This is a genomic window from Aliivibrio sp. S10_S31 (assembly GCF_014694495.1).
GTDB classification, from domain to species: Bacteria; Pseudomonadota; Gammaproteobacteria; order Enterobacterales; family Vibrionaceae; genus Aliivibrio; species Aliivibrio fischeri.
In genome coordinates, this window is record NZ_JAAUWR010000004.1 from 230,685 (window position 1) to 272,742 (window position 42,058).

A 42,058-nucleotide genomic window follows, 5' to 3' on the forward strand; every position below is an offset into this window, starting at 1 on the left:
TCCAGCGTTAGTCCAACAACACGCACTAATTTTCCAGAAGCAATAGCACGTGTGGTTAAGCCTGTGGTTTTGTATTGAGATAAACGTTCAGATAATGGCAACATTACTGATTTCCTTGATGGCGATTCACACCACAGAATTTGTTCAGTACGCTCTTAATTCGTTCTTCTAGCAAATAACTCACTTTTGAATCAGAGGCTTGAATATTTATATCACCTAAATTCATCGACGGCTCAGCAGTTAATGTCCACTGCTTTTGCGTTAAAGCTTCTTCGCCATACGCTTCAATAACTCGTTGGTGATCTTCTGGATTTAACGCAATTTTAATTTCGCGTTCAGTAACAGGCAATGTTTCTACTGATTCTCGAACCGTATCTAAAATCACTTGAGGATTTGTTTTTACTTCTACGTGAACCACTTCTTTAGTCAGTGCTAACACCATATCTATCAGTTGTTTTTCGACTTGAGAATCAAGCAATGCTAACGGTTCTGCAAACTTGTCTGCCATGGTAATTAATTGCTGAATACGTTCTTGAATCTCAGCTTGGCCTGCTGCAATTCCTTCGTCATAACCAACTTGATAACCTTCAGGCTTCCCTGCTTCAAAACCTTCCGCTTGACCTTTTTCTAAACCTTCTTTATAGCCAAATTCTTGGCCTTCCATTAAGCCTTCGTTGTAAGCGCCTTGCTTAATTTGTTCAATGATTTCTTCTGTTAAAACAAATTCTTCTGGCTCTTCTTCTTTTGGAAGCGATGGAGTCCAACTTGGATCGTAATTAAAAGCAGTTTCACGAGCAGGCTTATTTGGATCAGAGTAATCTGGAGACTCCCAAATATTGGTTTTTTGTAGTTCACTCTCATCGGTAATGCGGATAAAGCCACGTTTTTTGCTAATACTCATGATGATAACCCGTAAAAAAAGAAGAAGATTTAGAAAGAATAACGGCTATTTCAATTTAATTATGAAATAGCCGTTTAATTATAACTCAATGAAATGAAAACGTATTATACGAATTCATCCGCACCACCAGAAAGCATTAGATCACCAGAATCTGCCATTCGACGTGCCACTGCCAGAATTTCTTTCTGAGCGGCTTCAACGTCTGCAACACGGACTGGACCCATTGCTTCAAGATCATCACGCATAAGTTCAGCTGCACGTTTGGACATACACTTAAACATTTTCTCTTTAAGTGCATCATCTGCACCTTTAAGTGCTTTTTGCAGAACTTCTTGTGGAACATCACGCAATAGCATTTGAATACCTTGGTCTTGTACATCGATAAGGTTTTCAAATACAAACATAAGATCTTGAATCTGAGTTGCGGTCTCTTCATCTTGGTCACGGATTTGATCCATCAACATACCTTCAATGCTGTTATCTAGGTAGTTCATGATTTCTGCCGCTGCTTTCAGGCCGCCAATTTTCGCAGCTTGAGCACCAGATTGACCTGCGAATTGTTTCTCCATGATTTCGTTCAATTCAGCAAGTGCTGATGGTTGAACTTCTTCTAGGTGCGCAATACGCATCATTAGATCAAGACGAACACGTTCAGGGAATTGAGATAAAATCTCCGCCGATTGGTCTGGATCTAAGTAAGATAATACGATGGTTTGGATCTGCGGGTGCTCATTCATAATGATGCTTGCCACTTGACGAGGATCCATCCATTTCAATGAATCCAGGCCTTTAGAACCGCTACCTAGTAGAATTTGATCGACTAGGTTATTCGCTTTATCTTCACCAAGAGCAGCAACTAATGCGTTACGCATAAAGTCTTCGCTGCCCATACCAATGCTGGTGTATTTCTGAATATCTTCTAAGAACGCACGGTGAATCGCTGACACTTTGATCTGATTTAAGTCAGATACGGTTGCCATTGCTGCACCTACTTTTTGAACTTGCTTTGGTTCTAAGTGACGAATAATACTTGCCGCATCTTCTTCACTTAAACTTAGCAATAAAATCGCTGCACGCTCTGAGCCTGATAATGAAGAAAGATCAAATTCTGGTGTTTCTTCTTCTTTATTTCCTGCTTCTACAATTTCATTAGCCATTTTCAGATACCCAGTTTCGAACTACTTGTGCTGCTAATTCCGGTTCATTTGCTACTAGCGCACGAACCGCTTTCAATAAGTCTTCATCTTTATGCAGATTAGGAAGATCGATGCCCGAGCCAAACTCGAATCCATCTCCATCTAAATCACTGCCAATTAAGCCCATCTCACCTTCAGCATTACGTTCTGCATTTGCCAATGCTTCATCTTCTGCTTGGTTAGGGAACAGTAATTTATTCATTGCTGGACGAACAAGAACAAGAATAACGGCGATAATAACCAAGGCACCAGCAAGCCATTTAACCCAATCGTTAAAGTTAGGGTTTTCCCAAATTGGCACATCAATCGCAATTGGTTGCTCTTCAATAGCAAACTTCACGCTCAGTACATTCAGTAAATCACCACGTTGTTCATTTAGACCAACACTACCAATAATGATTTGACGGATCTTATCTAATTCTGCTGCTGAAATTGGTGTATAGGTAACTTCACCGGTTTCAGGATTAACGCTTTGACGCTCTTTAATAGCAACAGATACCGTTTGTCGAGCTACAGTTCCTGTTTGTTTACGTTCATGGCTAATGGTTGTATCAAGTTCAAAGTTTCGCGTTGCTTCTTTATGAACTGAACCTTGACCTAGTACCGAACCATCTTTTAATTCTGCGATATCTTGAGGGATAGCGGAATCTACCGGCGGTTGGTTACTTAGCGCACCAGGGACACCAGCAATCACATTACCGTTGTTATAATCTTCTAACGTGTATTCACTTCGAGTAGATGGCGTTTGAGGATCAAATTGCTTACGAGTTTGCTCAACAGCACTGAAATCCATAGACACATCCACTTGAGCGGTATAGTTACCTAAACCCAAAATAGGAATAAGGATTGCGTCAATTTTATCTCGTAAAGATTGCTCTTGTTTACGCTCTAATTCTTGCTCTTTTCGATGAGCCATTGCCATCGGGTCTTGCGTACCAGAGCTAAGAAGACGACCATGCTGATCCGTTACGGTAACACGTGTTGGTTTCATTCCTGGAACCGCACTTGCAACCATATCAACAATCGAATCTACTTCTTCTTGTTTTAGCATTGCACCCATTCTCATGGTCAAGAATACCGTTGCCGACGCTTCTTGATTATGACGAACAAATACGCTTTGTTTTGGCATTGCGAGTAATACTTGAGCTTTACGAATTGGTCTCATTTGCTCAAATGTACTTGCTAATTGGCGTTCACGGCTTAGTTTTAGACGCTCTTGCTCTAAACGCTGTGAAACCCCAAAGCCCATATCTTGCAATAAAATATCATCTCCCTCACCAACGGCTTTATTTAAGCCTGCGCGAGACAGATCAAGATTCATTTTACTGAATTCAGAGGCGGGAACTAAAATGGTATTACCATCTAGTTTGTATTCTGCTTTTTGAGCATCAAGATGATCAAGCACTTGGATAAGTTCATCTGTTTCATAAACTCCAAGCGGACGCATCTCTGGTTCTTGAACCCAAAAGAAAAGCATGACAATTAACGCCACACAAATAGAAACAGATAATACGAGGATAACCTGACGTAATAAGTCAAGATTACCCAAAGCTGAATCTAATTTTGAAGAACTTTGCTCATCAACATCTGGATTTTGTACGTCAACAGAGCTATCCAGTGCCATAGCACCGCCTGTTGGCATATCATCCGATACGGCTAAGTTCGTGTTTTTGTTCTCTTCCGACACGCTTTAATTCCTAGAAATTAGACTGGCATATTCATCAGTGCTTTATAAGCATCAACTAGCTTATTGCGCACTTGAATTGTGGCATCAAATGCAACGCTTGATTTATTTCGTGCAATCATAACGTCTGATAATGAAACCCCTTCATCACCTCTGTCAAAACGCACTGCTAAATCACTTGATGCCTTTTGTAATCCATTTACGTTATTGACGGCTTTCGCAAACATAGCACTGAAGTCCGCACCGACTTCTTTTCCTGTTACTTGACGCGTTGTATTTGACGCGTCAAGCATCATTGCTTGCATCTCGTCCTGTAAACCACCGATTTTCATTTCTATTCTCCGACCCAGTCAACTTCTTGACTTAATTTTACGACCCGAAGTATATAAAGCAATTTACATACCAATATATCAATAACGATAACTCATTGTTTTAACTTGGGATATCTATTCCAGCATCACGCATCTTCGCTAACTTATAGCGTAACGTTCTTGGGCTAATACCTAGTTTTTCAGCGACATCTTTTCGTTTACCATCACAGGCTTTTATGGTTTCAAGGATAATGATAAATTCTTGTTCTCGAAGTTCACCACCTAACCCACTAGATGCAACCAAAACCTCACTTTCTTCAGACGTTGCAGGTGCAGCTGTCTCGTTTATTGACGGTACTTGTTGCTCAGGTCTAATTGTTGGCGCTTCACCACTGACTACTTGTTGTAAGCCGTCCGCATCCGCCCAATCAACCCCTTCTAATAAAACATCTTCCGCCGTGATCGTATGCTCTTCAGCAAGAATAAGCGCACGCTGAACTACGTTATCTAATTCACGAACGTTACCCGGCCATGGGTATGCTTCTAGTTTTTGAGTGGCTTCTGCACTAAAACTAGGAACTGGTAAACCTTGTTTTTGACAGTGACGCTCTACTAAGTGTTGAGCTATCGGTGCAATATCACCTTTACGATCTTTTAATGGCGGCCATGCAATTGGGAATACGTTTAAGCGGTAATATAAATCTTCACGGAAGTTACCTTCTTCAACGTACTTTTTCAGATCACGGTTACTGGTTGCTAAGATACGTACATCCAACTTAATGCTCTTACGACCACCTAAACGTTCAACTTCACGTTCTTGCAATACACGCAGTAACTTAGCTTGTAGGTTAAGATCCATTTCACTGATCTCATCCAGTAAAATAGTACCACCTTGAGCTTGTTCAAATTTACCCGGACAGGCTTGAACAGCCCCTGTAAAAGCACCTTTTTCATAACCAAATAATGTGGCTTCTAACATGTTGTCAGGAATCGCGGCACAGTTAATAGCAACAAATGGGCCTTCACTTCGTTGTGAATTATTGTGGATGTAGCGTGACATGACTTCTTTACCTGAACCACTAGGACCAAGCACCATCACGTTAGCGTCTGTTCGTGCTACTTTGTCAGCTAATTTAAGTAACTTAAGACTCTTTTCATCAGCAACAATAGCATCACCCGTTTGCTCCGTTTTCACTGGCGCATAACGACTGACCATATTCAGTAATACTTCAGGTGCAAATGGCTTAGCCATGTAATCAATAGCACCGTCTTTCATTGCAGAAACCGCATCTTCAATATTGGCGTAAGCGGTCATTAAAAGAACCGGAAGATTCGGCCAATTCAATTTAATACTGCGCAATAAGGCTAATCCACCCATGCCAGCCATTTGAACATCAGAAACAACAATATCAACAGGTTCTTTCTTCAAAATAAGTAATGCTGTTTCTGCGCTATCGGCTTCTACCCACTCGTAACCAGCTAACTCTAGCGTGTCGATCAAGGCTTCACGTAAACCTTCATCATCCTCGACAATTAATACTTTGCTTTGTGCCATGATTTATTCTCCAGATTCTGTTTGAGCTAGGCTGTCTGTTGGGGTTGCTGATAGTGGAATTGACATGGTAAAACATGCGCCATCATCCGGTTCTGAATACAATTCAAGTTGTCCTTTGTGAGCTCGACAAACCATTTGTACAACCGCAAGACCAAGGCCTGTGCCTTGAGAGCGAGTAGTAAAAAATGGTTCCATTATTTTGTCTTGTAACTCTAGTGGTATACCGGGGCCATTATCTTGCACCGATATTTTTAATAGCCCATTCACAGGTCTGAAAAAGACGTCTATTTGACATCCCTTCCCTATCACTTGAATGGCATTCATGATCAAATTACTAATAGCGCTAGCAATGGCATTGGCGTTGCCCATTAGCACTGTATCTTCATGTTCGACTTCTAAGTAGTAATCGACTTGATTTGATTGCAGAGCGGTTTCAACCATTGGGCGATATTCAGCAACCAAGTCACCTATTGTGAATGGCTTAACGACTTTATTATCACCGCCTTTAGCAAAGAGAAGCATGTCATTCACTTGCTTTTCTAGATCATGAAGGCGATCAACCAATTTGGTTTGAAAACGTTTATGTGTTGCGGCTGGTAAATTTGGTGACCCTAAGTTTGAGGCGTACAACATCGCACTCGACAACGGTGTTCTCACTTGGTGAGCTAATGATGCGACCATCTTACCTAATGAAGATAATCGTTGAAGATCACTCACACGAGATTGCAATAAACGCGTTTCAGTCAGATCAGTGATCAATATTAGTTGACCTGTTTCTGATGCCGAAATTGCCAATCGAACTTTGCGTCCGTTACGCAATGAGATCTCATGACCATCATCTTCTCTTGGATCAAACGATCGTTGAATGACTTCAAACCAACGTTCTCCCAATAGAGGTAGACCTAAAAGCTTAATTGCTTCTGGATTGACTTCACACACCATACCTTGTGTATCAAGTAAAATAACACCAGCAGGCATAACATCTAGTACTTGCTTATATCGTGTATTTTGCTCTTCTACTGTGCCAAGAGGTGAGTTTAATTCACCCTCAGAATTACCCTGCATAATTTTATTCCCGCCAAAACAACAAAAGGGCTGATGCATTTTACATGCCAGCCCTTTTGGTATTTATTATCAACGACTTACATTAAACATGTAAGCTTGACGGTCAAATTTTTGTCATTTAAATTAGTGAAACGTTATCTCTTTTTGACTAAAGAGTATTAACGCATATCATCTTTATTTAAATTATATTTACGCATTTTCTCAACAAGAGTAGTACGACGCATACCTAGCATGTCTGCTGCTCGTGCAACAACACCATTTTGTGCTTCAAGTGCTTGGCATATCATATTAACTTCAACTTCAGCTAACATCTCTTTCAGATTTAAACCATCTTCTGGTAAATCATTCGATGTTGGTCCTGCGTTTTGCATTCCTTGTTGAGGAATACCACCATCACTAAAGTTAGCAAACATGTCAGCTAATGCCGCTTGTTCTTGCTCTTCAATTGATTGCTGATTGTAATTCTCAGGTTGGAACTCTGGAATATCACTATAACGATACTTCGTTGGTAAGTGATTTACGTCCACCGATTCCCCAGGGAATAAGATCATCAAACGCTCAATTAAGTTTGCTAATTCACGTACGTTACCAGGCCAATGGTGTTCCATTAACGAGTTAACAGCACGAGGAGTTAGTCGTACACGTGTGCTGCCTTCAGCTTCCATTCTTGCTAATAACTCTTGCAGCAACAAAGGAATATCTTGCTTACGTTCACGTAATGCTGGCATTTCAATTGGGAAAACATTTAAACGATAATACAGATCTTCACGGAATGTGCCTTTCTCTATCATCTCATCTAAATTACGGTGCGTCGCAGCAACAATACGAACATCAGCACGAATACTCTGATTACCACCAACACGCTCAAAACAACGCTCTTGAAGAACACGAAGTAATTTCACCTGCATCGGCATTGGCATATCACCAATTTCATCTAAAAATAACGTACCGCCTTGCGCAAGTTCAAAGCGACCTTTACGTGCAGTAATTGCACCAGTAAACGCCCCTTTCTCATGGCCAAACAGTTCACTTTCTAGAAGATCTGGTGGGATTGCACCACAGTTAACCGGAACAAATGGTCCTTTACGGCGTGGCGAATGATAGTGCAAGTTACGTGCAACTACTTCTTTACCCGTACCCGATTCACCCAAAACCAATACACTTGCTTCTGTACCTGAAACTTGTTCAATTAAATGGCGAACAGTACTAATAGCTGTACTTTGTCCAACCATACTACGGAATAACGTATTTTTACGGCCTAGGTGGGGTACTTCTAACCCACGACGACCCATAAATTCTTGGCAATGACGTAACGCATCGGTTAATTGAGGATAATTAACTGGTTGATTCAGTTCACCTACATAGTTTGTCAATTCCTCAACATCATGCATAGCCCCCGCAAGCATAATGACTGGAATATGATTATGTACAACTAATGAACTTTTGATTATATCTTTCAGCGCTTGGTCAGAAACTTGACCTAAAAAACAAGCACTCCATGGCTCACTCCACTCAAAAGTAGACAATTCTGAAGCTGAAATGGCATGACAATGTTCACCGATAAACTCAAGGATCACCTTAAGATTATGACGGCTCTGAGCATCATCTTCAATAATAAGAGTCTTTGCTAAACCTTGCATAGATGTGGATATGCCTTAATTCTTTGATTTATGTGGTCTATTCATTGAACAGCAACGAAATATTGCCCACATATTATAGCATAAGAAAAATAAGGCAACTATGACTGTCTACTTATCGACAGTCATGTTGTAAATGAGAGGTTAGTATAAAAATCGAAAAATAAATTTGATTTATAAAATCGGTTTAATTAGATACCAACTTGATCTGCGGTAAGGTTATGAAATTCTGCAGGAATTTGATCCCAAGCTGATTTGATTTCACGTAACATTTCTACGACATCATCAATAGCCTGACCATCATTGTTTTGGTTAGCATGTGAAATTTGGCGGATCATAAAATCGTATAAAGAATCTAGGTTACTTGCAATTTCACCACCATCGTCCATTGATAGACATGAACGTAGACTGATCACGATGTCTAATGCTTTGCCAAGACGCTCACCTTTAACAGGTGTATTACCTTGTTCCATGGCAGCTTTACCTTGGATTAAACGCTCAATAGCTCCAGCCATCAGCATTTGAATTACCTTATGAGGTGATGCAGCACTTAATTGGCTATCGATTGATACCTTTTTATATGCCTGTAGTGAACCTCTCATCGTATTTCCTCAGTTTTATTGAAATTTTCTATACAACTGAACCGATTTCTTCGCATGATTCAGTTTTTGATAATCAAGTGCAAATTGCTGCCCTAACTCTGTCATCTCTTCAACAATGAGTTGGGTTCGTGCAATTGCGAGTTGCCATTCAGTGGATGCCACTATTTCTGACGCTTGCATACATGCATGCAAGAGTTGTTCCCGATTTGCTAAAAAAGTAGCCAATTGTTCAAAATTAATATCTTCACTACGATATTGTTTTTGCAACTCTTGATCTAATACTTCTAATTGCTTTAGTAATTCCATCGGTAACCTCTATATCAATAACAAGGTTGTATTAACCCAGCGCATTCATCATACCTGATAACTGCGCTTTCATTTTTCCGGTTACATCTTGCATATTGGCAAATTTATTACGCGTACGCTCTTGAAGACTTTCCATTCGGCGATCTAAATCCACCTGCTGATCATTAAGGCGATAGTTTTGATCTCGCATCGTATTCATTCGTGTACGAATTGGACCACTCACCCCTGTCATGCTTTGAATTACATCTTCAACTTTCTTAGCAAAGCCTTTTGATCCACCAAAGAAAGTATGCAACTGACTGAAATTTTCATTCAATTGACGATCTAACATGGATTGATTGATTTCAAGAGTACCTTGTCGAGTCGTTGAAATACCAAGCTCTATCAGTGTTTTTATTCCTGTAGGAGCCGATTCAACTGGCGCTACAAATACAGATTTTAAGCGAGACTCAGCCGAACGTACAACACTGTCTCCAGCAAGTGGACCACTTTGTCCAGTCGCTGGATCAAAGCCACTTAATGCTTTGGTGGTCTCATAGAACTGATTGTAAGTATTAACAAATTGTTCGATAGCAGCTTTTACAGTATCTCTATCAAACTGCACATCTAAATCGATGCGTTTACTTGCTTCTGCTGTTGTACCTTTTAAAGTGATATCAACACCTTGAACTGCATCTTGAATAACATTGGTGTCACTGCTTATTCTTGCTACACCATCCAAGACCACTTTTGCACTACTTGCCGATTGAACTTCTTGAAGACCAGAATATAAAGGTTTGCGTGGACCTTCAGGTTTAATTGTCTCCACAACCTTTTCAATCGGTTCTAATTTTTCTTTTGCTATTTCTTTAATTGTTGGCGGCAGTTTTTCTACTTTTTCTTTTGCTATATCAACAAGTTCTTTTTTCGGTGCTTCTTTCTGAGGCGCTTCATAAGTAATACCAGCAGCTTGGAAAACCGTATCTGGCGTTTGTCCAATTTCTGCAAGCGCTTCTGCAGCGTCTTGATCGCCTTGCTTTGCCGCTTTAGCTAATTCAATCTTTTCATCTTCATTTGGAAGTGCCGCTTGCAGTGTTCCGGCAGTACGCTCACTCCACCCTGACATGCCAGATGTTGGATCGGTTGGATCTTCTAACGTCGCTAATGCTGCTGTTGCTTCTTGCTGCATCATGATTTCTTTAGCTGCTTTTTCTTCACGAGCTAATTCACGATTGGCATAATCAATCAAAGGTTTAAAGTAAGCGTATTTTTCTTCGTCACTCAGCTCTGGTACTTCTTGCTCTGTAATTGGCTCACGAACTTGTTGAGCGGCAACTTCAGGCACTTGCTGATATTGAAGCAATGTTGGAATATCAAACTTCGTTGATACCGTTGGATCAAAGTCAGGGTTAAACGCAAATCGATGCAGTTGGTTATTATATTTTGCATCAACTTCAATTTTAACTTTGTTACTTTCACCTGGCTTATCAGATGCGAGAATTAAACGAGAGCCACCATCGTCTTTTACGATAGAAGCTTGCACACCTGGATTTGAAGGTGCACTGTTAATCTGTTTTAAAATGTCAGTAATTTTATTATTTTGGCCGACAACATCAATGGTAAATGATTTCTTACCTAGCGATATTTCTAATTTACCTGGGCCAAATTTAGCATCATCACGAATAGGAGACGATGCTAGCTTTTGAGCTTGAGCAAGTTGTAAAACGTCAATAGTATAACGACCTGCAAGTGCATCAGGGCTCGCCGTAGCACTAACTACATCTTCATCACTACTTGAGATAGTTCTCGATGCAAATGTGTCGTCTTGACGGAAAGTCGTCATAAGATTCTTCATGGTATCTAATGATTCTTGCAGACGGCCGTAACCACTAATATTAGTATCTATGTCTGAACGTTCACGGTCGATGCGCTGCTGCTTAGGTAAGCGCTCGCTTTCAACTATTTTGCTCACCATAGAATTAATATCTAGGCCACCACCCATCCCCATCGGGCTAACACTCATGAATCGCTTTCCTCAATTAACGGTTTAAATCCTCTCAGCTATCAATCCAGATGCACTGGCAGCTAAATCTCTAGCAACTTCCAACATCTTTTCATCGGGAATTTGTCGAATGATATCACCGCTGCTGACTTCAAAAACGGTAATAACCTGCCGCCCTGACTCTTCATCTAGGCGAAACGATAATCCTCGATCCATGCTTTTAACGTATTCATTAAGCTCTTCTACTGCTTTATGAAGTGCTTCTTTCTTTTTCGTTTCAAGCTTTTGTTCTGCTTCTGCAACAATGGCTTCGCTAGCGGTTAAAGGTTCTGTACCTTCAATAAGCGATGCTTTGTTATCTACATAAACAGATGATGTTGGTTGCACATTAGAACTAGCAATTTGCGTGCCGTTATTTGAAGGGGGTGTGGAGTGGATTGTTGAAGATACAAATGATGAATCCATAGTATTTTCCTCCTAATACGAAAAAAGACAGCAAGAGGAGCGGTCCTGCTGTCATATTTCAGTAAGTGGGTAGACGATGAAGCCGCCCACCTACCTATTTTAGTATTATCAATTAATCAACGATTAACGTAATAGACCTAGAGCAGCGTTTGGCGCTTGCTTAGCTTGAGCAAGAATAGAAGAACTTGCTTGCTGTAGGATTTGAGACTTAGTCATTTCAGTTGTTTCTTTCGCGAAATCAACGTCTTTGATTTGGCTCTTAGAAGCAGAAACGTTTTCGTTAATGTTGTCTAAGTTGCTGATTGTGTGACCCATACGGTTTTGAGCAGCACCTAGCTCAGAACGGTGGCTATCAACAAATTTCATTGCTGCGTCAACAACTGCTACTGCGTTTTGAGAACCAGCAACTGTAGTTACGTCGATGTTACCAACAGTTTTGTTTGCAACTTCAGCATCAGCCATACCAGTTTCTTTAGCTAGAGCACCAGAGAAGCTGATTTCGCCTTCTGCTACGTCTTTAGCTGCGAATACTTGTAGTTTGCCATCTTCGCCAACAGAAGCGCTAACTTTGTCAGTTTGACCGTTGATGTATGTTGCAACTTCTTCGATATCGTCGCCAGCTTTAGCGTTGATTTCGATAGCTTGCTCTTCACCATTCTTATCAGCGATTGTGATAGTCATGTTTGCGTCTTTACCAGCAGTCCAACCAGCAGCAACACCTTCAGAAGCTGTGAATGTTTTACCACCCATGTTTGCTTCGTCTGCACGTAGGTTGTTTAGAGTAAGCATTACTGCTTCACCTGAATCAGCACCAACTTGGAAAGATTTAGTACCGAAGTTACCGTTAAGTAGACGTGTGCCACCGAAAGAAGTTGTTTCAGCGATACGGTTCATTTCGTCAGAAAGAGCCGTAACTTCTTGTTGGATCGCTTGACGGTCAGCGTCAGTGTTTGAACCATTTGACGATTGCAGTGCTAGGTCACGTACACGAGAAAGGATGTTTGAAGTCTCTTTCATTGCGCCTTCAGCAGTTTGCATCATAGAGATGCCGTCGTTTGCGTTACGAACCGCTACGTCTAGACCACGAGTTTGCGTGTTTAGACGGTTAGAGATTTGTAGACCAGCTGCGTCATCTTTAGCACTGTTGATTTTGCTACCAGATGATAGACGTTCCATAGATTGGTTAACGCCGTCAGTTGCGCTGTTTAAGTAACGCTGTGCAGTCATTGCTGATACGTTAGTATTTACTGTAATAGACATAAATAGATCTCCTAAGGGAAAGTGCAATGGTGGTTTGGTCTCATCCTCCGCCCCAGCCATTGTTTCTCACATATATTTAAAAGCGTATCTCTATATACTTTGTAGACTCTCACCTCTACAAAATACATCGCCGAGATAGCCTAAGTTTAATTTTTATAAAGTAAGTCAGACTCACTTATAACCTGTTGGGATTGAACTTTGCAGATGGCATAAGCTCACATTCTCACAAGTGTTTACTATGCTGATTAGCCCAACAGGCCTAATGCTGCATTTGGTGCCTGCTTAGCTTGAGCTAGGATAGACGAGCTCGCTTGTTGCAGGATTTGAGATTTCGTCATTGCTGTCGTTTCTTTAGCAAAATCAACATCTTTGATTTGGCTGTTAGACGCATTCACGTTCTCGTTAATGTTTTCTAAGTTGTTAATAGCGTGGTTGAAACGGTTTTGGAAAGCACCTAAATCAGCACGGTTTGAATCAACGTATTGCATTGCTGAATCAAGAATTGCTACTGCTTTTTGTGAACCACCAACACTTGTTACATCGATGCTCTTAACTGTGTCAGATACTTTATTACCCATACCCAGTTCGTTGCTTAATGAACCGCTGAATTCAATATCAGTTGCATCTGCTGCTGCAAAAATTTGTAATTTGCCGTCTTCAGTTACAGAAGCGTTTACTGCATCGCTTTGACCATTGATGTAAGTTGCTACTTCTTCAATGTCGTCACCAGCTTTTGCATTGATAGTGATGTTTTGTTCTTTACCTTTGCTATCAACAAAGTTCATTGTTAATTCTGTATTTTCAGCACCCACTTTCCAGTTTGAGTCTTTACCTTCAGTCGCTGAGTAAGTAGAACCACCCATCGCTGTTGTATCAGAGCGCATGTTGTTCAGAGTAAGCATTACCGCTTCACCTGAATCTGAACCGATTTGGAAAGATTTAGTACCGAATTGGCCGTTAAGTAGGCGAGAGCCACCGAACGATGTTGTTTCTGCAATACGGTTTAATTCGTCATTCAAAGCAACCACTTCTTCTTGAATCGCTGTACGGTCTGCATGTGTATTTGAACCGTTAGCTGATTGAAGTGATAAATCACGCATACGTTGAAGGATGTTCGTTGTTTCGTTCATCGCACCTTCAGCAGTTTGCGCCATTGAGATACCATCATTTGCATTTCGAACTGCAACATCTAAACCACGAGTTTGAGATGTTAGACGGTTTGAAATTTGTAGACCCGCTGCATCATCTTTAGCACTGTTAATTTTAAGACCTGAAGACAAACGCTCCATTGAGCTGTTTAGGTCGTTAGTTGCGTTGCTTAGGTAACGCTGTGCTGTCATTGCTGATACGTTTGTGTTTACATTGATAGACATAATTTATTTCTCCACTTTGGTTCCGAATCACTCCGCTCCTGGACCGGTAACCGTATTGTTCATCGTTGATACTTAACTTAGCGACCTACTTTCAAATTACTTTAGAAAAACTTTTAATTTTTTAAGCTTTTCTTTTTTAAGTACTTTTAAGCTTTTTCTTAGTCGCTGTGCCTTGTAATTAAGTTATCGCTCGCAATCGGAAACTCTTTAGGAAAAAATGCAAAAAAAACGAAAATAATTTAAATCCCAGATAAAACGTGAGGAAAATCACCTAATTTAGAGGGAAATAGATATTTATTGATGATTTTATAAACAAAAAAAGCCGAGGCAAGCCCCGGCTTTGGCATAGTGTGAGAGCACTATTACCTTAGAAGTTGTTTAAATCTTCTAAAAAATTAGCGTAATAAGCCAAGAGCAGCGTTAGGCGCTTGCTTAGCTTGAGCTAAAATAGAAGAACTTGCTTGTTGAAGAATCTGAGATTTCGTCATCTCTGTTGTTTCTTTAGCAAAATCGACATCTTTAATTCGGCTATTAGATGCTGAAACATTTTCATTAATGTTATCTAGGTTGTTTATCGCATGGCTAAAGCGGTTTTGGAATGCACCTAAGTCAGCACGGTTTGAATCAACAAATTGCATTGCTGCATCAAGAATAGCCACAGCCTTCTGAGAACCACCTACCGTAGTTACGTCGATGCTCTTAACCGTCTCAGCTTGCGCTGCACCCATATTCAGTTCACCAGCTAATGAACCACCAAATTTAACTTCACCTTGAACTTTATCGTTAGAGGTTACAATTTGTAGCTCACCATTTTCTGATACTGACGCATTAACCGCATCTGTTTGACCATTGATGTAAGTCGCTACTTGCTCAATATCATCACCAGACTTAGCATTAATCGTTAACTCTTTCTCTTCACCTGCACGGTTTACATAAGAAACAGTCAATTCTGATTTCTCAGCATTTACAGCCCAATCACCACCCAGTGCCGTTTCTGCTTTATAGCTTGTTCCGCCCATTGATGCAGAGTCTGAACGCATGTTGTTAAGGCTAAGCATTACCGCTTCACCTGAATCAGCACCGATTTGGAATGATTTAGTACCAAATTGACCATTAAGAAGACGAGAACCACCGAAAGAGGTTGTTTCAGCAATACGGTTCAGCTCATCATTAAGCGCACCGACTTCTTGTTGAATCGCTTCACGATCAGAAGTTGTATTTGAACCGTTTGCTGATTGTAGTGATAAGTCACGCATACGTTGTAAGATGTTTGTTGACTCATTCATTGCACCTTCAGCTGTTTGTGCAATTGAAATACCATCGTTTGCATTGCGTACAGCTACATCTAAGCCACGAGATTGTGAAGTCAAACGGTTTGAAATCTGTAGGCCAGCAGCATCATCTTTTGCGCTGTTGATTTTAAAGCCAGAAGATAGACGTTCCATTGATTGATTCACGCCATCCGTTGCATTGTTCAAGTAACGCTGAGCTGTCATTGCTGATACGTTAGTATTTACTGTAATCGACATAGTGGTATCTCCGTTTAGTTTTCCGATTGTTTTCCGTAGTTCGGAAAACTGAGCTTTATTATTCGACACTAAATTGATTGTTATTAGTGCCTGATACTTAACTTAACGACGGTTAAAAATAAACCTTTATCGATTTATTTATAAAATAGATGATTACTTTATGAACTATGATCGTGCTTCAAAGTTTTTTACAATTGACTAAAAAATAGCTAAAGTTTTTTTGCTTTTGACCAAGTATTAGCCAGATCCTTGATACAAAAGGGGTTTAGCCACCCCTTGCTTTAGATTTAGTACCTTATTTCTTTATTTATTCCGCTTTAGCTACTTTATTTTCTTTAGACGAAAAAAAACCAGCAATGATTGCTGGTTTAAAAAATAGTTATGTCGATTGATATAAGTTAACCAAGCAATTTTAAGGCAATATCTGGTGCTTGTTTTGCTTGTGCTAGTACCGTTGAGCTTACTTGCTGTAAGATTTGAGCTTTCATCATCTCAACCGTTTCTTTAGCAAAATCTGTATCTTCAATACGACTGTTTGAAGCGGCAACATTTTCATTAATATTATTCAAGTTATTGATAGCGTGGTCAAAGCGATTTTGAAAAGCGCCTAACGTTGCTCGTTCTTTATCAACAAACCCCATTGCTGCATCTAAAGTTGCAATAGCACGTTGTGAGCCACCAACACTCGTTAGGTCTAAATCATTAACGGTATCAAATACAGCACCACCAATAGCTAATTCAGCAGAGAGTGTTCCTCCAAATGTCACCGCACTTGATACCACGTCACCCGCAGTAAACAATTGAAGTTGACCTTTCTCATCAACGGATGCTTGAACGGTATCGTTTTGACCATTGATATACGTAGCCAATTCTTCAATATCATCACCCGCTTTCGCTTCAATTGTGATTTCTTGAGCTTTACCATTTTCATCATTAAATGACATGGTAAGCGTTTGACCACCTTCTGGTACTGTCCAACCTTTGTTTAATTGGTTTTGAGATGTGTAATGAAACCCACCCATCGCTAGTGTATCTGAACGCATACTACCTAAAGTAAGTTGAACCGCTTCACCCGCATTGGCACCAATCTGAAAGGTCGATGTACCAAACTGGCCATTCAATAAACGTCGACCACCAAAAGAAGTGGTTTCTGCAATACGATTTAATTCATCGTTAAGCGCATCCGCTTCTTCTTGAATTGCTTGTCTGTCCTGTAACGTATTAGAACCATTAGAAGACTGTAGTGCTAAATCGCGCATACGTTGCAAAATATTAGTACTTTCATTCATTGCACCTTCTGCTGTTTGTGCAATTGAAATACCATCATTCGCATTACGAACCGCCACATCCAAACCACTCATTTGAGATTTCAAACGATTTGATATTTGCAAACCAGCCGCATCATCTTTCGCACTATTAATTCTTTTACCTGACGAAAGGCGTTCCATTGATTGGTTTAAGTGTTCTGTTGCTTGATTTAAATATCGCTGTGCCGTCATTGCAGACACATTGGTGTTTACCGTTACAGACATAACAATCTCTTAATTTATTTTCATCTTAATAGTTATAACGGCATAAATACTGAAAGCTTAACTGATATTTTGATGCCCACAACGTTCACTACTTTGAATATCATATTCATTAGGATTTATACCTTCATCTTTCAATAACTTAATAAATGCAGGATCTGAACACTCAGTACCTAAATAGTCTTTTAAATGCTTCTTAGGCTGGCGTTTCACTTTATGTTTATTGGCATTAAAACATGCCCCATAACCTTTAATGTGGCTATTTTCAGGTGTTATCCCTTCATCTTCAAAGTAGTGCTGTAATACAGGATCGATGCAATTATTAGCGGCAATCATTGAATGTTCTTTCATGCTCGATAATTGAGTAGAAATAAACGGCGCACTGTGTACTGAAGTTGAAAAGAAAATAAACAATAAAAAACGTAAGAATGAATTCATGACATGACCTTACTTATGGAATAGACAGTAAGTCATCGACCGAAATCCGATTTTCTGGATTAAAAAGAGTATTTTTGGAAGGGTAGCCCCAATTAAGGGGCATAAAGCTAGGTTGGTTTTTTATGAGGAGATCTGTGAGAAGAACACAAAAAACCAGTTACCTATAGCTTGCACAACAATCAGGTGAACAAGAGGTTGATGAGAGATGAGAGCACCTCTTGTTCATTCATATGACTGTTGTTAGTTACTCAATTACTGCAGTAAAGTTAGTGCAGCGTTTGGTAACTGTTTCGCTTGAGCAAGAATAGAAGTACTAGACTGCTGAAGGATTTGTGCTTTTGTCATGTTTGTTGTTTCTTTAGCAAAATCAGTATCTTTGATTCGGCTGTTAGAAGCAGATACATTCTCTTGAATGTTTGACAAGTTGTTGATGCTGTGACCTAAACGGTTTTGTTTAGCACCTAAATCAGCACGCTCACGGTCGATGTAAGCAAGAGCTGAGTCGATAACACCGATAGATACTTGTGCATCACCTACAGACGTTACGTCTAGCTTATCAACTGTCGCTTTAGAACCAAGACCGCTTTCTAGGCCAAGTTCAGTTGCAAGGTTACCAGTGATTGATAACTCACCTTCGATTGATGGTTCAGCAACAAACAGTTGAAGTTTACCTTCATCACCTACAGATGCAGAGATCTTGTCTGATTGACCATTGATGTATGTTGCTAACTCTTCGATGTCGTCACCAGCTTTAGCGCTGATATCGATAGAAACTGCTTCACCTTTCTTAGTAGTGAATTCTAGTTTCATGTCATTTTTGCCAGGTTCTACGTTCCAAGATGCACTCTTGCCGTTTTCAGAAACGAAACGTTGACCACCCATGCTGTCATCATCAGCACGAACTGACGGTAACTTGATTAGGATTGCTTCACCAGCGTTAGCACCGATTTGGAATGCTGACTCACCGAATTGACCGTTAAGAAGACGACGACCACCGAATGATGTTGTCTCTGCGATACGGTTTAGTTCATCAGATAATGCGTGAACTTCTTCTTGGATAGAAGCACGATCTTGGTCTGAGTTAGAACCGTTTGCCGCTTGTAGTGATAAGTCACGCATACGTTGAAGGATGTTAGTCGATTCGTTCATCGCACCTTCAGCTGTTTGAGCGATAGAAATACCATCGTTCGCGTTACGCATAGCAACATCAAGACCACGAGTCTGAGCTGTTAAGCGGTTAGAAATTTGTAGACCAGCAGCGTCATCTTTTGCGCTGTTGATTTTAGTACCTGACGATAAACGCTCCATTGAGTTGTTTAGGTCATTTGTTGCGTTGTTTAGGTAACGCTGCGCAGTCATCGCAGATACGTTAGTATTTACATTTACAGCCATCGTTGCTCTCCTTTGGCTTCGCTTTCACGAAAACTCATTTCTGCTCTATTCAGAAATATTTAAATTTATATCAGCCACAATTAGCCAATAGTTATTCAGTGTCATGTAATTTACATATCAAATCTCATGCCAAGATGAGAAAAACATGCACATTAATGACTGACATACAAAAGCAAAGCCTTCAACTCTACTCTGCAACTGCTATGCCACTATTTACCATTGGCAAACTGTGAGCTTCTCAGTCATAGTTATTAATTAGCATAAGGTGTGCCAGTTTTTTAAATAAATGATTCAATACAAGCAAAAATAAATTAAAAACACTAAATAACAATAACTTACAAAACGGCTTCATTCTTTATTTTTCAGCTTTTGATAGAAAAAACAAGAATAAAAAATATTTTTGCCGCTTAATTAACAATAGGGCTTGCCGCTTTTTTTCACCTTTGCCTCAATGAATAAACGACTATTTATCTGCTACTAAAAAGCGGCAAAAAAACAAACAGAGCGGCAAGGCATTTCCCATGCAATATATTGATAATTCAATTAGTTATAGAAATAAAAAAGCCTAACATGACTGCTAGGCTCTCTATTTTATTTAATGGTGGTATTTACACGTAATTAAATAAAGTAATGTCTTTTACTTTACCAAACGCTTGTTGAGACGCTTGGAGTGCTCGTGTATTTTCATTAAATTCGATTACGGCTTGTGCGTAATCTAAATCTTCAATTGAACTTAATGATTTCGACAAGGTTAAATCAAAATCTTGATGCTGCTGTTCTTGTTGATCTAAGGTATTTTGTCTTGTACCCACTTCAGCTCGTGCTTGGCTTAAGTGAATAAATGCAGCATGAAATTCATCGGTTACTTGTTGAAGCTCTGCTGTTGTTGATGCATCAGCTACATCATTTAACGCTAATTCAGATGCTTTCTTAAATGAATCAAAAATGCTAATGGTTTTCTTTGGCTCTAAAGTGATCACATCACCTGACTTTAACTGGCCACGGATCTGAATATCAACACCTTCATATTTAATCCCTTCTGATGGATCAAATTGAGCATTTTTAACCACACTACCATCTTTTGATAATTGGTAATTATATTGACCATTTGCCGAAGCACTAAAGCTCACTTCATACGTTGCAGGGTCGGTATAATTTGTATTTGTTGCTTGTGATAACAACAATTCAGACCCTTCTTGCAAAGCATACTGAGGATCATAATCTCCAAATGGATTTTTGATTTCAGTGAACAACTTGCTACCAGCGTCATTTACCGCAACTTCAATTGAGCCTGATACCTTTAACTTACGTTGATATTCATCACCCGCATAAGCAACGGTACCATCATTAGATTTAAAAAATGGCTGTGTTTTCGGTTTAGTACCAGAAAATAAGTAGTTTCCTGATTCATCTAACATGTTGGTCAGATTCAAGAAATTACTTGCGATACCTTTTAGATCTTGCGCGTGAGCGTAACGATCTTCTGGTGCTAATGAACCATTGATCATTTCCATTACGCTACGTTTTGCATCATCGGCAAATTGCTCAGCATTCGCAATCGCAACCTCATGACGCTCTAAACGGTTACGAGCTAATGTAATAGTATCTGTATATTGGCGTAACTCTTCTTTCTTTTGAGTTAGGTTTTGAGCATATAACGCAGCAACGGGGTCGTCTCCTGCTGTTAATAGCTTTTTACCTGATGCTAATTGTGCACTAGTGTGATGCACTTTCGCTTCTTGGCGCGAAATATCATTTTGCACCGCTTGGTAATTATGAAAGCTTGAAATACGATTTAACATACTCTACAGCTCCTTAATTACGACAATTGTAAAATTGAGTTGAACGTTTCATCTGCTGCTTTCATGATGCGTGAAGATGCCATGTACGCTTGTTGGAACTTCATCATGTTTGCCGCTTCTTCATCTAAGTTCACACCAGAAACTGAAGCAACACGACTTTGAGCAGCTTCATTCTCTACACGAGATACTTCAGATAAACGAGACGCCGTTGCTTTTTTCAGGCCAATTTCAGTATTTACGTTTTCGTATAGGTCAATCACCGTAGAGCGGCCTTCGTCCATTACTTTACGAGTCTGTAAGCCTTGCATTAGCAATAAGTTACCGTTATCACCTTCAGATGGAACTAAGTTCGCTGCAAATTTATCATTTGCTGCTGCACCACCTGTTAATTCAAACGTAGTTCCACCAACAGTTACTGGGCCTTTTGGTGGGTATGTTTGAGGTTCAAGTAACATTTTTCCTCTCATATCTAATACAGCAAACTGATTTGCTGCAGGAGAGATAACTACTTGGAATTCTTTTAATGCGCCTGATTGCAGAACTTTAAATTTTGCATTACCAGTTGCAAATGTTGCAGAACTTGCATAGCTTTGTGCGGCAATTTTCTCTGCTTCATTCATCTCAAGCTTAATTTCACCAGCCGCAATACGAGTTGGGCGAAGTAATACACGCTCACCGGCACTTAGTGGTTCACGAATTTCAACTCGCATACCGTCTAAGAAAAAGGTCGATGGGTTACCGGTTGGGTCTAAGCGTTGTACTTCACCTGTTGGTCGGGTCACTGTATATTGGCTGCCATCGTATTTTAGTGCGTAATCGCCTGCTTTTAGTAAGCTAATATCATCAATAAATACGCCCACTTCAGCAGAAGAACCACCTTGTACAATGGCACGGCTACGTGCTGCTTGTTCTGAATTCACATCAGAGAAAATATTTGCACCAATCTGGCCACGCAAATCAATCGCTTGGCTTTGTAAGCGGTTAACTTCACTGCTGAAGCCTACTGCTACACGGCCTAGTTCATCCATGATTGTTGGGATGGTGCTATCACGCAATTCAAACAGTGCCGATAATTTACCGCCAATGCTGTCATGCTGAATCGCTTTCATGCCTTTACCTTCAACCATTGCTAGTCGACGCTGTAATGGGTCTGGAGTACCAGCGATCATTTTCAATTCACTTGCATTTGTGCCAGACACAAGCATGTGTCCACCACCAATTAATACATTGAATGAATTCTCGTTGTCACGCTTAGTGATCGTTACTTTTGTGTATTGAGATAGCTCTTTAATTAACTTTTCATGACGGTCCATTAGGTCATTGTGCGGACCTGGGGTCTTAACCATCATTTTGTTAATGTCTTTTAACTCAAGAGCAATGGCATTCATACGCTCTACAGTTAGATCCATCTTCTTATTTACATCTGCATTTTGCTGACGCACATTTTCGTAAAAATCGTTCAAGCTTTGTGACACAAGACGTGATTTTTCAAGTACTACCTTACGCGCACCGATTTCGTTAGGGCTGTCGGCAAGAGTTTTTACTGCATCAAACCAATCATTGATGTTTTCAGGAATACGTTTAGCACCAATTGATGACATCATATTCGTTAATACATCAAGATTCGCTTCTGTATCCATAGAGTAGTTTAAGTTGGTTGTCGAAAGGTTCAGTTCATTTGTAGCGAACTGATCAAACGAACGTCGCACAGCGGCTACATGCACGCCTGCGCCGAAGTTTGCACCTGACACCCAATGAGGCATATTAGTATCTTGAACAACCGATTGACGACTAAAGCCTTCAGTATTAACGTTGTTAATATTGTGACTGGTCGTATTCAGTTGACGCTGCGCCGTAAGCACACCTTGTGTACCTAGATTTAGCAGATCAAGTCCCATGTTGCCTCCAAAAAAACTCTATAAAAAGATGCGATAATATTTCCTAACGAATCTAATATAGCAATCAGTGTGCCAACTTTTATTTACTTAATTTTCAGCAACTTAATAAATCCTATTGATATTTACTTTAATAGAACTCCAGATCGAATAGATGTTTTTTGCCTCTTCTTTGCCTCTTTTTATTTTAAGCGGCAACCAAAAACAAAAAATCCTGCCGCTTTTTCAAGAGACAGGATTTCATGTTAGTGTTTGTATTAATGCGTTCGTATTACTTTAATAAGCTTTCTACTTTTTTCATTACACTCATTACTTTATTTGAGTAATTTGGATCCGTAGCATAACCCGCACTATGAATACCTTTAATGAAACTTTCTGAGCTATCCGTTTGTTGTAGTGCTCGTTCATAACGTGGGTTTTGATTTAAGAAACGAACAAAATCACTGAAACTCTCTTCGTAGTTATCGTATGAACGGAAGGCTGCATTTTCTGTCACTGCAATATTATCGTGATACTCAAGCGTGTTCTTAGAGATCTTATCTCCTTGCCAGCTTCTATCTGCTTTAATATTAAATAAGTTATGACTTGAATCTACCGAGTTCTTAATGACCTTTTTACCCCAACCGGTTTCTAGTGCCGCTTGTGCAATAAGAAGGTTCGAATCAACACCTAATGCTTTTGCCGCTTTTTCTGCGTAAGGCTTCATGGTGTTAACAAAGTCTTGAGGTGTTTCAAATTTATCAGCAGGTTGAACTTTTCTCGCTGCTAACATTTTATCAATTTGTGCAATTTCAGGTGCTTCTGTTTGAGACTCTTGTTTTGCTTGAGAAGCATGAGGATATGAGTAATCAGCAGGCAAGCGTAATGTTTCATCGGTTGCCGCTTTACGCATTGCCATTCTTGCGTCTTGCTCTAAGTTATTGCCGCTTTGTACAGGTGCAGCTTGGTTCATTGAAGCGCCTAATTGAGCAACAATCATATCAGCTAAACCTAATGACCCTTTTTTCGATAATTCAGTGGCCATTTGATCATCACGCATTTGTTCAAAGAACTGCTGATTATCACTGCTCATCATATCGGATTTAAAAGAGTCATTTGCATTACGCATTGATTTAAAAAGCATTTGTGTGAAGATTGATTCAAACTGCTCTGCTGCTGCACGCAATGCTTTATCTTGACTGTCTTGATCGCCACTAACGGCACTTTTACGTAATTTATCAAGACCGCCTACGTCGTGGATAAATCCCACATCTGTCATATTTACTGAATTATTCATCTTCACACTTTGCATTAACTAACACTAATATAACTACAGCAAATTTAATGCCAAAAAAAACGCACCTACTAGAGGTGCGTTTATTGTCTTTATAAAGCAAGCTGCGATTAGATAATGATCAATTGACCTTCAATTGCACCTGCTTGTTTTAATGCTTGTAAAATAGCCATTAAATCTGATGGTGCAGCACCTACTTCATTCACAGCTCTTACTAAATCATCTAATGTTAAGCCCGGTTCAAATTTAAACATTTTACCTTGCTCTTCAGTCACTTCGATATCAGAGTCTGGAGTTACTACTGTTTGCCCATCACTAAATGGTCCTGGTTGACTAACCTGTAGATTCTCTTTAATTGCAACTGTCATACCACCGTGAGTTACCGCCGCCGGTTTTAACTTCACATGCTTACCAACAACGATAGTACCAGTACGAGAGTTAACAATAATTTTTGCTGAACCATCTGCTGGGTCAAAATCCACATTTTCTACCGCAGATAAGAAAGCAACACGTTGACTAATATCACGAGGTGCACGAACTCGTACTGACGTTGCATCCACAGCAGAAGCCATGTTTGGACCTAAGAAGTTATTTACCGCATCTGCCATACGCTGCGCAGTAGTAAAATCTGATTCTAAAAGGTTAAAGGTAATAAAGTCACCACGACCAAATGGAGATGGAACTTCACGTTCAACCATCGCACCACCTGAGATACGACCAACGGTTGGGTTATTACCGACAATTTTAGAACCATCTGCACCGGTTGCACTAAAACCACTTACGATTAAGTTACCTTGTGCAATCGCATACGTTTTACCATCCAAACCTTTTAAGAAAGTTTGTAATAACGTACCACCACGTAAACTTTTAGCTGAGCCTACTGATGAAACCGTTACATCCACCACTTGCCCTTGTTTAGAAAATGGTGGCAATGTTGCTGTTACCATTACTGCCGCTACGTTTTTTGTCTTTGGTTTCGTACCCGGTGGTAATTGAATACCAAAGTTTTGCAGCATGGCATTGAAACTTTGATCAGTAAATGGCGTTGACTCACCAGTACCTGGTAAACCAGAAACTAGACCATAGCCAATTAGTTGGTTACTACGAACCCCAGCAACTTCTGCTACGTCTTTAATACGTGCAGCGTGTGCTGTAGATATACTTAGGCATAACCAAGTAAAAAGTACAGTAACTAGATTTTTATTCACGTCAAAACTCCAACGATTCGTCATTATTATAGTGCTACATTAAAGAATCGTGCCAAGAATCCAGGTTCTTGCATATCTTGTTGATCACCCGTACCTGAATATTGAATACGAGCATTTGAGATTCGTGTCGAATCAATGGTGTTATCAAAATTAATATCATCTGGGCGAATGGTTCCGCTTAATCGAATGTACTCATCCCCCGTATTAAGGGTTAACCATTTTTCACCACGGATCAATAAGTTACCATTTGATAATACTTCGATTACTTCCACAGTAATTGAACCACTTAAGCTATTACTTTGATTAGCCGATGTGTTACCGGTGAAGTTGTTGTCATTTGATAACTCATAAGAAAAGTTATATTGGCCACCCATTTGTAGCTCTTGTCCACCGACTTGCAATGGATCCATGCTTGAATCATTTGATTTAGATAACTCAGCATCTGCACTTTTTGCCGCTTTTGTATTTTCAGCAAGCATAACGGTTACGATATCACCTAATCCACGAGGCTTAGTGTCATCGTACATGTCTTGTGCATGATCTACATTAAATAGAGAACCTGTAGCTGCCGCATAATGCTCTGGTTTTTCTTTAGGATGAATCGGTGCCCACGCAGGATCTCCTGCAATAGGATCATTACGACCACGTAATGTATCGATAATACCTGAGTCTTCTTCTTTGGCTTTATCACCTTCAACTGCATCAACATTGGTTGTAGCAGAAGTCACCTCGCTTTCTTGCGCGCTCGGATTTTTAATTAGCAGCGTTTCACAACCAGTTAATGTTGTTAATAGCAGTAAACAAAGAAGACGTTTCATCCTAATCACCAATTACAGTTGTTGGTTAACAAAGCTTGCCATCTTATCAACAGCAGAAATAACTTTAGAGTTCATTTCGTAAACACGTTGTGCTTCAATCATGTTTACCAATTCTTCAGTTACGTTTACGTTTGATGCTTCAAGCATTGATTGACGAACGGCACCGAAACCTTCTAAACCAGGTGTACCTTCTTGTGGGTCACCACTTGCACCTGTTGGTAAGTATAAGTTTTGACCTACAGGCTCTAAACCGCCTGGGTTAATGAAATCAACAGTATTAATTTGACCAATAACTTGGTTATCTTGTTGACCACGTAGACGAACAGATACTTCACCGTCAGTACCAACTGTTACGTTAATCGCATCTTCAGGAACAACAATTTCAGGCTCTAAACGGTAACCAGCACCAGTAGTTACAATCGCGCCTTCATCATTAAGAGTAAATTGACCATTACGTGTATAACCAATGTTGCCATCAGGCATAGTTACTTGGAAAAAGCCTTTACCTTCAATCATCATATCCATGCCGTTTGACGTGGTTTGCGCGTTACCATTAGTAAATACTTTTTGAGTTGCTACAACTTTAGAACCAGAACCTAGCATTAAACCAGTTGGTAATTCAGTATTCTGAGTTGATTGTGCACCGGCTTGGTTTACGTTTTGATAAAACAGATCTTCAAATACGGCACGGCTCTTTTTAAAGCCAACCGTTGAGGCGTTAGCCAAGTTGTTTGAGATAGTCGCAATGTTTGTTTGTTGTGCGTCTAAACCTGTTTTACTTACCCATAATGCTGGATTCATTGTGTATTCCTCTAAATTCTTTAATGTATTAAGTTAATCAAGTTAATTATTCAATTAACCCATACGTAATAATGAGTCTGAAGCTTTATCCATCTCTTCAGCTGTACTCATCATCTTGACTTGCATTTCAAACTGACGCTGCAAATCAATTAAATTTGTCATTTCACCAACGGCGTTAACGTTACTTCCTTCTAACGCACCACTTAATAATGTGATGTTTGCATCAGCATCAAATGTTGCACCTGGGTTCTTTGAACGAAATAAGCCATTGGTATCTTTAAATAAGTCACGATTATCGGTTTTCACTAATTTGATACGATCAACTTCAGCCATCGCTTCTGCTGGTGCACCTTGCTCAAGAACGGAGATAGTGCCGTCTTTAGCAATTTGAATTTTTGCAATTGGTAGCGGTAGCGTAATAGGAGCATCGTTTTCACCTAATACTAAATGACCACTGCCATTCATTAGTAAACCCGTTTCATCAATTTTTAGATTACCAGCACGAGTTAAACCTTCACGCCCCGTGTTATCCATTACTGAAATCCAGCCATCACCTTCAATGGTTAAATCAAGATCACGACCTGTTGTGATCACTGAACCTTGAGAAAAGCTGCTTCCCGGACGCTCTGTCATATTAAATACACGAGTAGGTAAACCTTCACCGTACGCTTGCATTGAACGAGCTTGCTCTAAATCAGCACGGAAACCCGTTGTACTTACGTTTGCAAGGTTGTTTGAACGCAATTGCATAGCTTGCATGTTTTGCTTTGCGCCACTCATGGCTAAAAATAATGCGCGATCCATAATGAACTCCAATAATCTATCTGAAGTTATAAAAGCAATCAGTGTGCCAACTTTTATTTTCTATATATTTCAATAAATTAAGCAAGAATGGTCGCTATTTTATTACAGTGGGATATTTAAAGAGGAAAAAGAGAGGAAGTAAGAGGCAAAAATTCTGGGTAAAAAATTGCCGTCACATAAGACGGCAATTTTAAGATATTGGATAATGAAATTATTATCGAATTTGTAGGATGTTTTGTTGCAACTGGTTATGTACATCCAATGAACGTGAGTTCGCTTGGAAGTTACGTTGTGCGGAAATCAAATCAACCAATTCTTGTGTCATATCGATGTTTGATTGCTCCAAAGTACCACTTTGAATGTCACCAAATGAACCTTGGTTTGCTTCACCCCAAATAGCCGCACCAGATGCTTGTGTTGTAGACCACTGAGTACCACCATTTTGTGCAAGACCTTGCTGGTTAGTAACACGAACCATAGCTACACGGCCAAGGGTTACATCTTTACCGTTTGAGTATGAACCTACAATGTTACCGCTCTTATCAATATCAACTTTTGATAGGTAACCTGTTGTTGCGCCATCTTCACTAAAGCGACGCATTTCAAACGGTGCAGAGAATTGTGTTGGATTATCAAACTTCATGGTTAAGGTCTGTGAAGGATCCGCACCATTTAAGTTTAAACCATTCTCACCTAACGTTGTTGTTGCAACTGGCTGACCCGCATTAATGCTTTGAGTTGTACCATCATTATTAAAGATAATAGAGTGACCAATTTGACCCGCGGCATTCGTTGAATCACCACCATTGATATTTACTGGTTTTTCACCGTCAGTATCTGTTGAAGAGTAAAACACATTCCAACGGTTTGGTTGTGTTGCATCTTTCACATAGTACGTCGTCATTTTGTATGGCTGACCTAGAGAGTCATACGTCGTAACCGAAGTTGACTTGTTGTAAGTGTCAGGATCATTCATATCAAAAAGAGCTGGATCTTTTGGTACTTCAGTTGCTGGTAAGTTCATACCAATTTCAACATTTTCAGTTGGTTTAGGTTTACCAAATTGATCTGGGATCTTAAGTGCTTTTGGCTCATAAGACGATACGTTGCCAGATTCTGGGTCAACTTCGTAACCTAATAGAAACTCATCGTTTGATGTCGTTACGTAGTTTTCATTATCTAGGTGGAATGCACCATTACGGCTTAATTCATTTGTCGCTGGTTGTAGGCGATCTTTTGCCACAGCGAAGAAACCTTGACCCGAAATACGTAAATCCATTGGGTTATTTGTGTAAATGCTTGAACCTTCGTGGAATTGTTGTGCTACTTTAGTTGTTTGTGCACCACCACCTGTTGTGGTTTTTGCATTTGAGAATAGCGATGATGAGTACACATCACCAAACTCTGCACGAGATTCTTTAAAGCCATATGTATTCGCATTGGCTAAGTTATTCGATGTTGTATTTAAGTCTTTTTGAGCAGCGGCTAGACCACTTAATGCTACGTATGACATTTGATATCTCCTATCTAGCTACGCATATGTTTTCCAATTCCATTAACGATCAGAGTTAAGGAAGAGTGTTAATGGAATTGGCATAGCTTTATGAATAATTAAATGATGAAAATGGGAGTATTCAGGCAGCGATAAGTTGCTGCACTGAATATTCGCCCTTTTATGCCTTACCTACTTCTAGCACTTCTGCCAGTTTAATAGGTGAAGCAAAACCAGCAAGATTTAGCAGAACATTGCCATCCCCTTTGCCCAGAAGAACACTATTTACGTTTGCGTATGTAGATACACCAAACTCTTTGTTTTCTCCATCAAGCACGCCAGCAGCTTTAATATTGTAGCGACCAGCAGGCATTGCATTGCCTTTATCATCTTTGCCGTCCCACTCTACTCGAGTGTCGCCAGCAGGTTTAGCGCCCACATCTAAAGTACGAATTAATTGGCCTTGTTCGTTTTCAACACGAACCATTAGGTTATTAATTGCTTGAGGCAATTTAACCATTGCCGCCATACCTTTATCTGCTTCTTTTAAGCCTTTAGCGCCAGGTACTAGAACATCACGACCAACAAGCGAAGACGCTTGTAATGCTTGGTTAGATGTCATTGATGAATTCAAGCTATCAAACTGTGTATTCATCTTGCCAATACCGTCGACAGTTGCAAATGAAGCCATTTGCGCAATCATCTGGTCGTTTTCAACCGGTTTAAATGGGTCTTGTTGAGACAACTGCTTGGTTAGCAATGAAAGGAAGTCTTCTTGCTTCAGTTCATTTTTGCCGCCCGTTGTTTTTTCAGTTTTGTTCGCCTCTTGAAGACTCTTTAACTGGTCGATGTAGGACAAGCCGTTTTGACCAACGTTATTGATTCCAGTCATAGCTACCTCCTATCCTTATTGACCCATTCGCAGAGTACTCTGCAACATTTGTTTACTCGCATCTGCAACTTGAACATTCGTTTGGTATGAACGAGAAGCAGAAATCATGTTTGCCATTTCTTCCATCACATTAACGTTTGGCTTAAAGATATAGCCATCGTCATTTGCCATAGGATGGTCTGGGTTATATTCTGCACGTAGAGGCTTTTGGCTTTCAACAATACCAAGAACTTTTACAGGAACTGTATGATCTTGTTTGTATTTTGCTTTGCTCAATTCCGCACCAAAAACAGCCTGGCGTGCTTTATAAGTTTCAGCAGCTGAGCTACTTACACTGTCTGCGTTTGCCATGTTACTTGAAGTGGTGTTAAGACGAACTGACTCTGCACTCATTGCAGAACCTGTAACGTTAAAAACATTAAATAAGCTCATCTCTATTCCCCTTTAATTGCTTTGGTTAGGTTTTTGAACTTGCTACCTAAAAAGTCTAATGATGCTTGATGACGAAGTTGGTTTTGCATAAACAAGTTACGCTCCAAATCCACATCTACCGTATTGCCATCACCTGTATCAGGTTGAGTTGGAAGACGGTATTGAATTTCCCCAGCCATTCGTGTTGAGGCATTAATGTGCCGACCATCAGTACGGCTTAAGCCCATACTTGCTTTCGATGTTGCCGACTGTAATGCTTTTTGAAAATCCATTCCTTTTGCTTTATAGCCCGGAGTATTCGCTTGAGCGATGTTTGTCGCTAACATTTCAGCACGTTCAGAGCGAACTCCAACCGTATACTGATGAATACCCAATGCTTTATCAAAAGAAATTGCCATTTCAAACCCTCCACAAGAACTGACTAGCAGTATATATAATTTCTATATTGCAACCTGTATGCCAACTTTTTCAATTCACAGAGCAGATTGACGATACTACCGATATTTATTTAGCAATATCTGAGCCAACTATAGATTACAGGCACAAAAAAAGCGACCTAAGTCGCTTTTTGTTCAATAATTACTCAATCATAATTATTTTAATTTATAAATAATGCCCGGATTACAACGCACCATCTCAAATTTATCAGTTAATCCAGTTAACGATTCCGATGCACCTAACAATAAGTAGCCACCAGGGTTAAGACTTGCCGCCATTTGATTTAACACTTGAGATTTCATTTCAGGTGAGAAATAAATCAATACGTTACGACAAAAAATAATGTCAAACTTACCCAATAAACTGTAGCTGTCCATAAGGTTCTGTGGACGGAAATTCACCATACGTTTGATTTTATCGTTGATTTTCATTTTGCCATCACCCGCATCTTCAAAGAAAGCACGGCGACGTTCAGGTGATAAACCACGACTTAACGCTAAGTTGTCATAGACACCAGCTTTACAGGTTTCAAGCATTGATGGTGAAATATCGGTTGCAGTAATGCTGATATTAGGAAGAAAGCCCGGCTTACGTGCTTGGATTTCAGAAATGATCATCCCCATTGAATAAGGTTCTTGACCTGATGAGCTTGCCGCTGACCAAATTTTTAATGGGCGACGGTTTGCCGCTAATTCAGGCAACAATTTGTCGGCAAGCACAGTAAATGGGTAACCATCTCTAAACCACAATGTTTCATTGGTTGTCATTGCATCAACAGCGGCAACACGCAGCTCTCGATTACGCCCTGAAATCACTTGTTGTAATAGATCGGATAATGAAGCTAATGAAAACTTAGCAACTAAAGGACTCAGTCGGCTTCTAACTAAATATTGCTTACTGTCCCCTAGGACAATACCACATTGAGATTCTAGAAAGCGGCTGAAGTCACGATACTCTTGTTCGTTGATAGTTATAGTTGTCATTAACGGTTTAACTTCCAAATAAAAAATGAATTGCCGTTTTATATTACTACGACAATAGGATTTAGCTTATTACTTTATGCTGTTTATTTTTCAACAGCCTTCTTCACGGCCGCACCTAACTCATCAGGATTAAATTTAGCGATGAATTGGTTTGCACCAACACGCTCTACCATTGCTTGGTTGAATACGCCACTTAGTGAAGTATGCAATATAACGTGCAGATCTTTTAGTGCTGGCTCACGACGAATTTCAGCGGTTAATGTATAACCATCCATCTCTGGCATTTCAACATCAGAAATAACTAAGCCGATTTGCTCATATACGCTACCAGCGTTTGCCATTTCAACTAGCTTGTTCAGCGCTTCTTTACCATCTTTTACCATGATAGTTTCAAAGCCAATAGATTCAACAGCACGTTGTACTTGTTTACGAGCTACACTCGAGTCATCAGCAATAAGTACTTTACGAACAACTTCTTGGCTCATAGATGTCATCTCTTCAACCAGTTCTTCGTTCATTGTTTCGTCGATAGGTGCAATTTCCGCTAAGATTTTTTCAACATCTAAAATCTCAACTAATTCTTCATCAATATTTGTTACTGCTGTTAGGTAGTTTGCACGACCGGTACCTTGTGGCGGTGGCAAAATTGCCTCCCAGTGCATATTAACAATACGCTCTACCGATTTTACTAAGAAACCTTGAATTGTACGGTTAAATTCCGAAATAATAATAAAGCACTTATCAATTTCAGTGGTTGGACGACCGCCAGTAGCAAGACTTAAATCAATAACAGAGATAGTTTGACCACGAATATGCGCAATACCTTTTACTAAAGGATTTAAATTTGGCATTGAAGTCAACTTCGGACACTGTAATACTTCTTTTACTTTAAAAACGTTAATACCATAACGTTGACGTCCCATAAGACGAAAAGTAAGCAGTTCTAAACGGTTCTGCCCTACAAGTTGTGTGCGCTGATTCACCGAATCCAGTATACCTGTCATTATATGACTCCATCTTGTGCCACTATGTAATTAAACCGCGAGCCTAACATAACCCTATGAAGAACACGATATACAACATGGCATTTTATATTGAAAATATGATGATAATAAAAAAATGTGATTACAGAACCACTTTTTATCGACTTATAAGCGTTATCGGCCTATTTATAAGTTTCTTTAGCTCGAATGTGCATGCTGCCACAGATGAACAGTTAGATGCAATCAAACACGCTGCAGAAAGTTTTCTACAATCCCAAATTGAAGTACCTCAAAATGGTACTTTACATATTGAAGCTGCTCGTATTGATAGCAGAATACAAGCAACCGACTGCCCTGTGCCATTAATTGCCTCTTTACCTGGCCGCCTTAATTCAAGCGGCAATACATCGATCCTTGTTGAATGTCAGCCAGATGATTGGAAGGTGTATGTTCCGGTAAAAACAGAGTTAATGATGCCTTTAGTCACCGCAATCTCTTCTTTATCAAGAGGGCACACCATATCAAGCAGTGATTTAACATTAACCATGGTTAACAGCCGAACTTACCAACGAGGCGGTTATATTAATGTTGATGATCTCGTAGGTGCCCGCATTAAACGCAGTGTTAGAGCTGGTGAAACTGTAGAAAAAAACGACATCTGCATGGTATGTCGCAACGACAGTGTTATAATTAAAGCAGTAAAAGGTGAATTAAGTATTATCACAAAAGGAACCGCACTTGGTGACGGAGCTCTTGGTGATAAAGTTAACGTTAAAAATGATAAATCCAATCGAATCGTAAATGGTATTGTCACCTCTGTTGGTGAAATTAGCATCCGTTTTTAAGGTATTAATTAATATCGAATAAAATTTTTATTTTTTACTAAACTATCTTACTCGATTGCCGATAAATTGATCATGGCATCATTTATGCTTAGTTTTACTACAGTTTAAAATAATGAAAAAAACGTCAAAAATTTTCATTATTTACTAAAGTTATTTTTTTGACAGCCGATAGATAGATTAGAAGAATGTATTAACCGGCTAAAAGGCTTGAATATATGACAAGTATTGACCAATTACGTGCTAGCCAGGCAATGGCGTCTTTACGCAATCAGGCTCGTGTAGATTCTGGTGATAAAGCCCCAGAAACTCAAGCACCTGCGTTGTCTGCAAAATCAGATGCGGTTTCTTTAAGTAATCAAGGTAAAGAAATTGGCCAAATGCACCAACAATTAGCAACAGAACCTTCTTTCAATGAAGATAAAGTTGCTGCAATCAAAGCTGCTATTGCAAATGGATCATACACAGTTGATCCTGAACGTTTAGCAGACAATATGATTAAATTTGAAGACGAATTAGCCGGCCTATAACCTAGGCTGGTTAAGACTCTCACTGTTTTATTTACATTAGGAACATATGGCTCAGACACTTACTGAACTGCTTGATCTACAACGCAGCGTTGCGCTCTCTCTTTCTACGGTATTAAGTCGAGAGAAAGTCGCTATCGCAAGTAGAAAGCCGACGGAAATGGAAAGTATTGCCCATGATAAACTAGGCTTACTTAATCAATTACGTCAGTATGATCAGCTATTAGGAAGTCATGCGGAACGTCAACTGCTGTCTGAAGATAATGCACTTAATGAAAAAGTATCGGAAATTAAATCGATTATTCATGATTGTAAGCAAGAAAACGAAGTCAATGGTGAAGCACTGCAACGTGCTCAACTTAGCTTCAACAAGCTAAACAATCTAATGCAGCAAAGCCGTGGCAAAAATGGCATGACGTATACTGCTGAAGGCCAAACACGTAATGTGACAACATTAGGCACTAACGTAAAAGCTTAAGTTGCCTTCTCACGATCATCGATTTCTTATCCAACCGTGTTTTATTCCTAACACGGTTTTTTTCTATCTTTTATTCACACCTAACTCCAGATCTTATTTATCTTAACTCGTCCCTAAAATCTAGTCCCTGCTCTCACTTCCCTTACTCGTCCCTAAAACCTAGCCCCTGCTCTTACTTCCCTTACTCGTCCCTAAAATCTAGCCCCTGCTCTCACTTCCCTTACCCGTCCCTAAAACCTTGCCCCTGCTCTAACTTCTCTTAACTAGTCCCTAAAATCTAGCCCCTGCTCTTACTGCTCTTACTTCTCTAACTCGTCCCTAAAACCTAGTCCCTGCTCTTACTTCTCTTACTCGTCCCTAAAAACCTAGCCCCTGCTCTACTTTCCCTATCTTACAAAAACAAAAAAGCCCTCGGCACCAAGTACCGAGGGCAATAGCATTATGTCGAATGAGAGCTTCTAACTAATCCTATCTAAAAGCATCAATTAGAATAACGTTGTTTTTCTTTGTGTTGATGGTACATCGTAAACCTGACCTTGGTTTTTCATACGTTCCATCTTTTTCAAATTAAGCTTTAATTCAGTAACGTAGCTATCTCCCACAGGGTAAGTTCTAACCACTTCAGCGCCACGAATAATACCATCTACTCCAGCACTAGTGCTTTCTTCACCAAGCTGCTGATCATTCATCTCAACTTTACCGCTGATACGCATACCATAAACCTGCTCAGCAAGCTCACGATAAGCATCAACTTTAGATGCTCGCATTGCTCTAATGCGTTTTTCATCGATGTTCTTACCGGCTTGCTCACTAATGCTTGCATATCCAACCGCTGTAAGGTTATCGCTTTCACGCATAACACCGATTGGCTGGCATCCAACTAATACTAATAGGGCTAATAAAAACCAATGTTTCATATTCGCTTCTCCTATGGACGAAGGATAATTGTGTTACGTTCTGCTTTTTGCACATCAGAACGAATGATCACACCATCTTCCATACGCATTGTATTTAGTGTGTCTAAATCACGGCCAATTCGATCCGCAGGTAGGAAACCTTGTGCCGATGCAACAACTACACGAGTTTGCATACCAATAACACGAGCATTAATTAATACACCACCATCTTGGCGAAGCATTGTACCTGTTAGTACATAATCAACTTGCTGCTCTTGAACCAGTTCTTTCCAATCACGGCTAAATGCAAAGTCACCCTGCTGAGTCACTCTGATATTACCCGTTGTTTTATAGTCAATAACTTTAAAACCACGACGTTGAAGTTGGAAAATAAAGCTTTCTGTCACCGAGTTACCTAACCAGTTTGTTTGATCCATTTGTTGTAGATCTACAAAAGAAGTAATGGCAATTGGTGAACGAGCAGATAACGTCGTATTCGATGTTACTAACTGTTCAGTTAAGCTTTCAATAAAGTAGTCCATTGTATGGCGTGGGGTATCAGCCAGCATAAATGGGCTACCGTTATATGGTTCTTTACCATTATAAATAGGTGAATATGCACATGCACTCATCACCATAGACAGTAAAATTACAACCAATGCTCTCATTCTATTATCTCCAGATAATGTTTTAATATACTTACTAACTCTTCAATTTAAGCGTCAAACTTAAACTAGGAACAAAACTTGCTTTAGTTAAGGAAACGCAATTTGTAAGTACTTTTATCAATCAACAAATATTAGTTAGCAAATTCCATACCCACTTGGCAGATAACAGTAATGAAAAAAATAATTTATTTAATTACCTCTATATTAACAATGAGTTACATTGCACCGGCACATGCTGAGTGGTTTGAGGTAACAGGTTCAGCAAGTGTCTTAACCAGTAAAGATGCGGCAAGAGCTAATGCACTAGAAGATGCCGCTTATCAAGCAATGCTGTTTTCTGGGGCCGATATTAGCCGCCTAAAGGATCTTAAGATCTTTTTAGAGAATGATAATAAACGTTATCAATTTAGCGGTAGTGAAATTCGCAGTATCGAAGTGGTTAAAGAAAAGAAGAAAAACGACAAAATTTATATTACTGCTCGTATTGATATCTACCCCTCGGCAAACAGTTGCCATATAGGGCAATACAAGAAGACGTTTATGACGAGTGAAATCACGATTGACTCACCACAACAAGCGGTAATGGGTAAGGTATATCATTTAGGTGAAGATTTAAGTACGATTTTTTCACGTCAATTAGATAAAGAATCACAAAGCTTTGTATCAGTAGGTACTTCTCATATTCGTATTGATAAACGTCAACCAGAAGTCGCAAAAATGATAGCGGAAGATCATGGTGCGCAGTACATATTCTCAGGAAGCATTACAGACTTAAGTGCCACGATTGAACAGAATTTACTAAAGAAAGATACTATTAACCGTCAATTTGCTATCGAAGTTGCTGTGTTAGATGGTAAGACGGGTCAAACAATTTATAACAACAACTACCGTGAAGTTGCGTTATGGAACTTTCCTAAAACCAGTGAAGTAGATACACAGAGTGCACGTTTTTGGACTTCTGCTTATGGCGAAATGGTATTAAGAGTTAACCGTGACATCATGCTTGATCTTGAAAATCAATTTGCTTGTAAAATGACACTGCCACAAGTTGTAAATATCAATAATAACCGTATCACGATGGATCTTGGTCGTATTCACGGTGTTAAGAAAGGCGATAAATTAGATCTTTGGCATACAGGTTCTTTTATTGATCAAAATGGTTTACCACGTAATAAAGTGACGAAGACAAATATTACGTTAACCGTAGATCGAGTGTATGAACAAAATGCGGATCTTGTTATTGATCAACCACAATTAATTAATAGCATTCAAATTGGCGATGTAATGCATAAGAACATAGTTGAATAAACCAATTTTCAATCTTTAATCAATGAGAAACAGTGCCTAGCGTGTTGTTTCTCATTTTTTTATGACTCTTACCAACGTTTTACCTCCTTACTTATTGTATTCTTAGTCAATAATTCAAATTCAATTTTCTAATCAGAACGCAATGCTAGGTTATTTTCACTTTATTATCGGTTGTTTTTTCTTTCTGATAAGCTTTAATTCATCTGCAACTTCAGTCATGTCCTCAGAATCTTGGCAAGAAGAATACCATTTAAACCGTATTGAGAATCCAAACAAAGCACTCTCAATGCTAAACAATGTGTATTCATCACTACCACCAAGTGCTGAACGTATTTTTACTGCAACAAGAATCCATGGTTTTGTAACTCGCCGTGGTAACGAATATACCTCCCCACTTAAAAATAATACAACGAATATTTATGATCATATTGAATCATTAATCTTATTATCTATGGACTTAGAAGATAATGGGGATTATAAACAAGCACTTCAACAAATTAAGAAAGCTCAGCTGAAATCAAAAAATTTAAATGACTTAGATTTAAATAGTTTGTTATCTATTAAGCAATGTCGTTCAAACTTAGCTTTAGGCAATTATTATCTCGCTGAATTTTACTGCCAATCGGCAATAAAGCACTTAGAAAAAACAAAAGATCATTATATCGATATCAAATGGGCATATCGCTTATTAGCTTTAAGCTATCAAGGCGTAAGTGATTTTAAATCAGCATTAAAAGCCAATGAAAAAGCATTATCTCTAAGCAAAAGTTATGAATTAAACGATACGATTTATAATAATATTAGCTCGTTATTACTACAGATGGGACAATTAAAAGAAGCAGAGAAGTATGCAAAAAAAGCATTAAAAATAAGAGAGAAGCGTCAAATCAGTCAAAAAATTGCACAGTCACATATTCTTCTCGCACAGATATATTTAAAATCATCGCAATATGTTCACGCGAAATCGTGTGCAAATTTCGCTATAGCACAACTTAATGACAATACAACTAATGCGCAAACTCTCAGTCAAGCATACTTAACATTAGCAGCAGTTCTAAATAAACAGAGTTATTATGATGAAGCCATTGAATATCTACTACTCGCATTAAAACAATTAGACAATCATTCAAATTCCGACTTACTTATTAATACTTATCAGCTACTTAGCAGTGCTTATTTAAAGCATGAAAACTCAAATAAAGCATTAGACTACATATCAATTGCTATTGATAAATCTCAACAATCCCAGAACCAGCAAGCATTAGCAAATTCATATCTCATAAAATCAGATATAGAAGAATTTACTGGTGATATAAAAGCAGCTCTTATTACTCGCAAACTATATGAAAATGTCATCAAAAAAATTCATGCTTTAAATGATGACAATAGAGATATCACATTAGAATTACGTAACCTTCTAATAGAGAAAGAAAAAGAAAAGTTACAGCATTTAAAAGAAAAGCATCAACAGTTATCAGCGATAAATACAGAGAAACAACATAAATTACTCTTTCAAATTATGATTATTATTTTAGTTTTAATCGTTTATTTAGTGTTGCGTTTAAAATTGAATCCTAAGCATAATTTCAATTAATGCTCTATATTTAAATATAGCAATGGATATGCAACACCTAAAATCGTAAGGAAAAATCAATCGTATTATTGAGGTCTAAGCGATGAAGTACACATTTTTAGCTATTCTTTTATCTATATCTTCGTTTAATGTACTTGCATATGGCGGCGCAACTGAAGTTGGTCCAAAAGTATCTTGTGAACTACCCGATGGGACAGTATCAGAAACTTATTTATTATTATGCAAGGGCAATGGCGGTACTGTTAAAGCTGATTAAAGAAAGCATTAATCAGTAGCAATGACTAAGTAATTACTGAAAAAGTAAAAACGCCAAGCATAAAAAAACCGCTGAATAACAGCGGTTTTTATCTAAAATATAAGCAGGATTATGCGTTAGCTTCACGCTCTGCGATAAATGCTAATGCCATCTTGATACGAGCAACAACACGCTCTTTACCCACTAATTGCATAACAGCATCTACTGATGGTGATTGACCACCGCCAGTTACCGCAACACGTAGAGGCATACCAATTTTACCCATACCGATTTCTAACTCAGCACACACTTCTTCAATTACGTTATGTAGGTTTTCAGTAGTCCACTCTTCTAGCGCTTCAACTTTAGCTAAAGCAAGCTCTAATGGGCCTTTAGCAACACCACGTAAGTGTTTCTTCGCAGCACCAGCTTCGAACTCTTCGAAATCTTGGTAGAAGTAGCGAGATTGCTCCGCTAATTCAATCAGCGTATTACAACGCTCACCTACCAGCTTAATAACTTCAGTAATTGCAGGTCCATTATCTAAAGAGATTTCTTTCTGATCTAAGTGCCATTGTAGGTATTTTGCAACATACTCAGGCTCTGATGATTTAATGTAGTGGTTGTTTAACCATAACAATTTATCAGTGTTGAATGCTGATGCTGATTTACTTACTGCGCTTAAGCTAAATAGATTAATCATCTCTTCTTGAGAGAAAATCTCTTGATCACCATGAGACCAACCTAGACGTACTAAGTAGTTATTAAGTGCGTTTGGTAGGTAACCTTCATCACGGTATTGCATTACAGATACCGCACCATGACGCTTAGACAGTTTTGCGCCATCATCACCAAGGATCATTGCACAGTGTGCAAACATTGGTACTGGAGCACCTAATGCTTCATAGATATTGATTTGACGAGGCGTGTTATTGATATGGTCTTCACCACGAATAACTTGAGTAATACCCATATCCCAGTCATCAACCACTACTACGAAGTTGTATGTTGGAGCACCATCAGTACGACGAATGATTAAGTCATCCAGTTGGCTGTTTGAGATTTCAATGCGGCCACGGATCTGATCATCAAATACTACCGAACCTTCTTTTGGGTTACGGAAGCGAATTACACATGCATCACCTTCTTTTGCAGCCGCATTCGCAGCAACAATTTTAGGATGATTTGCATCGTAACGAGCCATTTCTTTGTTTGCTTCTTGCTCTGCACGAATTTCATCTAGCAGTTCTTTTGATGCATAACATTTGTATGCTTTATCTTCAGCAAGCAGTTGGTCAACAACTTCATTGTAACGGTCAAAACGCTTAGATTGGTAATATGGACCTTCATCCCATTCCATACCCATCCAGTGCATACCTTCAATGATAGCGTCTACCGCTTCTTGAGAGTTACGCTCTAGATCCGTATCTTCGATACGTAGAACAAATTCGCCACCTTGGTTTTTAGCAAAAAGCCATGAGTAAAGTGCTGTACGAGCACCACCAACGTGAAGATAGCCTGTTGGGCTTGGAGCAAAACGAGTTTTAACCGTCATTGTTATTACCTTTTTGAAGAGGTTGAGCTGAATCTGTCAGCACCACATAATTTGTGCGCTATTTTAGCACTATAAGGTAAATCTACAATGGGAAAGAGAGACTGTGTCTAATTAAAAAAATAGAAAAAGTGGTTAAGCAACTAGCTCAACCACTTTTAAAATTCAAAAATTATTTATTTAACAACCAAGTTAAGATTTGAGCTCTATCTTCAATAGAGGCTTTTTCATACCAGTAGCTCAACATTTCTACTGATTTAGAATCAGATTTTAATTGCGTACTGATTGATTTTCTATTTGCAAACGCCCACTCAGTAAATTGCTCTTGTTCTGCAACAGTTGCTTCATCAAACCAATATTTACTCATTTCTACTGGTTTCGAGTCTTTTGATTCTACTTTTACTTCAGCCGCAGGTTGCTGCACTGATGATGGAATATGTTCAAGCTGAAGTGCTTTTTCATCTAACACCGCTTGGAAATAGCCAGCTGGAATAGTGAAAGACAATTTAGACGTATCATTTGTTGCGTGTACATCATAAGTTAACCCATTTTTTGCAGACAATTCGATGTCTTTATTATCTATTGGGAATGTAAAGTATTGCGTTGATGTACAGTGCTCTGAGCACGATTCTGTTGATGGTGAATATGCTGTAATATCTGTTTCTGTGCCATTAAATGAAACCGAATCATAAGCATAACTTGCTTTAAAATAACTTAGCTCTACTGCAACATACGATTCCGGTACAGCTCTAGATGTTGTCGCATAATTTGCCGTTAACTGAGAAGTATTTCTCATGGCATTCGCTCCAACCCCTTCATTTTCTATTGGGTTGATGCTTTTAGCTTCTATTGATACATAAGTGGATTTTTTTTCTACCTCATTGATTGCATCGCTGAAATCATCATCACTTGA

41 protein-coding genes (1 of these 41 running past the window's edge) are annotated in these 42,058 nt (G+C 39.2%); 7 read left to right on the top strand and 34 right to left on the bottom strand.

Annotated elements, in window-relative coordinates; translation table 11 throughout:
- The 31 genes from fliI to HC728_RS05550 all read right to left on the bottom strand — a co-directional run.
- A protein-coding gene (gene fliI, locus HC728_RS05400; protein WP_005420355.1) for a flagellar protein export ATPase FliI crosses the window boundary here: on the bottom strand, positions 1-104 show its 5' portion. Its footprint begins 1,216 nt before the window's first position; the window shows 104 of its 1,320 coding nt (coding positions 1-104); the start codon lies at positions 102-104; its stop codon lies beyond the left edge, outside the window.
- On the bottom strand, positions 104-901 hold the full coding sequence (gene fliH, locus HC728_RS05405) for a flagellar assembly protein FliH (protein ID WP_065597888.1): 798 nt from the start codon (positions 899-901) through the stop codon (positions 104-106). The genes fliI and fliH overlap by 1 nt, the downstream gene beginning before the upstream one ends.
- Before the next feature lie 104 nt (positions 902-1,005).
- Positions 1,006-2,058 (bottom strand): flagellar motor switch protein FliG, encoded by a 1,053-nt coding sequence (gene fliG / locus HC728_RS05410; protein WP_005420359.1) that lies wholly within the window; start codon positions 2,056-2,058, stop codon positions 1,006-1,008.
- Entirely contained in the window at positions 2,051-3,784 is a 1,734-nt protein-coding gene (gene fliF / locus HC728_RS05415) for a flagellar basal-body MS-ring/collar protein FliF (protein WP_005420361.1), read from the bottom strand. Before fliF ends, fliG begins: the two co-directional genes overlap by 8 nt.
- 17 nt (positions 3,785-3,801) lie before the next feature.
- Complete coding sequence (gene fliE, locus HC728_RS05420) at positions 3,802-4,113, bottom strand: flagellar hook-basal body complex protein FliE (RefSeq protein ID WP_005420363.1); 312 nt, start codon at positions 4,111-4,113, stop codon at positions 3,802-3,804.
- A gap of 100 nt (positions 4,114-4,213) precedes the next feature.
- Positions 4,214-5,647, bottom strand: a complete 1,434-nt coding sequence (locus tag HC728_RS05425; RefSeq protein ID WP_065621819.1) for a sigma-54 dependent transcriptional regulator — start codon at positions 5,645-5,647, stop codon at positions 4,214-4,216.
- A gap of 3 nt (positions 5,648-5,650) precedes the next feature.
- A complete protein-coding gene (locus tag HC728_RS05430) occupies positions 5,651-6,712 on the bottom strand; it encodes a PAS domain-containing sensor histidine kinase (protein WP_005420366.1) in 1,062 nt (353 codons plus the stop codon).
- Between the two features lie 158 nt (positions 6,713-6,870).
- Entirely contained in the window at positions 6,871-8,352 is a 1,482-nt protein-coding gene (locus tag HC728_RS05435; RefSeq protein WP_011262363.1) for a sigma-54-dependent Fis family transcriptional regulator, read from the bottom strand.
- A gap of 188 nt (positions 8,353-8,540) precedes the next feature.
- On the bottom strand, positions 8,541-8,951 hold the full coding sequence (gene fliS / locus HC728_RS05440; protein WP_005420369.1) for a flagellar export chaperone FliS: 411 nt from the start codon (positions 8,949-8,951) through the stop codon (positions 8,541-8,543).
- A 15-nt stretch (positions 8,952-8,966) separates the two neighbouring features.
- Positions 8,967-9,257 (bottom strand): hypothetical protein, encoded by a 291-nt coding sequence (locus tag HC728_RS05445; RefSeq protein WP_011262364.1) that lies wholly within the window; start codon positions 9,255-9,257, stop codon positions 8,967-8,969.
- Positions 9,258-9,288: 31 nt separating this feature from the next.
- Positions 9,289-11,259 (bottom strand): flagellar filament capping protein FliD, encoded by a 1,971-nt coding sequence (gene fliD, locus HC728_RS05450; protein WP_054775460.1) that lies wholly within the window; start codon positions 11,257-11,259, stop codon positions 9,289-9,291.
- A gap of 24 nt (positions 11,260-11,283) precedes the next feature.
- A complete protein-coding gene (gene flaG, locus HC728_RS05455) occupies positions 11,284-11,703 on the bottom strand; it encodes a flagellar protein FlaG (RefSeq protein ID WP_005420372.1) in 420 nt (139 codons plus the stop codon).
- Between the two features lie 123 nt (positions 11,704-11,826).
- Positions 11,827-12,963, bottom strand: a complete 1,137-nt coding sequence (locus HC728_RS05460; protein ID WP_005420373.1) for a flagellin — start codon at positions 12,961-12,963, stop codon at positions 11,827-11,829.
- 245 nt (positions 12,964-13,208) lie between these two features.
- The gene (locus HC728_RS05465; protein ID WP_005420374.1) at positions 13,209-14,336 is read right to left on the bottom strand and encodes a flagellin; all 1,128 of its coding nucleotides are present in this window, start codon (positions 14,334-14,336) and stop codon (positions 13,209-13,211) included.
- 395 nt (positions 14,337-14,731) lie between these two features.
- Positions 14,732-15,865, bottom strand: coding sequence for a flagellin (locus tag HC728_RS05470; protein WP_005420375.1), 1,134 nt, complete (start codon positions 15,863-15,865; stop codon positions 14,732-14,734).
- 398 nt (positions 15,866-16,263) lie between these two features.
- Positions 16,264-17,397 carry a flagellin gene (locus HC728_RS05475; protein WP_005420377.1) on the bottom strand — a complete coding sequence of 378 codons (1,134 nt, stop codon included), beginning with the start codon at positions 17,395-17,397 and terminating at the stop codon, positions 16,264-16,266.
- 57 nt (positions 17,398-17,454) lie between these two features.
- A complete protein-coding gene (locus HC728_RS05480) occupies positions 17,455-17,832 on the bottom strand; it encodes a hypothetical protein (protein WP_005420379.1) in 378 nt (125 codons plus the stop codon).
- 252 nt (positions 17,833-18,084) lie between these two features.
- A complete protein-coding gene (locus HC728_RS05485) occupies positions 18,085-19,224 on the bottom strand; it encodes a flagellin (RefSeq protein WP_005420381.1) in 1,140 nt (379 codons plus the stop codon).
- Positions 19,225-19,832: 608 nt separating this feature from the next.
- Entirely contained in the window at positions 19,833-21,026 is a 1,194-nt protein-coding gene (flgL, locus tag HC728_RS05490) for a flagellar hook-associated protein FlgL (protein WP_012533878.1), read from the bottom strand.
- Between the two features lie 17 nt (positions 21,027-21,043).
- Positions 21,044-22,924, bottom strand: coding sequence for a flagellar hook-associated protein FlgK (gene flgK / locus HC728_RS05495; RefSeq protein WP_190395192.1), 1,881 nt, complete (start codon positions 22,922-22,924; stop codon positions 21,044-21,046).
- 268 nt (positions 22,925-23,192) lie between these two features.
- Complete coding sequence (flgJ, locus tag HC728_RS05500; protein ID WP_065604908.1) at positions 23,193-24,197, bottom strand: flagellar assembly peptidoglycan hydrolase FlgJ; 1,005 nt, start codon at positions 24,195-24,197, stop codon at positions 23,193-23,195.
- Positions 24,198-24,304: 107 nt separating this feature from the next.
- Positions 24,305-25,426, bottom strand: a complete 1,122-nt coding sequence (locus tag HC728_RS05505; protein ID WP_011262372.1) for a flagellar basal body P-ring protein FlgI — start codon at positions 25,424-25,426, stop codon at positions 24,305-24,307.
- A 2-nt stretch (positions 25,427-25,428) separates the two neighbouring features.
- Positions 25,429-26,220 carry a flagellar basal body L-ring protein FlgH gene (flgH, locus tag HC728_RS05510; RefSeq protein WP_011262373.1) on the bottom strand — a complete coding sequence of 264 codons (792 nt, stop codon included), beginning with the start codon at positions 26,218-26,220 and terminating at the stop codon, positions 25,429-25,431.
- 12 nt (positions 26,221-26,232) lie between these two features.
- On the bottom strand, positions 26,233-27,021 hold the full coding sequence (flgG, locus tag HC728_RS05515) for a flagellar basal-body rod protein FlgG (protein WP_005420395.1): 789 nt from the start codon (positions 27,019-27,021) through the stop codon (positions 26,233-26,235).
- Between the two features lie 54 nt (positions 27,022-27,075).
- On the bottom strand, positions 27,076-27,825 hold the full coding sequence (locus tag HC728_RS05520) for a flagellar basal body rod protein FlgF (protein ID WP_005420397.1): 750 nt from the start codon (positions 27,823-27,825) through the stop codon (positions 27,076-27,078).
- Positions 27,826-28,039: 214 nt separating this feature from the next.
- Positions 28,040-29,338, bottom strand: a complete 1,299-nt coding sequence (flgE, locus tag HC728_RS05525; RefSeq protein ID WP_005420399.1) for a flagellar hook protein FlgE — start codon at positions 29,336-29,338, stop codon at positions 28,040-28,042.
- 160 nt (positions 29,339-29,498) lie between these two features.
- Positions 29,499-30,209: a flagellar hook assembly protein FlgD gene (gene flgD, locus HC728_RS05530; RefSeq protein WP_005420404.1), complete on the bottom strand. Its 711-nt coding sequence runs from the start codon at positions 30,207-30,209 to the stop codon at positions 29,499-29,501.
- 15 nt (positions 30,210-30,224) lie between these two features.
- Positions 30,225-30,641 carry a flagellar basal body rod protein FlgC gene (gene flgC, locus HC728_RS05535; protein ID WP_005420405.1) on the bottom strand — a complete coding sequence of 139 codons (417 nt, stop codon included), beginning with the start codon at positions 30,639-30,641 and terminating at the stop codon, positions 30,225-30,227.
- 2 nt (positions 30,642-30,643) lie between these two features.
- Complete coding sequence (gene flgB, locus HC728_RS05540) at positions 30,644-31,039, bottom strand: flagellar basal body rod protein FlgB (protein ID WP_005420406.1); 396 nt, start codon at positions 31,037-31,039, stop codon at positions 30,644-30,646.
- A gap of 195 nt (positions 31,040-31,234) precedes the next feature.
- Positions 31,235-32,062 (bottom strand): protein-glutamate O-methyltransferase CheR, encoded by an 828-nt coding sequence (locus HC728_RS05545; RefSeq protein WP_005420407.1) that lies wholly within the window; start codon positions 32,060-32,062, stop codon positions 31,235-31,237.
- A gap of 83 nt (positions 32,063-32,145) precedes the next feature.
- Positions 32,146-33,066, bottom strand: coding sequence for a chemotaxis protein CheV (locus tag HC728_RS05550; protein WP_005420408.1), 921 nt, complete (start codon positions 33,064-33,066; stop codon positions 32,146-32,148).
- A gap of 188 nt (positions 33,067-33,254) precedes the next feature.
- On the opposite strand from HC728_RS05550, the gene flgA reads away from it, so the two are divergent.
- The 3 genes from flgA to HC728_RS05565 all read left to right on the top strand — a co-directional run bounded on the left by flgA (position 33,255) and on the right by HC728_RS05565 (position 34,892).
- The gene (gene flgA, locus HC728_RS05555) at positions 33,255-33,890 is read left to right on the top strand and encodes a flagellar basal body P-ring formation chaperone FlgA (RefSeq protein WP_012533026.1); all 636 of its coding nucleotides are present in this window, start codon (positions 33,255-33,257) and stop codon (positions 33,888-33,890) included.
- 215 nt (positions 33,891-34,105) lie between these two features.
- Positions 34,106-34,417, top strand: a complete 312-nt coding sequence (gene flgM, locus HC728_RS05560; protein ID WP_005420410.1) for a flagellar biosynthesis anti-sigma factor FlgM — start codon at positions 34,106-34,108, stop codon at positions 34,415-34,417.
- A 46-nt stretch (positions 34,418-34,463) separates the two neighbouring features.
- Positions 34,464-34,892 (top strand): flagella synthesis protein FlgN, encoded by a 429-nt coding sequence (locus HC728_RS05565; RefSeq protein ID WP_005420411.1) that lies wholly within the window; start codon positions 34,464-34,466, stop codon positions 34,890-34,892.
- A gap of 485 nt (positions 34,893-35,377) precedes the next feature.
- Here the strand turns inward: HC728_RS05565 and HC728_RS05570 are convergent, their stop codons facing one another.
- Positions 35,378-35,809, bottom strand: coding sequence for an LPP20 family lipoprotein (locus tag HC728_RS05570; RefSeq protein WP_005420413.1), 432 nt, complete (start codon positions 35,807-35,809; stop codon positions 35,378-35,380).
- Positions 35,810-35,820: 11 nt separating this feature from the next.
- Positions 35,821-36,456 (bottom strand): FlgO family outer membrane protein, encoded by a 636-nt coding sequence (locus tag HC728_RS05575; protein WP_005420414.1) that lies wholly within the window; start codon positions 36,454-36,456, stop codon positions 35,821-35,823.
- 171 nt (positions 36,457-36,627) lie between these two features.
- Here HC728_RS05575 and HC728_RS05580 point away from each other — a divergent pair, with 171 nt between their 5' ends.
- The 3 genes from HC728_RS05580 to HC728_RS05590 all read left to right on the top strand — a co-directional run bounded on the left by HC728_RS05580 (position 36,628) and on the right by HC728_RS05590 (position 39,614).
- Positions 36,628-37,764, top strand: a complete 1,137-nt coding sequence (locus tag HC728_RS05580) for a flagellar assembly protein FlgT (protein ID WP_012533611.1) — start codon at positions 36,628-36,630, stop codon at positions 37,762-37,764.
- Positions 37,765-37,906: 142 nt separating this feature from the next.
- Positions 37,907-39,358 carry a lipopolysaccharide assembly protein LapB gene (locus HC728_RS05585; protein WP_017020033.1) on the top strand — a complete coding sequence of 484 codons (1,452 nt, stop codon included), beginning with the start codon at positions 37,907-37,909 and terminating at the stop codon, positions 39,356-39,358.
- 82 nt (positions 39,359-39,440) lie between these two features.
- Complete coding sequence (locus HC728_RS05590) at positions 39,441-39,614, top strand: hypothetical protein (protein WP_012533159.1); 174 nt, start codon at positions 39,441-39,443, stop codon at positions 39,612-39,614.
- Between the two features lie 109 nt (positions 39,615-39,723).
- Here the strand turns inward: HC728_RS05590 and gltX are convergent, their stop codons facing one another.
- Entirely contained in the window at positions 39,724-41,148 is a 1,425-nt protein-coding gene (gltX, locus tag HC728_RS05595) for a glutamate--tRNA ligase (RefSeq protein ID WP_005420418.1), read from the bottom strand.
- Positions 41,149-41,944: 796 nt separating this feature from the next.
- Here gltX and HC728_RS20395 point away from each other — a divergent pair.
- Positions 41,945-41,998 carry a hypothetical protein gene (locus tag HC728_RS20395; RefSeq protein WP_370539779.1) on the top strand — a complete coding sequence of 18 codons (54 nt, stop codon included), beginning with the start codon at positions 41,945-41,947 and terminating at the stop codon, positions 41,996-41,998.
- Positions 41,999-42,058: the final 60 nt, after the last annotated feature.

Coding starts and splice junctions, on each gene's coding strand:
- fliH (WP_065597888.1), bottom strand. CDS start 901: ATGAGTATTAGCAAAAAACGTGGCTTTATCCGCATTACCGATGAGAGT.
- fliG (WP_005420359.1), bottom strand. CDS start 2,058: ATGGCTAATGAAATTGTAGAAGCAGGAAATAAAGAAGAAGAAACACCA.
- fliE (WP_005420363.1), bottom strand. CDS start 4,113: ATGAAAATCGGTGGTTTACAGGACGAGATGCAAGCAATGATGCTTGAC.
- HC728_RS05425 (WP_065621819.1), bottom strand. CDS start 5,647: ATGGCACAAAGCAAAGTATTAATTGTCGAGGATGATGAAGGTTTACGT.
- HC728_RS05430 (WP_005420366.1), bottom strand. CDS start 6,712: ATGCAGGGTAATTCTGAGGGTGAATTAAACTCACCTCTTGGCACAGTA.
- HC728_RS05435 (WP_011262363.1), bottom strand. CDS start 8,352: ATGCAAGGTTTAGCAAAGACTCTTATTATTGAAGATGATGCTCAGAGC.
- fliS (WP_005420369.1), bottom strand. CDS start 8,951: ATGAGAGGTTCACTACAGGCATATAAAAAGGTATCAATCGATAGCCAA.
- HC728_RS05445 (WP_011262364.1), bottom strand. CDS start 9,257: ATGGAATTACTAAAGCAATTAGAAGTATTAGATCAAGAGTTGCAAAAA.
- fliD (WP_054775460.1), bottom strand. CDS start 11,259: ATGAGTGTTAGCCCGATGGGGATGGGTGGTGGCCTAGATATTAATTCT.
- flaG (WP_005420372.1), bottom strand. CDS start 11,703: ATGGATTCATCATTTGTATCTTCAACAATCCACTCCACACCCCCTTCA.
- HC728_RS05460 (WP_005420373.1), bottom strand. CDS start 12,963: ATGTCTATTACAGTAAATACTAACGTATCAGCAATGACTGCACAGCGT.
- HC728_RS05465 (WP_005420374.1), bottom strand. CDS start 14,336: ATGTCTATCAATGTAAACACAAACGTATCAGCAATGACAGCACAGCGT.
- HC728_RS05470 (WP_005420375.1), bottom strand. CDS start 15,865: ATGTCGATTACAGTAAATACTAACGTATCAGCAATGACAGCTCAGCGT.
- HC728_RS05475 (WP_005420377.1), bottom strand. CDS start 17,397: ATGTCTGTAACGGTAAACACCAATGTGTCTGCAATGACGGCACAGCGA.
- HC728_RS05480 (WP_005420379.1), bottom strand. CDS start 17,832: ATGAATTCATTCTTACGTTTTTTATTGTTTATTTTCTTTTCAACTTCA.
- HC728_RS05485 (WP_005420381.1), bottom strand. CDS start 19,224: ATGGCTGTAAATGTAAATACTAACGTATCTGCGATGACTGCGCAGCGT.
- flgL (WP_012533878.1), bottom strand. CDS start 21,026: ATGTTAAATCGTATTTCAAGCTTTCATAATTACCAAGCGGTGCAAAAT.
- flgK (WP_190395192.1), bottom strand. CDS start 22,924: ATGGGACTTGATCTGCTAAATCTAGGTACACAAGGTGTGCTTACGGCG.
- flgJ (WP_065604908.1), bottom strand. CDS start 24,197: ATGAATAATTCAGTAAATATGACAGATGTGGGATTTATCCACGACGTA.
- HC728_RS05505 (WP_011262372.1), bottom strand. CDS start 25,426: ATGACGAATCGTTGGAGTTTTGACGTGAATAAAAATCTAGTTACTGTA.
- flgH (WP_011262373.1), bottom strand. CDS start 26,220: ATGAAACGTCTTCTTTGTTTACTGCTATTAACAACATTAACTGGTTGT.
- flgG (WP_005420395.1), bottom strand. CDS start 27,021: ATGAATCCAGCATTATGGGTAAGTAAAACAGGTTTAGACGCACAACAA.
- HC728_RS05520 (WP_005420397.1), bottom strand. CDS start 27,825: ATGGATCGCGCATTATTTTTAGCCATGAGTGGCGCAAAGCAAAACATG.
- flgE (WP_005420399.1), bottom strand. CDS start 29,338: ATGTCATACGTAGCATTAAGTGGTCTAGCCGCTGCTCAAAAAGACTTA.
- flgD (WP_005420404.1), bottom strand. CDS start 30,209: ATGACTGGAATCAATAACGTTGGTCAAAACGGCTTGTCCTACATCGAC.
- flgC (WP_005420405.1), bottom strand. CDS start 30,641: ATGAGCTTATTTAATGTTTTTAACGTTACAGGTTCTGCAATGAGTGCA.
- flgB (WP_005420406.1), bottom strand. CDS start 31,039: ATGGCAATTTCTTTTGATAAAGCATTGGGTATTCATCAGTATACGGTT.
- HC728_RS05545 (WP_005420407.1), bottom strand. CDS start 32,062: ATGACAACTATAACTATCAACGAACAAGAGTATCGTGACTTCAGCCGC.
- HC728_RS05550 (WP_005420408.1), bottom strand. CDS start 33,066: ATGACAGGTATACTGGATTCGGTGAATCAGCGCACACAACTTGTAGGG.
- flgM (WP_005420410.1), top strand. CDS start 34,106: ATGACAAGTATTGACCAATTACGTGCTAGCCAGGCAATGGCGTCTTTA.
- HC728_RS05565 (WP_005420411.1), top strand. CDS start 34,464: ATGGCTCAGACACTTACTGAACTGCTTGATCTACAACGCAGCGTTGCG.
- HC728_RS05570 (WP_005420413.1), bottom strand. CDS start 35,809: ATGAAACATTGGTTTTTATTAGCCCTATTAGTATTAGTTGGATGCCAG.
- HC728_RS05575 (WP_005420414.1), bottom strand. CDS start 36,456: ATGAGAGCATTGGTTGTAATTTTACTGTCTATGGTGATGAGTGCATGT.
- HC728_RS05580 (WP_012533611.1), top strand. CDS start 36,628: ATGAAAAAAATAATTTATTTAATTACCTCTATATTAACAATGAGTTAC.
- HC728_RS05585 (WP_017020033.1), top strand. CDS start 37,907: ATGCTAGGTTATTTTCACTTTATTATCGGTTGTTTTTTCTTTCTGATA.
- HC728_RS05590 (WP_012533159.1), top strand. CDS start 39,441: ATGAAGTACACATTTTTAGCTATTCTTTTATCTATATCTTCGTTTAAT.
- gltX (WP_005420418.1), bottom strand. CDS start 41,148: ATGACGGTTAAAACTCGTTTTGCTCCAAGCCCAACAGGCTATCTTCAC.